Source organism: Paenibacillus sp. IHB B 3415 (assembly GCF_000802655.2).
Classification (GTDB): Bacteria; Bacillota; Bacilli; order Paenibacillales; family Paenibacillaceae; genus Paenibacillus_AQ; species Paenibacillus_AQ phytohabitans.
The window spans coordinates 173015-230685 of sequence record NZ_JUEI01000002.1 but is presented as its reverse complement, the minus strand read 5'-3'; the positions used below and the strand labels follow the sequence as shown (position 1 = coordinate 230685).

The following is a 57671-nucleotide window of genomic DNA, read 5'->3' as shown; positions in this document are numbered from 1 at the left end:
CATCAATACTGTCAAACATGCAAGCGGAGAGGTGAACATCTGCCTCCAAAAGAGGGACGGGTTTGCCGAGTTGAGGATCGTTAACGAGGCGAAGGCATTATCAAGTGACGAGGTAAGGTTGATATTCGACCGTTTCTACACCGTTGACCGTACACGGTCCGCCCAGGGATCCGGACTGGGTCTCTCAATTGCCAAAAGTCTTATGGACAAGATGAGCGGAACGCTGACAGCCGAGATGCACCAGGATCATTTGATGATGACTTGCCGATGGAAGATTAAATAGCTCTCATGCAGTGCTTGATATACGAAGCCCCGAACCCTGTCAGTTATCTGCGGCAATGGAATTCCTTGCCTGAATGTTAACTGTAACTTTTACAGCGCTCTGATATTAAGCGAATAAAAGCTCTGTAACATAGGGGGTAGGACCAGCAGGAAGACAAGCTGGCAGCTGCAAGCTATAAGTGAAGGGAGGATGCTTACTTGAAGCATAACCCCATTATTGCTTCGATCACCGAGGAGTCACAGATTGATCAGGCGGTTGCCTGCGGTGTGAAGCGTGTGAATCTGATGACCGGGAACATCAACAACCTGGGGCAGATTGTGAAGCCGCTGCAGCATGCAGGCAAGCAGGTATTCGTCCATGTAGAGATGGTCGGCGGGATTGGCAGAGATGCGGCGGCGATTCAGTATTTGGCCGAAGCCTTCCGGATCGACGGGATCATTACCACCAAGAGCAATGCCATCGCCACAGCCAGAGCCCACGGGCTCGCTAGTATCCAGCGGTTCTTCGCCATTGATACGGCAGCGATAGAAACCGCGCTTCGGATGATCAAGACCTGTAATCCTGATGAGGTCGAGCTCATGCCCGGACTGATGCCGAGAATCATCAAGGATATGAAGCAGCGCATTAAGCAGCCGCTGATCGTAGGCGGACTGATCCGGGAAAAGCAGGAAATCAGCAGTGCGCTGGACAGCGGCGCCGATTATGTCTCCATTGGGGACGCGGCCCTGTGGCAGTGGAAGCGTGAAATAAGTGAATAACGTACCCCGGGGTGGAGACGATGAGAAAACCCAGCGGTCAGTTATTAGCATTCGATGGAGCCCTACGAGGCTGAAATCGGAGGCTTAATTTCTGGAGCTGGTTTTTTTGTGCGGAAATTCCGGCGCGGAGAACCAGTGAACCTGAATGAAAAGGAGCAAGCGCTGATGGACATCGCTTCATATGAAGCCTACTGCTTTGATTTGGATGGGACCGTGCTGATTGGCGATCAGCTGCTTGCAGGTGTGGTGGACACGGTTGCGGAGCTGCGGCGAAGAGGCCGGAGAGTTCTTTTTCTGACCAACAGCTCGGTCCATACTCCCCGGGATTGCCAGCGCAGACTGGAGCACATGGGGCTGGCCTGCGGGGAAGAGGAAATCTTGACTGCACTCTATGTCAGCGGAAGTTATTTCGCCCGGGAGGAACCGGAGGCGAGGGTGTATCTGGTTGGAGAAGCGGTGATGCGAAGGCAAATGGAGGAGTTCGGAGTGGCCGTCACCGGGAACCCGGAGGCAGCGACCCATGTACTGGTAGGCATGGACCGCGATTTCAATTATGAGAAGCTGGTGCTCGGAATGAGAGCAGCAAGAGGGGGCGCCAGGCTGGTGGCGGTCAATCCCGATCCGGCCTGCCCGGTACCCGGAGGTTATATCCCGGATACCTGGGCGATTGTCAAAGCGCTGGAAACTGCGGCCGGGACAGAGGCTGAGCTGATTATTGGCAAACCTTCTCCCTATTATGCGCAGGAGGCGCTTCGCCTGCTGGCCTGTCCCCCTGAGCAATGCCTGATGGTAGGCGACCGGCTGGAGACAGACATTCTGATGGGGAACGGCAGCGGCATGCAGACGGCCCTAGTCCTTACCGGAGTTAGCACAAGAGCGGATATTGCGCGGCAGCAGATTCTTCCGGGTTATGTTCTGAACTCCCTGGCCGATCTGTTCAACAATCAAGCCGAACCCTAATAACAGGAGGATGAGAAACTATGCAGGATTGTAAAATACTGGCCCACCGCGGCGCAAGCGCCTATGCACCGGAGAATACACTGGAAGCCTTCAGGCTCGCGGTGCAGCAGCATGCCGACGGTCTGGAAATCGATATTCATCTGACCAAAGACGGAGAGATCGTGGTGATTCATGATGATACGATTGACCGCACCTCTAACGGCAAAGGAGATATTATGTCCTACACGCTGGCTGAGCTTAAGGCCTTCCGCTTCAATACAGGCTTCGAGGAGCAATACCCGGAAGCGCAGATTCCTACCCTCCGCGAAGTGCTGGAACTGGTGAAGGGACATGACTTATACCTGAATATCGAAGTGAAAGATATCCTCTCTAAGTCGGAGCTGTATAACGGACTCGGGAAAGAGGCTGCGAAGCTGGTGGAGGAGTATGGCCTCAGTGGACAAGTGATCTTTTCTTCCTTCAATCATACCTCTATGGTAAGGCTCAAGGAATCTTGCCCGGAGATGCGGACAGCGCTGCTCTACATTGCGGGATTGTACGAGGGCGGGAAATATGCGCAAATGACCGGAGCCGATGCTCTGCATCCGTTGTACATCGGGGTCAACCGCGAATTGGTCGAAGAAGCACACGCAGCGGGGGTTCAGGTCAATGCTTGGACAGTGAATGATCCGGAGCATATCCGCATGATGCTGGAGGCCGGTGTAGACGCGATCATCACTGACCGTCCGGATGTCTGCTATCAGCTTAGAGAGGTACGCGCATGAAGCAGACCCAGATACTGGCTCACCGGGGAGCAAGCGCCTATGCGCCGGAGAATACGATGGCCGCATTCGGGCTGGCCCTCGACATGGGGGCGCACGGCATTGAACTGGATGTGCAGCTGACCCGGGACGGGAAGCTGGTGGTGATCCATGATCTGTCCATGGACCGGACTTCGAACGGGACAGGTCTGGTCGGAGAGCTGACGCTGGAGGAGCTGCGGCAGTATGATTTCTCGTATGCTTTTGCCGGGAAATACGGAACGGACGGAAGCCGCCTGCCCGAGCTTGGCGAGGTGATGGAGTTCGCCATGAAGCACGGGCTGTACATCAACATCGAGACGAAGGATTATTCCCGGCCTTACGGTGAAGTGAATATGCGGACAGCGGAGCTGGTACGCCGTTATGGCTATACAGAGAATACCCTGATCTCTTCGATCAATCATAATGCCGTGGCCCGGCTGAAGCGCGATTACCCGGAGCTCAAGACTGCGATTGCGTTCATGGAGAGCTTCTACCGGCTGGAGGCATATGCGGCGAATTGCCGGGCGGATGTGCTGCATCCTTATTATCTGGGCGTAGATGAAGCCTTCATGGAGCTGGCGGACCGCAGCCGGTTCGAGGTCAATCCCTGGACGGTGGACGATGAGGCGGAGATGATCCGCTTGCGGAATCTGGGGGTTACGCGGATTATGACCAATAAACCGGACCTTGCGCGGGAGTGCCTGAAGAACTGAGAGACGAATGGAAGCAGGCGGAAGAATCCGGCTGGAGGAGGAGAATATGAGCGGCATCGTTCTGGAGAAGGTAACCAAGAAATACGGTGACAAGCTGATTATTGAGGATTTGAATCTGACGATTGAGAGCGGCAGCTTCACGGTGCTGGTCGGCCCTTCCGGGTGCGGCAAGTCTACGACGCTAAGGATGATTGCCGGACTGGAGCATTCCACGGAAGGCTCGATTCACATCGGCGGGGTAAGCATGAACCAGGTAGAGCCGGGCAGACGGAATCTGGCCATGGTATTTCAGAATTATGCCTTGTACCCGACCATGACGGTCGAGAAGAACATCGAATACGGGCTGAAGAATAACAAAGTGCCGAAGGAGGAACGCCAGCGGCTGATTACTGAAATTGCGGAGACCGTCGGACTGACCAGACATTTGCACAAAAAGCCGGAGTTTCTCTCCGGCGGTGAACGCCAGCGGGTCGCCTTGGCGCGGGCCATGGTGAAGAAGCCAGCCGTGTTCCTGATGGACGAGCCGCTGTCCAATCTGGATGCCAAGCTGAGGCAGCAGATGCGCGCGGAGCTGATCGAGCTGCATAAGAAGCTGGGCGCGACCTTTGTCTACGTAACCCATGATCAGGTGGAGGCGATGAGCATGGGCACCCGGATCGTGCTGATGGATGGCGGGAAGGTCATGCAGGAGGATAACCCGCACAACCTGTATTACGATCCGGCCAACCTGTTCTCCAGCCGTTTCATCGGCACCCCGCCGATGAATATTCTGGCACTCGACCGCTGCGGGGAAGAGATCCGCAAGCTGGCTCCGCAGCAGGCCCGGTATCTTGGCTTCCGTCCGGAGAAGGCGAAGTTTGCCCTGGAGCCGGGAATGGAACCGGACAATACCGTTAGCCTGACGGGTACGCTCAGCGGCCGCGAGCTGCTCGGGTCGGAGATTATCTACAAAGTGCAGCTGGAGAACGGGCTGATCATTTCGGTGAAATGCTTCGACCGTCCGGAACGCGAGCTGGAAGCCGTGAGACTCTATGTGAAGAAGGAGCATCTGGCATTCTTCGACGCGCAGGAGCAGCGGGTCCGGGAAGCTGCCCGTTCCATGGAAGTTACAGCCGGAAGCACCGGTGATTCGGCATGAAGCGGCTACGCCCTTCCGTGAAGGTGCTTCCCTATCTGCTGGTTGCTCCGGCAGTGATCATCCTGACGGTATTTTACCTCTATCCGATTCTGTACAACATCTATTTGAGCTTCTTCACCTGGAATATGCGCGGACCGATGAAGTTCGCCGGACTAAGCAACTATGCAGAGCTGTTCAGCGGCCGGGATTTCCTCCATACCCTGCTCAATACGCTGCTGTACATGGTGATGGACGTTGGGCTGGTGATGGTACTGGCGATGGGGCTGGCGCTCTTTTTACAGAAAAACACACCGCTGAACCGGTTCATCCAGACACTGAGCTTCACGCCCAATATCATCTCGCTGGTATCCGTATCGCTGATCTGGATGTGGCTGATGAACACGGATACGGGGCTGTTCAATTATCTGCTGTCTGTGCTGGGAGCAGCGCCGGTGGGCTGGCTGACCGATAAGGATGTGGCCCTGTTCTCGCTGGTGCTGGTCTCGGTCTGGAAATCCGTCGGATTCAATGCGCTGATCATTTGCTCCGCCTTGGGCTCTATTCCGGGTTATCTCTATGAGGCTGCGGCTCTGGACAATGCGTCCAAGCGTTCCGTTTTCTTTCAAATTACGCTGAAGATGATTTCACCGACCTTGTTCTTCCTGATTCTGATGAATATCATCGGTTCTTTCCAGGTGTTCGAGACGATCAATATTATGACGCAGGGCGGTCCGTCCAATGCCACGAACACGCTGATCTTCAGCATTTATAAACAGAGCTTCGAATATTACCGGGTCGGCTACGCGTCCGCGATGGCGGTGGTGCTGATGGGTATCGTGGGGCTGATTACGATTTTCTACTTCAAAGCACTGAATAATCGGGTTCATTACCGCTAAAGGGGTGAGACAATGAAGGTTTGGGTCCGGCTGCCGGGCGCAGGACTACGGATCATAATATCGGTGCTGCTGATCGTGATCTTCCTGATGCCGTTCTATTGGATGATCCTCACCGCGTTCAAGACGCTGGGCGAGGTGCTAAGGATGCCGCCGAAATTCTGGGTGGACTCGCTGCAGTGGCAGAACTTCCGGGATGCTTTTACGAGGATTAACTTTCTGCATTATACCCGCAATTCCCTGATCATTACACTCGGGACGATGCTCGGCCAGCTGGTCGTTGTTGTGCCGGCAGCCTATGCATTCGCAAGATATCAATTCAAGGGTAAAAACGCGCTGTTCGGCATCGTGCTCGCCACCATGATGATTCCGGGACAGCTGATCTTCCTGCCGATCTTCGTCATGTTTGCGAAGTCCGGACTGCTGAACACTTATGTATCACTCATCGTGCCCTTCATTGCCAGCGGCACGGCCATCTTCATGCTGCGGCAGACCTTCATGCAGGTGCCGGATTCCCAGCTGGAGGCTGCCCGTCTCGATAATGCCAGTGAATTCAGAATCATCTACACGATCATGATGCCTGCCGCTGTGCCCACCTTGTCCACACTCGCGCTGCTGACGTTCATCGGGACGTGGAACAGTTACTTTTTCCCGCTGGTATGGACCACAACGGATGCTGTCCGGACCTTGCCGCTCGGAATTCAGAAGCTTCAGGATGTGGAGGGGCTCAGCCCGCAGATCGTGATGGCCGGGAATATGATGCTGATCGTGCCGATTCTGCTGGTCTTCCTGATTGCACGCAAACAGATTATCAAAGCGTTCACCTACATGGGAGTGAAGTAGCGGGAATACCCTGCGGCCTTGCATGTTGAATACCAAATACAGCAGTTCATGGAGGAGAAACGAATAATGAAGGTATGGGGAAAAAGAGTAACTCCGCTGCTCGCCACTGTTGCACTGACCGCCGTTCTTGCAGGCTGTGCCACCACCGAAGCCGAATCCAGTGTAGCGGCCTATGAGAAAGGGGATTCCGTCCTCGAGCTGAATTTCTGGACTTCTGCCGTGGAGGATGTGAACCAGAATCTGGTGGACCAGTTCAACGAGACCAAGGGAGCCGAGCTGAATATCCATGTGAATGCTGAATATCAGGGGGATTACTGGGAAATGCAGCAGAAGATTAACGCTGCAGCCATAGCGGGTACGCTGCCGAATGTTTTTATTGATGAAGTGGCGATGACTAAGGGCTTTGCCGACAGTGACATTATTGCCAATCTCGAACCGTTCATGGAAACGGACAAGTTCGACACCTCGGATTTCAAAATCGGCGACCTCGGCAACCTGTATCTGGGCGAGGATCTGTATGCCTTTCCGCATATGCGGAGTGTTCCCGTGATGTATGTAAACAAGACGCTCGCCGCTAAAGAAGGGCTGGATACGAACGGACCGGCGACCTTTGCCGAACTGGAGGCCTATCTGCAGACCGCATATGATGCTACCGGCCAGCCGCCGATGTACCTGTTCAACTATGACTTCTGGGTGATGGAGGCGCTGCTGCATTCGTACTCGGATACCAATGTGGTCAATGAGGATGAGACGAAATCCAACATCAACAGCGAAGGCGCAGTGAAGCTGATCACCTTCATTGAAGATCTGGAATCCAAGGGTCTGATCAAAGTACTCGGGGTCACGGACAAGGATGCCTACTATGCCTCCATTGCCAATCCGGGCACAGCGCTGATTTTCTCCAGTGTCGGCGGCTACAAAACGTTCGCCGGCATGGCCGCAGAGAGTGGAATTGATCTTGGAGTATCTATGATTCCTGCCGGAGAAGACGGCAAACGGGGCGTTCCGGTCGGCGGATCGAATACTTATCTGGCGAATACGGGAACGGATAATGAGAAGGCGGCCGCTTTTGAATTCATGAAATGGCTATCGGATACCGAGCAGGCGGCGTATGCTTCTGCCAATACCGGATATCTTCCGACCCGTCTAACCTCCCTCGACACGGAGCTGATGAAAGAGACCATTGCCGCCTTCCCTGGCTACAAGGTCGCTTCCGATGAACTGGAATTCAGTAAAATGCGTCCGATGACCGGTACGTACCACGAAATTGAAGATCTGATGGGCACACGCATCAACGATATCTGGCTGGAGAACCTGCCAATTCAGGAAAGCCTGGACACCCTCGCCAAAGAGGTGGATGACATCCTGAACCGCTAAACCGAAGTAGGATAAGAGCGAAGCCTGAACCCGAATGCTAAGGCAAATAACCAAAAACACAGAGCAGCGAACCTCCAGTAAGAGGACAATCGCTGCTCTGTTGACATTTCCTAACGGCACCTGCAGAAAAGTTTTGACAAGTTCAACAGGTACCGTTATAATCATATTCAACAGGTACCGTCAAATTCATTAACAGGTACCGTATGAAAATTCGAAGGAGGATTCATAATGAATATGAATGCTGAATTGTACGACAAGCTTGCCAAGCTGCAATGGCTGTTGCAGAGACAACACCTGAAGAACCACGCCGCTGTGGGTCCCATGGCTGATACGTCACGCGGGCAAGGCCGGATCATGGCGTTTCTGCGGATGAAGGACGGAATCAGCACTAAAGATTTATCCTATATGCTGGACATCCGTGTATCCTCGCTCAATGAATTGCTTGCCAAACTGGAGAAGGCCGAGTATATTACCCGTCAGCCTTCCGAGACAGATAAACGCATCATGCTGATTTATCTGACGCCGAAAGGGCGGGAGGAAGAGGGGCAAGAGGTTGAGGGCGGCAGCATATTTTCAGTCCTGTCGCAAGAAGAACAGGCAGCCTTCGGTGAATACCTGGTCCGCGTCATTACAGCCTTAGAGGAAGAGCTTGGAACAGATGCAGACCGTGATGTAATGGCTATGTGGATGCAGGCCGCTAAGGAGCGCATAGGATCGGAGGAATTCGACAAGCTGATGGCCATGCGCGGTCAGATGAGCAGAATGTGGGGAAATATGGGGGATGAACGTTTTGGCGGCAGGTTCCCCGGATTTGGCGGCCGAGAAGGTCAAGGCGGCGGCATGAACGGGTTCGGCTGGCCTTCCAGAGATGGAAGAGATGGCTCGCCGGACAACTCCTCCAATGATTCGGATGACAAGTAAGTAGAGCATTTCCTATTAAGCAGCAGCGGCGCTGTCTTTCCCGAAGAGCTGAAGGCAAAGGCAGCGCAATAAAGATTTTACCAAATACAGTCTGAAACTGACGATTAGTCAACACCCGCTCACGAGACCCGCATTTTCATTTGGTACGGGTTTGTTTGCTGCGGCGTAAAGTTCGTAATCAATTTATAGTTAGAATTCTAACTAATGTACAAACCAACATAACTTAAGAAAGTGGTGACCCGTATGGATACAGAAAACCTCCATTACTTTGAAAAAGCACCGGTTGCAAAAGCCGTAGCGCACTTCGCAATACCCATGATGCTTGGAACGTCAATGAGTGTCATCTATTCCATTTTAAACGCCTTTTTCATAGGCACCCTTAATAACACGGCCATGTTAACCGCACTCGCCTTAACCTTGCCTTTATTCGCCGTCATTATGGCGCTGGGTAACCTGATTGGAGTCGGCAGCAGTGCCTTCATTTCCCGTCTGTTGGGAGAGAAAAATACGGCTGATGTTAAGCATGTGTCTGCATTCGCCTTTTACAGCAGTCTGGTTCTCGGTCTTATCGCGATGACCGTCGGCCTGCCGCTCATTAATTCTATCGTACATGGCCTGGGGGCAACGCCTGACTCCTTCGGATTTACCAAGGACTACGTTACCATTATGCTTATTGGCTCACCCTTCGTCGTATTGTTCTTCACGCTGGAGAGTATTGTGCGCTCGGAGGGAGCCGCGATTACATCTATGATTGGTATGCTGCTTAGTGTGGCCGTGAACATTATTCTCGATGCGCTGGTCATCTTCGTCTTCCACTGGGATGTAATCGGTGTTGCGTCTGCCACGGTCATTTCTAACATGGTTGCGAGTGCTTACTACGCCTATCATATAGGATTTAAGAGTCAATTCTTAACGGTCTCACTGAAACAATTCAAGGCTACCAAGGTCATTCTGGGCAATGTATTCAAAATCGGAGTTCCCGTCTTTGTGATGAGTCTCTTCATGGGTGTCATGTCGCTTATCTTTAACCGATTTCTGGTTGAGTATGGGGAGCAGGCTATAGCGGGCTTCGGGATATCCTCACGTTTGCTGCAATTCCCCGAATTAATCCTGATGGGCTTAAGTGAGGGAGTCGTGCCGCTTATTGCGTTCTCTTTTGCAGCGAACCGATTGCGCATGAAGCATACCATTCAATTCACAATTAAAACAATTCTGGCGTTAGCCATCTTGTTCGGCGTTATCGTCTACCTGATCTCTGACCACTTAATTGGTCTATTCACGAATGACCCGCAATTGATACAAATGGGCAGCTACATCCTGCATGTGACGTTCTTATCCTTGTTCATTACAGGAATGACGACGCTATTCACGGGGATCTTTCAAGCAACAGCACAAGGAACCGCCGCCTTCATTATGTCAGTTATTCAAGGAATCACTCTGATACCTGTGCTCTACATCGCCAACCGGATGAACGGCTTCCATGGGGTGGTCTGGTCGCTGGTCATTTCCGATGTCGTTGCGTTCCTGGTCGGGGCCATCATGCTGTATGTTCTGAGGAACAAATTGCAGCCGGACTTGGTGAGTTTAGCACAGTAGGATCTAGAATCAGCGCTTGATAAGACAGCCAAGGATAGATACTCTAGAGGGAGCCGCAATAATACCGAAGTCTTCAATGAAGGAGCGAGATTCATGAATGTGGTGGAACGTGTGCCTTCCATAGTAGCTGGTTACCGTCATACGGTCCTGCTTAGGCCGGATGGGGCGGTAACGGCAGTGGGCGACAATAAATATGGTCAATGTGACGTAACCGGCTGGCAGGATATGGTGGCAATTGCTGCAGCTAATGCCCATACAGGGAATTCACATACCCTCGGACTCAGATCGGACGGTACGGTGGCAGCTGTGGGATGGAATAAGCATGATCAATGCGAGGTAAACGGCTGGCAGGGTATCGTGGCGGTTGCTGCGGGTTGGCGCCGTTCGGTTGGCATTCAATCGGCTGGCAGGGTAGTGGCCGTTGGCCGGAATAATGAAGGTCAATGCGATGTACACAGCTGGCGTGATATTATAGCGGTTGCAGCTGGCGACTGGCATACCGCCGGACTGAAACGGGACGGCACGGTCACAATTACGGGGAATAACCGGTATGGCCAATCCAATGTTAGCAGCTGGTGCGATATCGTGGCGATAGGGGCAGGTTATCTTCATACCGCCGGTCTTAGAGCAGATGGCACGGTGGTGGCTGCAGGCCGTAATCATGAAGGTCAATGCGAGGTAAGCGGCTGGCACGATATCGTTGCGATAGCGGTTGGCAGTCATCACACCATCGGTCTTAAAGCAGACGGTACAGTGGAAGCTCAAGGGTGGAATAAACACGGCGAATGCAATATAAGTGACTGGCGCGATATCGTGGCGGTTGCGGCAGGCTGCGCTCATAGCGTTGGCCTTAAGTCAGATGGCACGGTGATAGCTGCGGGTGATGATACATATGGTCAATGCGAGGTGAGCAGCTGGCCTTTCGGACAGCTGGAGGGCTATTGAGAGCAGGATGAAATACGAATAAATCATACGAATAAGGGCATTGTAATCAATGGAAAAGTTGATAAAAGATGATCGTAAATCGCGGTATTTTGAATTCCCCAGGAGGTTAAAGACTATGACAAATCAGGATCCGCAGGAGCTTCTTCGTCTAAAACACGAGCAAGATGAGCACAAAAAGCAGTTCACCAATTTTGCCCGGAGTGTCAGCGCCCATGGCGAGGCAGAAGCCGGCCAGGAATTTAGTGTTGACCGTGTGCCTGACGATCAGAACCGTATGAAATCTGTGGAGAACAGACGCCAGTAATCTTAAAACAGCCAAAAAGAAGCCGGTCCCTTTCGGGACCAAAAAGAAGCCGGTCCCTTTCGGGACCGGCTTACTCATTATTTGCTTTGCAGATAATAATCAATGATCACCCTGGCGGTTTCCCGGGCATGCTCCGCAGGCTTGGGATCGGTCTGCAGCATGGCTGCAGTAATCGCGCCTTCCACTAACAGAGACAGACCGCTGGATAAAGCTTCGCGATTCACAGACGGACATTCACTAAGAACAGAATCAATGTATTTTTTCATAAAAGCTTTGTAATTACGGGCCGCTTCATAGTAAGGATGGGAGTGATCCATAAATTCCGCTGCCGTCTTAATGTACACGCAGCCATTAAATTCCGGCTCCCCGAACCATTCTCCGAGCATATCGAATACAGCTAATAATTTGTCTCTGGGCGTTTTTGCGCTCTTGTTGACTGATGAGGGTATAAAATGAGAATGAAAAAGATTTCTCTTGTATTAGCCATACTATTTCTTGTTTTCTAATCACAATTTCCGGCTCAGAATATGTTTATTTAACGTTTCAGGACTGGAAAGTGAGTACAATCAACGTGGTTTATGTGCAGAATGATAAGGAAACGGTCTACAGCGTGTTTACCAGCAAATAATAAGCACCATTCCTGACAAGCGAGTCCTCCGTGACTCGCTTTTTTGATGTGAAATAGATTCAGAAAAACGGTTGAATTCTTCTTAATTAGCAGGTGTGCATGAATTATCCAGCTTCGGCCAAAATAAGGGTTACGATCAGAGGGGGTGTTTGTGTTGTGGAAGAGCATAACGGGTTACATTCCCGGCTGGAGTGTGTGTATGCAGGCACTTATTATTTTTATTGTTCCTGTCATTTTGACAAGATTCATGCTGTGGCTTCGCGCTAAGGAAGGCAAGGCCAGTACCCGGGGAAGACGGGCTGAAGGGCAGAAGGGCGGAGGCGTGCCAAGCTCCGAGGATACCGGTGAAGCGGAGCAAACCAGTGAAGCTGTGAAAAATCACAAGATTGTTCCTTCAACAGTTTCGCAGAAAAATCAGCAGCCAACGTTAACTTATACCGGACAATTTCAGCAGGATTTGCAGACCTTTAGGGAAATCAGTGCGGATATGTCGGATGTAAATGTACGGGAGTTGCGTGTAGGCATCCTGCAGTTGAAGGCAGCGCTGTTCTTTCTGGACGGCCTCACCGACAAGGATGGGATGGACCGCAATATCCTAAGGCCGCTGATGAACGCAGCACGGCCATTTGAAGGGCTGGACACTCCGCCTGATCCGGCGAGCCTGAAAGAAATTATTGTCCATCAGGTGGTGCTGGTCTCGGAAATTGAATTCACCAATCAGCTGGACATGTCGCTCAAAAAAGTGTTGTTCGGCTCTGCGGTGCTGCTGATCGAAGGAATGAGCGAGGTCTTCATCCTGGGGACGTCTAAAGGGAATACAAGAAGTGTAGAGGAACCGATCTCGGAAGCGCTGCTGCGCGGCCCGCGGATTGGCTTCACGGAAGCGCTGAGCGACAATACGGCCATGCTTCGCAGGCACGGACAGAACACCGATCTTGCGATGATTTCTTTTACGGTCGGGGAAAGAGTCGAGAAAGAGCTGATATTAACCTACATTAAAGGGGTTGCTAATGATGAACTGATTACAGAAATCACCCGGAGAATTCATACGATTAACATCGATGATGTGCAGGAATCCGGTTATATCGAACAACTGGTAGAGGACAATTATCTCAGCCCCTTCCAGCAGGTTCAGAATACGGAACGGCCGGACCGGGTGATGGCTGCACTGCTGGAGGGAAGGGCTGCCATTTTGCTTGACGGCACGCCGTTTGCGTTGATCATGCCGGTGACGTTCGGGATGCTGCTGCAATCTCCGGAGGATTATTATGACCGCTGGTTCTCCGGCTCCTTGCTGCGGATGCTGCGCTTCTTCGCCGCCTCCGTATCTCTGTTTGCTCCGGCGCTCTATATTTCCTTCCTCTCCTTCCATCCCGGTCTGGTTCCGACCAAGCTGGCAATTTCGATCATGAGCTCACGCCAAGGGGTTCCGTTTCCGACCTTAATCGAAGCGCTCATTATGGAGATTTCGATCGAAATCCTGCGTGAGGCGGGCCTGCGTCTGCCTAAGCCGATTGGCCCGGCCATGGGTATCGTCGGCGGTCTGATTATCGGCCAAGCTGCGGTAGAAGCCGGAATAGTTAGTCCGATTCTGGTCATTGTCGTTGCTGTTACAGCGATTTCTTCCTTCTCGGTGCCGATGTACAGTGCGGGAATCACCCTGCGGTTTCTCCGTTTCTTCGCTATGTTCTTCGCCGCAACCTTCGGTCTGTATGGTGTAGTGATGTTCTTCCTCCTGCTGAGCGGTCATCTGATCAAGCTGAAGAGCTTCGGAGTACCTTACCTGAGCATGGTCACCCCTAACCGGACGAGTGATCTCCGCGACTTTATTGTCCGGGTTCCGCTGCAGTTGATGAAGCGCCGCCCGTCACTATTGGAGCCCAAGGATAAGCTGCGTAAAAGATAAGACACTTTGAAAGGGAGGTGAGCTTATGATCACTAAAACCCATGACAAAATTACAACGACTCAAGCGACCATTATTATGGTAAATTACATTCTCGTAGCCGGGATATTCAGCCTTCCCCGGACAACCGTACAGGCTTCAGGTACACCCGATGTGTGGATATCAGTTATTCTGGGGGCGCTCTGTTCGATGGTAACAGGTATTATTATTGCCAGACTCAGCCAGAGGTTTCCGGGCCAGACCTTTTTTCAATACAGCACCCAAATTACCGGTAAACCGGTCGCCGTATTGCTCGGGCTGGTGATCATCGGGTATTTCCTCGCAGTGTCCGGCTATGAGCTGCGTACCATGCAGGAGGTAACCATGTTCTTCCTCCTGGAAGGTACCCCTGCATGGGCAGTAGCGGGCCTGTTCCTGTGGGTCGCCCTTTATCTGTGCAGAGGGGGAATCAATGCCTTATCACGGCTAAGCAGACTGGTTGCTCCTTTGGCCGGTGCCGTATTCATCGGCGTCTGCCTGCTTAGCCTTAAGGTGTTCGATCTGGATAATCTGCGGCCTGTACTTGGAGAAGGCCTCGCTCCGGTCTGGAGAGGAGTTAAGCCAACGGCTCTAACCTATACAGCGGGCGAAGCTCTGCTGTTTATTGTTGCTTTTATGGACAAGCCCAAGCGGGCCGGCAGAGTTCTCGTGATCGGAACCCTGATCTCAATGATTTTTTATTTGCTGGCTGTTGTGCTGACGATCGGGGCGTTTTCTGTAGAAGGAGTGGTTACCCGGACCTGGCCATTCATTGATCTGATCCGCAGCTTTGAAGTGAATCTGCTGCTCGAACGGTTTGAGTCGCTGCTGCTGGTAATCTGGATTATGCAGATTTTCTGTACGTTCTGTATCTCTTTTTATGGGGCGGCGCTGGGGGTCTCGCAAATCTTCAACCTCAAGCTGGACCATTGCTTATTCCTGCTGCTGCCGGTTGCTTATCTCATCACGGAAGCTCCCAAGAATATTAACAATTTGTTTGCCTTTGACACTGGGCTTGGCAATTGGGCAATTGTGCTCTTCGGACTGTTCCCGCTGCCGCTACTGCTCATTGCATATTTCCGGAGAGCCGGCTCATGAAGCGCTGTGCTCTGCTGATTGTGTCGATCGCTCAAATTGTGCTGTTAACGGCCTGCTGGAGCAGTGCACCGATTGAGAATTTGAATATGGAAGTAGCGGTAGCGCTGGATGCGGCTGATGAGTCCGCCATTGAAAAGAAGTTCGAAGGTGAAGGTGGAGACTATCCTAAACGCGACCGGATATCGGCGACCTACCAATTTATTGTCCCGCAAGGTGCAGTAGGCTCCAAAAAAGAAGGGGCTGCTTCAAGAAATTTCTACAATATGACCGAGACCGGCGATTCTATCTTTGAGGCCATCCGTGAGCTCTCGCTGCGCACAAACCGCCAGCCGATCGGACACCACTTAAAGGTGATTGTTATTGGCGAGAAGCTGGCCCGTTCCACGAAGCTGTCGGAGCTGATTGATTTCTTCAGCCGGGATAATGATATCCGCCCGAGCGTGCTGGTCCTGGTCAGCAAAGGGAAAGCCAAGGATGTACTGAACAATGTGATGCCCGGCCAGACACCGGCCTTTGTGCTCGAAGGCATCTTCGGCAACCGTGACCGGAGCCTGCGCATCTGGGACCCGGTAACCATTACCAAGATTGTTGGCCCTTTGCGCAGCAAGAAGAGCTTTCTGCTACAGAATGTCATTGCTGCGGAGAATGAAATGAAGTTTGCCGGAGCCGGAATCATTGACGGTGAGTCAGGCAAGCTCAGCGGTTTTTTGAACGAGAAGGAGCTGGAGGGTGTAGTCTGGCTGACAGGCAAGGGTAAAGGCGGTGTGCTCAAAACCCACAAGGATGACACCGGCAGGCTGATTACCTATGAGGTGAAAGCGATGAGCAGCAAGATCAAGGCGGTTGTGGAAAAGGGGCAGATTTCGTTCCATGTAAAGATTGAATCGAAAGGCCGATACGCCGAAACCTTCTCAACAGACGGGGACCGATTGGATGCGGCTTTTATGAGACGGGATGCCATGGAGCTGGAGAAGGAGGTAAGGGAGCTGGTTGAGACGGTGATTGACAAAATGCAGCATGAGCTGCATGCCGACGTCGGCGGATTCGGTAAAACCCTGAGAATTCAGCATCCTGAGGCATGGCGGAAAGTGAAGGAGCATTGGGATCAGACGTTCACCGGGCTTCCGGTACACCTTGAGGTTAAGCTTCAAATCGAAGAGTATGGTGCTTCCGGTACAGCGACGGACTGACCTAAAATGCATTGGAGGGAAATTACTACTCAAGAAAAACTTTGATCCCTATAAAGCCTCGAAGAATTCGGAGGCCGGGAATCTCCCAAGTCCGGAACTCAGGCAAGCCATGACAAAGTACAATGAGGAATTAGTTAAGGCAGGCGTACGGATTGCAGCAAAAGGTCTTCATCCAAGTTCAAACGGGATTCGTCTTTCGTATCCGGTACCAGGGGGAGACCCGGTAATTACAGACGGCCCCTTCACGGAATCGGAAGACTTGATTGCCGGTTTCATTTTGATTGATGTGAATTCGAGGGAAGAAGCCATTTCGTGGGCTATGCGCATGCCGGACCCGCAAGGGCATGGTGAAGGTCAGGTTGAATTGCGTCAGGTATTTGAATAACAGGACAAAGACCAGCTAAATAGGCTGAACTTAAGATTTTAACATACAACTAATCCTTCAACCGTGAATATTTGGACCTCCGGGCTCCGGGCGGCTGCAGTTGCCGCAGGAATTTTCTATTCATCTGCTTTCTGGAACAGAGTTTTGTAACATTTCATAAAATCCTGCACATAATACAACATTCCCCTCTCCATATCGGCTCAAATCCAATATTGTTGTAAAAAATGCAGCATTTCATCTGTTTCAAGCGGCTTAGCCGGATTATTCTTGTATTTCATACAACAATCCTTCCGAATACCCTGCTGTTTATGAATCAAAGTTGCAAAACGTACAACATTTATGTCTACAGTGTTATCCAAAAAGTTTCCATTCGGCCGGCAACGAAACAAGTGTGAGAAATTGACGTATTCCGCCAGTTCTACAACGATCTATGCAGATGACAGATTCTATCCGGGTCTGTTTTTTTGCTATATAGCCCTTTTACATAGAATACGCTCCTCTTGGTTTGTCTTGATTAGGGTTATCATTTATGATAATCAATGGAATGTATTACCGCAATTATATAGAAGTGTAGTTGAGAGGACGGCGAATATGCTCAGAAACTTCATGCGATCCGCCATTTTGCTTTGTCTGCTTATGATATGGGGATGTTCCGGCAGCCAGAATCCACCGCTGCCGGATACAACCTCCCCAATCTCTTCCATTCCGCCAATCTCACCAGCTTCGCCAACTGTAAATACAGATCCGGAGGATGCCGCTAATATCTACTACGTATCTATAGCTGGAGATAACACTAACCCGGGGACGATAGATTCACCCTGGAAGACACTCCAGTATGCTGCCGATCATGCCGGTCCGGGTAGTTACGTCTATATTCGCGGAGGCGTGTATCATCAGAAGCTGCGCATCTCAAGAGGAGGCTCAGCGGCAGAGGGTCCTATCGTGTTCGCCGGATATCCTAATGAGACAGCAGTCCTTGACGGGGAAGGCATGCCGGTTAACGGGCTGGAAGGACTTATCGAGATCGGTCAGGCGGGCTATGTAACCATTAGGGAACTGGAAATTCGCAATTATAAGACATCAACCAGAGGTGAGGTGCCCGCTGGCATCTATATCCACGGCTCAGGGAAGTCCATTTCGTTATTGAATAACCGCATTCATTCCATCGCCAATACCGCCATACCTGAAGGGGACGAGCTTTCCGGCAGAGATGCCCACGGTATAGCGGTGTACGGTACTGAAGCAGACGCAGCCCTGGTTGGCCTGACCATTGACGGCAATGAAGTGTATGATTTGGTCCTCGGTTCCAGTGAAGCGCTGGCTGTGAATGGCAATGTGGATGCTTTTGCGATTACGAACAATATCATTCATGACAATGACAACATCGGGATTGACCTGATCGGCTATGAAGGTACGGCCGGAGACATGGCGGTAGACCAGGCAAGGAACGGAACGGTTCGGGGCAATGTAGTCTACGGGATTTCATCCAATACTAATCCGTCATACGGCGCTTCTGTGCCGAACGGCAGCAATGCAGCGGGCGGAATATACATCGACGGGGGCAGGTCAATTCTTGTCGCGGAGAATCGCGTTTACGACAATGACATTGGGATTGAGCTTGCTTCCGAGCATAAGGGACAGCTAACCAGCGGCATCACAGTACAAGACAACCTGATCTACCGCAATCGCCTGACCGGCATTGCAATGGGCGGTTATGACGGGGAGCGCGGCGGCACCAGCGATAGTACGGTTGTATCCAATACGCTGTACAAGAATGACCTCTTGGGCGACGGCAATGGACAATTATATCTGCAAGCGAACTTAAGCGGCAATACGATTAGTAAGAATATTATAGTAGCCGGGGATTCCAGCGTCTTCATCAGCAACGAATACACGAGCAACCGGAATAACACGGTGGATGGTAATCTTTATTACGCTGAGGCTGGAGCGGATGAGGCGTTCTGGGTCTGGAAAAAGAAACCTTACACCGGCTTCGCCGCTTACCAGCGCGGCTCAGGCAACGATTCCGGCTCACGATTTGCCGAGCCGCTGTTCAAAGATGCCTCCCGTGATGACTTCCGCCTGGAGCCGGGTTCACCGGTAGCCGATGGCGGAGCTACAGAGGAAGGAGCACAGCCATGATTTATTTGCGGAGCTTTAAGCTGTCTGATGAAATCGAGCGTAATCCCAACATCTACCCTGACCATGTATTTAAGCATATCGCCGGAGAGGTGCTGTTGTTTGACCGGATCACAGTGCTCTATGGCAATAACGGCAGCGGTAAATCCACGTTACTTAATGTAATTTCGGGCAAGCTGGGGATTCCGGGAGCCGAAAGAATGACCAGCTATGGGCATAGTATTTATGCTCAGCGGTTTGTGGAGAGGAGCAGCTATCAGCTCGGGCAGGATGAGCAAGAGCGTGCAATCAGGCGGCTCCCAGAAGGAAGCCGGTATCTGAAATCAGAGGATATTTTATATGAGGTCAAGAAGATCCAACAAGCCTCCGTCCTGCGTGAGGGACTGTTATATGAGCAGATGAATAAAGGAATGAGCAAAGAACAGGCAGCAGAATATGAAGCAACCTATGCGTTTAAGAAGAAGCTGGAGGACATTCAGTTCTCGCAAGAGAAATACTCGAATGGCGAAACATCCATGCAATTTTTCGGGGAACATCTGCTGCCCGGGCAATTGTACTTACTGGACGAGCCGGAAACATCACTGTCTCCAGCCAATCAGATAAAAATGGCCGAGCAAATCAATGAGCTGGCGCGTTATTTGGACAGCCAATTCATCATTGCTACTCATTCACCTTATGTTCTAGGCACACTACAGGCAAAAATATACAACCTCGATGCAAAACCTCTTCAGACAGCAGAATGGTTTGAGCTGGACAATGTCCAATTCTTTTATCAGTTTTTCAATAAGCATAAGCAGTTGTTTGAATGAGAGTGGAAGAGGTTCTTAGGGCGCCCGGCTTGGGCGTCTTTTATTTGCTCCGCAGGTATTCTCTGTCTGCTTCACCTGAACGGCTGCTCATGCGTCTTGCTTGTTCAGTCCGGCACCATGCGGCGAAACTATCGCTTTTGCGCAAAGAAGCTTGGCCCCGGGAAATGAAGATACGGCCGGGTGAATGGGGTGTTGTATCGCGTCCAGGCAGCATAAACCTCCGGAGGGTAGCAGGAGTCCAAGGCGGTAATGAAATGATCGGGGAATATTTGCGTAAACGTTTTTACAAATTCATGGTTCCGAATGTCATCCGCTTGAATTTTAAATTTCACAAAATCCGATCAAACCAATCCATTCAAATTCGAAAGCATTAAAATCCGCTTGTGTCACATTACTTGACGCTAAAATTAGATAATTTCCATTATAAAGAAAATATAAACCAGATACATAACGCAACGATGTCATAAATAATATTTGTAAGCGTTTTTATTTTAAAATTTTAAGTATTACCTATTGTAATTCGTGAATTCCTATACTAAAATAAACCTAGAAATTGCGAAAACGTTTTTGCAAATAAATCTAATCTCACTGATTATAACGTTGATATAGAAGTCTAATACTTGCGTAAACGTTATGACAGAAAGGAAAATTATGGCGGATAAAGAGCTTACCATCAAAGATGTGGCCAGACTTGCGGGCGTCTCGGTGGCAACTGTCTCAAGAGTAATGAATGGCCGGGATCGTGTAAGTGATGCAACCCGCAAAAAAATCCTGAAGATGATCGAGGAGCTTAATTTCGTTCCGAATACGATGGCTGCGTCCATGGTCAACAAAAAGACCCATATGATTGCAGTCGTTGTTCCGGAGATTCAGAATCCGTTCTATACGGCCGTTATTGGCGGCACCGTGGAAGCGGCCAAGAAAGAGGGATTCTCCACACTCGTTGTCTCTACATATAACGATGAGGCGGAGGAGGAAGAGTTTTTCGAAGGTTTTCTGGGACGCAATGTCGACGGCATTATCCTTATCGGAACACATAAAGAGGCGGGATTCTACCGGAATATCCGCAAGCCTACAATCCTCGTGGACCGGTTTATCAACGATTGCGGGCATGACGGTGTTCTGATTGATAACTTCCGGGGGGCCTACGATGCGGTTAGGCATTTTGTGGACTATGGCCATGAACGTATCGCAATTATCGACGGAGCGCATGACTTCAATGACGGCAAAGACAGATATTGGGGTTATCATCAGGCTCTGCATGAGAAAGGTATCACGCCGGATTCCAATTATCATAAGCAAGGCCGGTGGCTTGAGGAAGACGGATACAGGTTTACGATAGAGCTTATGCAGGCTGAACAGCCGCCGACAGCAATTTTTGCTACCAACAATGTGATCTGTACAGGGGCTATTAAAGCCATCCGGGATTTGAATCTGCGGATCGGTGAAGATATTTCTTTAATTGGTTTCGACGAGAACGAACTCGCCCAGTTTGTCCAGCCCCAAGTGACTGTTGTGGGCAGGCCGATGAGAGAGATGGGGCTGCACGCGACGGAAATGCTTATTCAGAAGATCAAGGTGCCGACAAACGGGGCGTCCAAACTAAAAAAAGTGATACTGGATGTGGAGCTGATCAAGCGGGGTTCCGTTAAAAAACTAAAGTAGAGTAGTACGGGAGGAAGAGGTATGGCCAACATTCTTGTCGTAGGCAGCATGAATATGGATATTGTGACCCGGGTAGACCGGCTTCCTGTTCCCGGTGAAACGTTACATGGTCTGGGGACTGGCTTTCATACTGGAGGGAAAGGAGGCAATCAGGCCTGTGCCGCAGCGCGATCCGGGGCCAAGGTAGCGATCGCGGGAGGAGTAGGCTCCGACGCTTTCGGCATAGAGATATGCCGGAAGCTTGAAGATGAGGGGATCGATATCACAGCCATTGCCCGCAAGCCGGAAACGACCGGGATCGCACTCATTACCACTGATTCCTCAGGGGAGAACAATATTATCCTGTCGCCGGGAGCTAACTATAGTTATGGCGGAGACGATCTGGAAGCTCTGGATCTGTCCCTATACGATGTCATCCTCCTGCAGAATGAAATTCCAGGCTCCGTGAATCGCAGGATAATCGATAGGGCTGAAGCTGCAGGCGTCCCCGTATGCATGAACCCGGCTCCGGTGACCGGAATTGACCGTGACCAGCTCAGAGGAATACGCTTACTGATTATGAACGAAACCGAAGCGGAGGCACTGAGCGGGATGCGGATTGTAAGCTTCAAGGAGGCGTGCAGCGCGGGCCGGTTGTTATTGGAGGATGGAATTCCGCAATTGATTATTACACTGGGCAGCCAAGGGGCTGTATACATGGATGGTGACGGGAAGATCATCGGGATTCCCGCCTATCCTGTGGAAGCCGTGGACACTACAGCTGCAGGGGATACATTCATCGGAGCCTTCGCTTCAGCCTATTATGCGGGCAAGGAGCTGATTGACAGTCTGCAATATGCTTCCGCTGCAGCCGCGATAACCGTCTCCGCTCCTGGAGCTCAAAGCTCTATACCCGTGAAAGAGCAGGTGTATACTTTTCTTGAACAGGCCGGTTCCTAGCCGTAGAAATTCATAACTTACCATAGAAATATTAGTTTCCTTCGTGAAAAAGAGGTTTCTTCACCCAAACACTTTCGCAAATTAACGCTTTTAATTATTAAAGTAACTATAAAACCATGTTTCAGTAGCGAATGAAAAAGGGGGTCACAGAATGACTCAACCAGTATTGACCATGGAGGGTATTCGCAAAGAATTCCCGGGTGTAAAAGCTTTGACCGATGTCGGTTTCGAGCTGTATCCGGGTGAGGTCCACGCACTAATGGGCGAGAACGGTGCCGGCAAATCAACGCTGATGAAGATTCTTTCCGGCGTGTATCCGCCGACAGGGGGGACCGTCAGGTTAAAAGGCAAGGAAGCGGTCTTCCGCAGTCCGCTGGATGCCCAGCGCCAAGGTGTGTCGATCATCCATCAGGAGTTCAACCTGTTTACGAATCTGTCCGCAGCGGAGAATATCTTCATCGACCGGCCGGAAATGGCGGGCCGGTTCGGCCGGATCAAGTGGTCCAGAATGGTTGAAGAGGCCCAAGCGCTGGTCGACTCCATCGGAGGGGGTGACATCGATGTCCGTGAAGAGGTGCGGCATCTCGGTGTGCATAGCCAGCAGGTGGTCGAGATTGCCAAGGCGCTGTCCTTCAAGGCAGATGTGCTGATTATGGACGAGCCGTCAGCGGCGCTGCCCGAGAATGAAGTCAAGAAGATGTTTGAAGTCATCCGCCGGCTGCGGTCACAGGGTGTAGCCATCGTGTATGTCTCTCACCGGATGAAGGAAATCTTCGAAATTGCAGACAAGGTCACGGTTCTAAGAGATGGCCACAAGGTTGCTACTCAGCCTATTGGCGAAGTCACGGAGCAGAGCCTAATTCAGATGATGGTAGGTAAAGAGGTTCAGCAGTTGTATCCTGTCCGCAAGCAGCCGCATGGGAAAGAGGTAGTGCTTAAGGTAAGGGACCTGTCACTGGATACCAGCCACAAGATCTCATTTGAGCTGAGAAAAGGAGAAATTGTCGGGCTGTTCGGTATTCCGGGTTCCGGATCGCACACGGTTGCCGAGCGTCTATTCGGCCTGAAGCGGGGAAGCGGAGAGATCGAGATTAATGGACAGCCCGTCAAGATTACAAATCCCAGTGAGGCCAAAGCTAAAAAGCTGGCCTATGTCCCCCCTGACCGGCACCGCCAGGGCATCATTAAGCCGATGTCCATCAGGCAAAATATATCCTTCGCCATGCTGCCAGAGCTGTCCAAAGGACTGGTGCTGGACCGGAATGCCATTCAGCATGTGAGCGCTGAATATATGAAGAAGCTGCGGATCAAGGCGCCGGATGATGGCCAGACCGTGGATTTCTTAAGCGGAGGCAATCAGCAGAAGGTTGTCATCGGCAAATGGCTTGCAGCCCATCCGGATATTCTCATTCTTGAAGAACCCACGCGTGGCGTGGATGTGGGTGCCAAAGCGGAAATTTACAGCATTATTCACGAGCTCGCCCGGGAGGGGTTAAGCATACTGCTTATTTCTTCGGAAATGCCGGAGGTTATAGGACTCAGTGACCGGGTGCTGGTGATGTTCCAGGGTGATATAGTACATGAATTTGCCCATGGCGAAGCTGATCAGGAGCAGCTGCTCCAGCGGGCATCACATCCGCGCGGGAAGGGAGGCACCTTATGAAACGCATATCAAATATACATGAAGCACCTATTATGATATTCACGATCCTAGTCATCGTACTTTTCTCCATCATCACACCGGACTTCTTCGCCCTTTCTAATTTCAAGCTTATTCTGGATCAGAATACGACCATGTTTATTGTGGCAATCGGGATGACGATGGTCATTCTGCTGGGCGGCATGGATTTATCCGTAGGCTCTGTCCTGGCAGTGACAGCAACTTCTGTGGGGCTGTTTCTAAGTAAAGGGGTTTCCCCCGTCATAGCCGCTTTGCTCGGAGTCGTTATCGGTGTCCTTTGCGGAGTGGTGAACGGATATTTTATCGCTGTAAGGAAAATCCCGGATATCATCGTCACTTTGGCTACCATGTATATCTTCCGTGGGGTTGCCGTCGGGATAAGCGGCGGAACATGGATGAACAATTTCCCGGACAGCTTCCGCTTTTTCGGTCAAGGGATGGTGCTGGGGATTTCATTTCCGCTGATCATAGCCCTGCTCCTAATCGCCGTCTTCATCTATTTGCTGAAATACACCCGGGGAGGCAGAAGAATATACTCCGTCGGAGGCAACAGCTCTGCAGCTAAGCTGGCGGGCATTAATGTGGCCAGAACCAAGTTCCTGGTATATGTGTTGACCGGAATGCTGGTGGGAATCGCCTCCGTTATCTTTGCAGCCAAGGTAGGCAGTGTTCAGGCCTCGACCGCAGGCAACAGCCTGTCCTTTGAAGTCATGGCTGCGGTTCTGATCGGTGGAGGCAGCATCTTTGGCGGTGTAGGCACCATCGGCGGAACAATGCTCGGCGTACTCTTTATGGGCATCGTCAAGAACGGCCTGATTATTGCGAAGGTATCTCCGTTCTGGGTGGATGCAACCACCGGGTTTCTGATTATCCTGGCTATCGTTATCAATACGCTCCAGCGGGCACGCCAAAATAAAGGGAAAGAAGGGGATCTGGTATGAAAGCCTGGACAAGCCGTTTGCCGCTCAAATCGAATACGCTGCTCGTTCAGCTGTCACTGCTGCTGTTCATCCTAATCCTGTTCAGCTTCCTCTCCCCCTATTTCTTATCCGTTACGAACTTTATGAATGTACTGAACCAGATGGTTGAAGTCGGGCTTATCGCTATACCCATGACGCTGATCATTATTTCCGGTGCGATGGACCTGTCAGTCGGATCAATACTAGCTTTCTCCGCTGTATCTATGGGGGTCGCCTTTGAACGGGGCTTCAACATCTGGATTTGCGTCATTTTCGGCCTTGTGGCGGGTCTGATGTGCGGGGCTGTTAACGGTTACCTTATTGCAAGGCATAGGATGCAGGCGATTGTCGTCACCATAGGAATGCTGGTTATGCTCCGGGGTCTGGTATATGTCATCAATGAAGGCAGACCGATCAGCGGCTACCCGGATTCCTTCTACTTCCTTGGACAGCATTACATTGCAGGCATTCCATTTAATGCAATCGTACTGGTCGTGTTGTTCCTGATTGCCAGCTTCGTCATGAAGAAAACGAAGTTCGGCACCTATATTTACGGGATCGGCAACAACGAAGAGGTCGTACGCTATTCCGGCATTTCGGTAGTCCGTATCCGTTTCGTACTCTTTATGCTCAGCGGTTTGTTCTCTGCACTGGCGGGTGTATTCCTGGTGTCACGGCTGGCAAGCGCCGAAGCGACATCAGGTACCAATATAGAGCTGGATGTCATCACAGCGACTCTGATAGGCGGCACTCATATTTTTGGAGGGAGGGGAAGTCTTACCGGCACCTTTGTCGGTCTGCTGATTATTGTGTTCTTGCGTAACGGTCTGAATTTGCTGGGCGTTTCGGTGCTGTATCAGGCAGTCATTTTAGGAGCCCTGCTGCTGCTTGCGGTAGGAAATAAAAAAATTAGTGGAGAGTGAACCCTATGAAAAAAATGACATTAGCGTTACTGACTGGCGTACTTGCTTTGAGCTTGACTGCTTGTGGAAATACGGGGAATTCTCAGGCGGATACCGGCTCCCAGAGTAATAACGGGGCTGCCGCTTCCGGCACTAGAACCTACTTCATCAACCCGAAATCGATCGGGCCTGCTTACTGGGCTGCTGCGGAGAAGGGAGCCAAGCAGGCGGCCGGGGATATGGGTGTTGAGGTTGTATTCAATGCACCAACCGAGGCGGATTCATCCAAACAGATCAACATGATTCAGGACATGCTGACCCGCAAGGTAAGCGGAATCGGTGTATCTCCGAACGATGCCAAGGCGGTAGGACCTGTCTTCAAAAAAGCTGCTGACCAGGATGTGAAGATCGTCACCTGGGACAGCGATGCACCGGATACCGACCGTCAATATTATGTAGCCCCGGCCACTGATGAAGAAGTCGGAGAATTGCTGGCTAAGACAATCGGTGAAGAGATGGGCGGCAAGGGGCAGGTTGCCTTCATGGTGGCAGGTCTCGGCTCCCAGAATCAAATTGCCAAATCGGATGCGGCCAAAGCCTATTTTGCAGCTAACTATCCTGACATCGAGCTGGTAACGACCGTATCGAGCGACGATGACCAGCAGAAGGCTTATGCCAATGCCCAGAACTTAATCCAGACTTATCCGGATCTCAAAGGGATTATCGGGTTTGCGGGCGGTGAACCGCCGGCAGCGGCTGAGGTCGTTGAACAGGCGGTGAAGGCGGGCACGATTGAGCAGGGGCAGATCGCCATTACAGGTATTGCTGTTCCAAGCGTTGTGAAGAACTATATCGCCAACGGCACGATCAAAACGGATATTATCTGGGACCCGGGCAAGCTTGCATATACTACAGTTTACATTCTAGACCAGCTGGCCCAGGGCAATGAAATTAAAGACGGGATGGAGATCCCAACCGTGGGCGCTGTCAAGGTGGACGGACAGAACGTATTCATCGGCACGCTTGAAGTCACCAGTGAAAATGTGGACAGCTTTGACTTCTAGTCAAAGCTGGAATGGAGGCAGCTTATATGGAACATAGAGTCATCATAGAAGAATTGACGGGAACCGCATTTGCCCCGTATGGCAAAGTCATTGATCTGCCGGCAGCTGAGCCGTCCAAGACAGGTGACGGCTGGAACTGCTGGAGTTATATTCAGATGCTGGATGTGTCGGAGCCCATCGGCTTCGGCTTGGTGGAAACACAGCAGCGCGCGTTCGTGGTTACTGCGATGGAACGGCATGTAAGCCGCGAGGAGCTGCTGCTCACCTTCGACCGGGAGATCATTCAGCCCGTTGCCTACTGCAACGACATCGACGACCCGGAGGAGCAGCCTGATCCCACGACTGTGAAATGCTTCCGCATCAAGCCGGGACAAGCCATTGTCATCGGCCGCGGAGTCTGGCACAGCCCGGCTTATCCGGCGTCCGAAGATGCCCGGTATCTCTTTGCCATCGAGAAGAAGAAGGACAAGTTCGGAGATGAGATGATTAACCCGTGGGTGGATTTCATTGGTGGAGACACCATCCGGTTTGATTAAAGGTTAGACTACAGCAGGCGCCGTTACACCGGGAAGCAAGCCCGGTGCAGACGGACGAGAAGGAGCAGAGATAATGAATCAGGAACAGCAAGTCATGGAATGGATTGAAGATCATCAGGAGGAAATCCTGGGATTTTTGCAGCAGCTGATCCAGATTCCCAGCGTCAACCCGTGGTTCTTCGATCAACCGGGTCCTTCCAAAGAGAAGGAGGTTCAGGAATTTATCTCCCGTAAGCTGGAGGGCCTCGGCGCTGAGATCGAGATGTGGGAGCCGAATGCGGATGAACTGAAGCCATATGAAGGAATGGCGGGTTATTACCCGGGACGCGATTTCACCGGCAGACCGAATCTGGCAGCAACCTTCGGAAAAGACGCTCCCGGTAAGTCCTTGTTATTGTTCGGTCATATCGACGTTGTCATGGCTGGCTCGAAATGGACGGTTGATCCGTTCGAAGGCACGATCATGGACGGCAAAATGTACGGCCGCGGCACTGTAGATATGAAGGGCGGCGTTGCCGCAATGATTATGGCAGTGGAGGCGGTTCTGGCCAGTGGCCTTAAGCTGAAGGGACCCGTTGTAGTTGGAACCGTGGTGGATGAGGAAGCCGGAGGCATGGGGGCACTCGATTTCATTCACCACGGATACCGGGCCGATGCCTGTATATTGACCGAACCGACCTCGCTGACGATTGCTCCGCTGTGCAGGGGGATTCTGTGGGGCAAAATCAAGATTCAGGGCCGGAGCGGCCATATCGAAATGCCGCAGGCGGACTGGAAAGACGGCGGCGCAGTGGACGCCATCAAGAAAGCACGCTATATCCTGGATGCGTTCGACCGGTTGAATGAAGAGTGGGCAGTAAGCAAGACTCATCCTTATTTATCGATTCCCTGCCAGGTGCATGTGGCCCAGCTTAACGCCGGTGAATACCCGACCTCATTTGCGAATGAGGCAGAGATTGTCTTTAATGCGCAGTACCTGCCGTCCGAGCGTGATGAGAAGCTGGTCGGAGGGAACGTGAAGAAGGAATTGACAGACTTCCTGCGCCAGGCTGCCCTGCAGGATCCATGGCTGAGTGAGCATCTGCCGGAAATCGAGTGGATGGTCGACGCGGATTGTGCAGAAACCGATGTGGCTCATCCGTTTGTGCAGACCTGTGTCCAGTCCCTGCAGGCGATTGGCGAGGCAGGCACCATCGAAGGGCTTGGCTTCCACACTGACATGGGCTGGCCGGTTAATGTAGGTATTCCGACGATTAACTTCGGTCCCGGTGACCCGAGCCTGGCTCATCACAGCGATGAATTCACACCCGTACATGAAGTGATCCAGGCTGTGAAAATGATGGCCAAGACGATTATCGACTGGTGCGGGACAGAGAAGGCTTAAGCTTGCGATCAACCGGCCGTGCAGGCCTTAATGACTATATACGGAATACGGAGGGGCTATGATAATATGAAAATTTTGTTTGTTGGAGAATCCTGGGTAGTGCATATGATTCATACCAAGGGCTATGACAGCTTTACATCCACGAAGTATGAAGAAGGGGCAACTTATCTGCTGTCCTGTCTGCGCAAAGAGGGGATTGAGGTAACCTATATGCCTGCCCATGAGGTCCAGGTCCGGTTTCCCCAGTCGCTTGAAGAGCTTAAAGCGTATGATGCCATAGTCATCAGTGATGTAGGAGCGAACACGTTCCTGCTGCAGAACCCGACTTTCTACCAGATGCAAATCATACCCAACGCTCTGGACAATATTAAGCAGTATGTAGAGGAAGGCGGCGGTTTGCTGATGGTCGGCGGCTACCTGACGTTTATGGGAATTGAGGGTAAGGCGAATTACACGAATACGGTACTGGCCGAGGTGCTGCCGGTTATTATGCAGAGCGGCGATGACCGGGTGGAGATGCCGTCCGGGTTCTCACCCGCCGTTGCCAAAGAACATCCGCTTGCAGGCTACGGCGAGTGGCCGAAGCTGCTGGGATACAACAAGCTGGCGGCCAAGACGGATGCCGAGGAGCTGCTGAGCCATAACGGTGATGCCATTCTTACCGTTGGCACTTACGGCAAAGGCAGAACCGCTGCCTTTGCCAGCGACTGCTCACCGCACTGGGGCTCCACGGAATTCATGGAATGGGAGCACTATTCAGCATTCTGGGCTAACCTCGTCAAGTCGTTGAAGCAGGGTTGACATCAGATTTTGACGAGAGAATTCAATGTACAGCAAGAACAGCGTCTTCCGTAGCCGGAGGATACTGTTCTTTTTTATATTACTTTTAGCCTTTTAAGTTATTACCAAATTCATTTAAGGGATTACATTTTCTTATTTGCCCTGGAAGCTATAATGAAGGACATGAGAGCTCCTTAATACAGCCGGAGGGATGAGAGAAATGAAAGCGGTTTTATACAATCAGCGAAATCGTGTCGGAATAAATAAGAGAAATACTTTTTGGTTCAGAATAAAAAGAGATGCCATCCTCTATGCCCTTTTGCTGGTGCCTCTGTCGTACATTGCCATTTTTAAATATGCTCCCATCTATGGCTTGATTATGGCATTCCAGGATTACAACATCTTCGCAGGAATAAGGGGGAGCGAGTGGGTTGGACTCGATGTGTTCCGGTTTATTTTCCAGCAGGACAGCTTCTATCGTGCACTGAAGAATACGCTGGTTCTGAATGTTCTGGATTTGATCGCGGGATTCCCGGCGCCCATATTGCTGGCCATTCTGCTCAATGAAGTAAGGCAGGCCAGATTCAAGAAGTTAACCCAGACGGTCCTGTATCTGCCGCACTTTATGTCCTGGGTGATCATTGGGGGGATTGTATACCTGATGTTCTCGAACAGCGGGATGGTCAATCATTTCATAGCTGCCCTCGGACTAGAGAAGATTGAGTTCCTGTCGCAGAAAATCCCCTGGCTGATCACCTACATCTTCGTGGGAGTCTGGCAGAATATCGGCTGGGGGACCATCATTTATCTGGCGGCGATCACCGGAATCAATAAGGAATTGTATGAGGCCTCCGATATGGACGGGTGCAGCAGGCTTCGCAAAATGTGGCATATTACCCTGCCCGGCATTAAGCCGACCATCAATATTTTGCTGATCCTTCAGATTGGCCGGATGGTGTCCATCGGGTTCGACCGCCCCTTCGTGATGGGGAATTCACTGGTCAGTGAATATTCCGATGTAATCAGTACCTTCGTGTATAGAGTGGGCATCAGCTCGGGAGACTTCTCCCAGGCTACAGCGGTAGGCTTGTTCCAATCCGTGGTCGGTCTGACCCTGCTTATAGGCGCCAACTATATCGCGAAGAAATTAGGTGAGGATGGAATATGGTGAAGATGATGAAGAACGTGCGTCCAGGGAAAAAAATGAGTGTAGCGGATATTGCGATTATTGTATTTATCGTGGCCTTATCCTTCACATGTATTGTTCCGTTCCTGTACATGATAGCGCTTTCCCTAAGCTCCAATGAAGCCATCGTTTCCCAAAAAGTAGGACTGTGGCCGGTAGGCTTCACAATAGAGACGTACAAAACGATCTTGAGCGATGTGGATATGCTGTATACACTTGGATACAGTATTGTGCTTACAATTTTCTACACTGTCGTGTGTATGTTCCTGACCATTTGCGCAGCGTATCCGTTAACGAAGAAACGCCTGTGGGGAAGAAACTTTATTTTGTCAGCCCTGGTCTTCACCATGTATTTCAGCGGCGGTCTGATTCCCTCCTACATTCTGGTTAAGAACCTTGGCATGATGAACACGGTATGGAGTCTGATTCTGCCGGGCGCCATGAGTGTCTTCAATCTGATCATACTGAAAACGTTCTTCACCTCGCTTCCTGAGAGTTTGGAGGAATCGGCTGCCATTGACGGGTGTACGGATTTGGGCATTCTCATCAAGATTGTGCTCCCCCTCTCGCTGCCTTCCATTGCCACATTAAGCCTCTTCTATTCGGTGGACAGATGGAATGGATTCCAGGATGCCTTGTTCTATATTACCAAAAAAGAGCTGTACCCTATGCAGTTGAAGCTGTATCAGATCATTTCGGCCAATCAGCAGCTGGATAGCCAACAGGGAGGAGAAGGAAGTATCGGCTCCTACATTGTGCCTGAGTCACTGAAAGCGGCCAGTGTCATGTTTACAACGATCCCAATTCTATTGATCTATCCCAAACTGCAGAAGTATTTCGTAGACGGTGTGATGACCGGGGCAATCAAGGGCTGATAGAACAACATATTAGATCAAAGGAGGGGATTCCAGGACAGTTGAATGGTAAATGTAAAGCTGCAAGGGTTTACAGCATGAACGATTTCAATAAATAGGGTCTTGAAAGGGTGGTTTATAGTGAAGACGGGCATGAAAAAATTAACAGCAGTTCTGTGTAGTACAGTGCTTTTGGCCGGTGTTGCGGCAGGCTGTGGAGGGAATGGCAACAAGAGCGGGGAGACATCGTCGTCAGAGGCCTCAACGACTGCATCTGGGGCCCCTTCCGGTGCTCCGGTAACCTTGACGGTAGAAGTGTTCGACCGCGGGGTTCAGGGACAGCCGGATTTGAACAACAACAAATGGACCCAATATGTCAATGAGAAATTCGGCAAGCCCAATAATGCCGTGGTAGAATTTGTTCCTGTCCCCCGCTCCCAGGAAGTCGACAAGCTGAATGTATTAATGGCTGCGAACCAGGCCCCTGATATTTCCTTCACCTACGACGGGACACTGGTCACCCGCTTCGCCAAAAGCAAGGGACTCTATACACTGGACGAATTGCTGGAGCAGCACGGGCAGCAATTGAAGGCTTACCTGGGCGAGAATGTGCTATCCTACGGCAAATATGACGGCAAACAGGTCTCCATCCCGGGCAAGCGGACCCTGCTGGCCTGGAACGGAATGTTCATCCGCAAGGATTGGCTGGATAAGCTGGGCCTGCCGCTTCCGACGAACCGGGATGAATTGTATGAGACGCTGGTGGCCTTCCGCGACAAGAACCCCGGTAATGTAGACGGCGTCATCCCTTGGGCTACAGCGGCTGCCGGTATGAACTACACCTTCGGCAATCTGGTGCAATCGTTCTGGAAGCCCATGTCCGAGGAGGAATTCGTCACTACGCCCAACTGGCTGAAGCCAGGCAACAAGGAGGCCTACCAATGGCTGAACAAGCTGTACAATGAGAAGCTGATCAGCCCAGATTTTGCCCTGGACAAAACAACCAAGCAGGCGGATGCCGATGTAACCAACGGCAAAGTAGGCTTCTATGCCGCCAACTGGGATTATCCGATGACACAAAAAATTCGTGTTCCGCTGAAGCAAAACGCGCCGGAGGCCAATTATGTTCCGATTGATACCTTCAAAAATGACGAAGGCAAATACCTCAAAGAGGTATATAATGAGAATGGAATATTCTCCTTTATTCCCAAGAGCAGCAAGAATGCGGAGCTGGCGATAAAATATCTGAACTGGATGGCTGACCCGGAAGTGATGTTCTTCCTGCAGTTCGGTGATGAAGGTGTTAACCACAAGCTGGTTGACGGCATTCCGCACGGGATTGAACAGAGCGGCGAAAAAATGCAAATGAGCAATTTGAATATGGATTATACGATGATTGTAAACGGCGCTGAGCTGGGTGATACCGAAAAGAATGTCAGAACATACGCGGCAGCGCTGGCAGCCGGGGAAAAGAGTTACGAGAAGCTGGCTACCGATTCCTATGCAATCAATACAACGGACGGCTATAGCAGCTTCAACTATGGCGTACCGAACGAAGCCAATATCAAGTACGGCAAAACCCTGGGCGACATGAACAAGCAAATGATTGACAGGCTGATCGTTGCCAAGCCGGCAGAGTTCGATGCTCTGTACGATAAGCTGGTTAAAGAATATATGGACGCCGGCGGCCAGGCCGTTCAAGAGGCGAATGTGAAGAATTACAGGGAAGTCACAGCCAAACAATAGTTCATCATGGAATCCGGATAAACCACTGATTGTTCTTCACCGTGGTTTATCCTAATTTCCTGTTCAGGAGGCTACCCATGTTCAAGGTCATGATTGTAGATGATGAGTCATGGGCGATAAGAGGAATTCAGAACGCCTTTGACTGGGAGAAATACGGTTTTGAAATCACAGGACAATTTACAAGCGCTTACAAAGCGTGGGAGGCCATGTGTACACAGCAGCCGGACTTGGTGTTTACGGATATCCGGATGCCGGATATCTCCGGGCTGGATCTGATGAAGCGGGCCAGAGCGCAAGGGCTGAACACCGAGTTTGTCATCGTAAGCGGATATGGAGAATTTGAATACGCCCAGGAAGCGATACGCTACGGGGCGCTCGATTATTTCCTGAAGCCTCTGGACGTGGATATGGCGGATACATTCATTGCGAAGCTGGCGAGTCACTTCACCCGGAGAAGTGCAGCACGCAATCACCTTCTTCTGGATGCGCTGACCTCGGGGGATGAGACCGAGATCAGGCGGTTCCTGCCGCTTCCGGCCAGCATGGCTGTATGCTATTACCAGGTGTTTGCGGTCTATTTGTTGAGTGACATTAAGGATATCAGGAAGCTGTTGTCTCCGGGGGGCAGAAATATAACTGCCGTGGAGGTTGAAGCCGGGTCCCGGAAGCTGCTGGTCGTGCGGATGGCAGAGCATTTGAGCGGCTTGGAGTGGACCCCGGATGAAGGGGTGCTGACAGAGACAGGAATCCAAAGTGTAGGCATCAGCAGCATCACCAGCCAGCTTCAGCAGGTGAGCAAGCTGATTAAAGAAGCTGACCTGTCCGCCTCGCATATTTTTCTGGAGCAGACGGCAGCAGCCGTTCACTATGAGCCGAAGCTTCATCTCGTGAAACCTTGCATTGATGGACTCTATACGATCATTCACGGGAATTCGCTTGACGAGATGGATGTGTACATTACAGGACTGCAGGAATACTTCAGGAACCATCATCTGGGCATGGGTGAGGTGGTCTACTTATGGAATCAGGCTGTCGGGATGCTTATCAACGCGTATGCTAAGGAACTGAGGGACATGGAGCTGGAATTCCTCAATTATTCCGAGATCAAGGAACGGTTCGAAGACTTTGCGTCTCTGTGCAGCTTCTTGCATGACGTCCTTACGGTCATCCGGCAAGGCAGCAGCCGTTCCTTGCAGGAAGGGGATATCCTATCCTGCTTCAACCGGATGGTCGCCTATATCGACCGGAACTTTGAGCAGAAGCTGTATCTGAAGGATTTGTCTGTCCAGTTCTTTATTAATCAGGTGTATTGCTGTCAGTTGTTCAAGAACAATCTGGGCAGAACCTTCTCCGAATATGTGGCAGAGCTGAGGATCAGGAAAGCCCGGGAGCTGCTGAAGCAGACGGACCTGTCCATTGAGCAAATTGCCGTTAAGTCCGGGTATGTGGATTATTATTATTTCAATAAAGTGTTCAAGAAGCATTGCGGGAAGACGCCCACCAAATTCAGAAAAAGCTAATCGGATCGGAGCGGTAAGCCATGAAGACCAGTAAAGTGAAATTAAAACATCAGATATGGCTTATCTTTTTTTTCTCGATCGTTATATTTACCGTCATGGAGATCTATTTCTTCCATAGCTTCTCTAATTTAACCCAGAAGCGGGCTGCCACTTACGGCAACCAGATGATTGAACAGACCCGCCGCAAGATTGATACTGTGTTCAATGATATCCGGGTCAGCACCGGCATTGCAGTCAACAGCAAGCTGATTCAGGAATTCTCCGTGGAGGTTGATGACTACAAAAGAGCGTTCGACAGCGGTCCGTATGCACTGGATCTTATGGAATATATGAGATCCTTCAATTCCTATGTGAACGGCATTGTCATTAACGACATCAAGGGAAGGCGGCTGCATAGTCTGGACTCGGCAAGCGGCGATATATTCTTCATCAACCCCTATGAAACTTTTATTCAGAAATATAAGGATGACCCCATGCTGCGGGAGCAGGGGATGTTCACCACGATTCTGAAGGACGACCGCACAGGTACGGAACAATTCTTCTATATCGCGCCGATTGTGGAGAATATAGGTGGAATCCATTTCTCTCAGATTACAGGTTACTGCACCGTGATGGTCAATATGGACAAGCTGCAGGGGCTGGTGGAAAATACAGAATTAACAGCCAATTCCACCTTGTACATACTGAATAACCGGGACGAAGTAATCGCCTCCACGAATTCCAGTGCACGAGGCACGTTGTTCCGGGAAGTTCTGTCTATGGACAAGGACAGTCTGCTTCACGGCGTAAAGACTACCATTGACGGAGAAGAGATTCTCGTTCAGGTCAAGGGTCTGGAGCAGGCAGACGGATGGCGGGTGGTCAGTATGATTCCGGTGCATGAACTGACTGCGGACATGGCCCCGATGCGGAAGGTCAGTATTATCGTCGGCATTGGCATTATTCTAACCATGCTCTTAACCGGCAGCTTCTTCCTGAACAATCTGATGCGTCCGTTAATGGGACTTGTTATGGATATGAAGAGGGTCGGGCGGCGGGACATGGGCTTCCGCATTAAAGTCCGGTTCACGAATGAAGTAGGCTTGCTGGCCCGCGACATTAACCGGATGATGGATGAAATGGAGGAGATGGCCCGGGATATGTTTGCTACCCAGGCCAGACTCTATGAATCCGAGCTGAGCCAGAAGCAGGCGGAGTTCTCTGCCCTGCAGAGCCAGATTAATCCCCATTTCCTCTATAATACACTGAACTGTATCAGCAGCATCGGATTGGAATACGGAAGCAGGGAGATTGCGCAAATTACATTCTGCATGTCTAAAATCTTCAGGTACAGCATCAAGAAGGATAATCTTGTACAGATTAGGGAAGAAGTGGACTGTATTCAGGCCTATATGAAGATTATCTTAATCCGCTACGAGAATAAATTCTCCATGGAGCTTGATGTGAAGGAGAGTCTGCTATCTATGAAGACGCCTAAGATGATCCTCCAGCCTATTGTGGAGAATTCTGTCTACCACGGGCTGGAGCGGATGGACGAAGGCGGCCGGCTCCTGGTTACCGGAAGGATGGATGCGCATGGAGATGTGTGCTTCTGTATTACAGATACAGGGAAAGGAATGGAACCGGAGGAGCTGGCCGCCCTCCAGGCCAAGCTGGGTATGGAGTACCCGGCGCGGGCATCAGACGGACCACCGGCACAAGGCATTGGGATCACCAATATCCATAACAGGCTCCGGCTGCTGTTCGGAGAAGGTTACGGGATCACCATAGAAAGCCGGTTCGGGCATGGAACGACAGTGACCGTGAAGATTCCGCAGCTGGTTAATGACCGCATATCTTTAGAAGAGTAGCCTTTGAAAGAGTAACAGCAACTCAGAAAATTATGAGATGAACGAAGGGGATATGAGCTATAACTACACCGATCCTGCGGACAGAATATCCCCTTCCGCAATTCGTAAGATCCGGCTGGATTCCCAAGGTTCCCCTGGAGCTCATCAGACAGATCGTTGCCGGGAAGGCCAGATAGGCTAATCGAATGTGCAACCAGGACACTTCCTTTAACCGGGAGGTGTCTTTTTGGATTGCATTTGATTGTAGCTTCATAAGCTGGCAACAGTATGGGCAAGGATGTGGCAGCGCCTGTCGCCGGAAATAGTTGGATTCTCAACACTTGCTCAGGAACAGAGGAGCCCTTGCCGGGTAACAGGTGGATAATCAGCACTTATTAGGCTGTAAATCGATCAGATTAAAGGAAAGGCCTGAAACTAAATGACGTTTATCCAACTAATCATTTATTCCATATAAGAGGCACTAAAGAAATAAACAAAAAGTCGAATTTCCACCGCGAAGAGCCGTATTAATCAAGAAATCTGGTGACAACAGCGGCCGGAAGTCCAAATGTTCACCGCAGTGACGACGAAGCTTCAAGTTCAATACTTAAGTGCCTAAAGTCGAATTTCCACCGCGAAGAGCCGTATTAATCAAGAAATCTGGTGACAACAGCGGCCGGAAGTCCAAATGTTCACCGCAGTGACGACGAAGCTTCAAGTTCAATACTTAAGTGCCTCTTATATAACCTCAGATTTGCCCTCCGGGTGATTTTATTCAAAGATAAGAAATTATGAGTTTCACACGATAACTTATCCTACTATTTCTCGCTGAAACAGAACCATTTAAAAGGACGGCGTTGCCGTTTCTGCTTGTTTCCTGCCACAGGTAAAGCACTTTTTCTAAAACGGTTACAAAAACCATTTAAGATAGTACATTTTTTTAATGTTCTCCAGAAGGTAGAATGAGGACGCTAACCCGAAAAATCTAAACAAGAGGGAGATGAAAAAATGAAAGCGTTTTTATCTATCGAAGGAGGGCTGCACATGCCTGGCAAAAAATCCAGAGTTCTGCTGCTGTGTCTCGCACTGCTGCTGATGCTGCCACAATGGGGCGGGGTGGCTGCTGCGGAAGAGTCGATGCCGGCTTCGCCGGAGCCGGCGGTTGTACAGGGAGGGAATAAAGTGTCCGATTTCTACAATGTTATTATGCAGACGGGAGCCGATCCTTGGGTATACCAGCATACGGACGGCTATTATTACAACGTATTCGTCAATGCCAGCGGGATCATGATTCGCAGGGCGAAGACCATCACCGGCATTGAAGCGGGCGAGCGGAGCCTGGCCTGGACACCGGTTAAAGGAACACAGTACAGCTCCAATGTGTGGGCGCCGGAAATGCACTATCTCAAAGATACGGACGGAGCGTACAAATGGTATATCTACTTCGCAGCCGACAACGGAACTAACGCCAACCACCGTATGTACGTGCTGGAGAACGCCAGTGCAGATCCGCTGAGCGGAACCTGGGAGTTCAAAGGGAAAATTACCGATCCCACCGACCGCTGGGCGATCGACGGCACAGTGCTGACGGTGGGTGAACAACACTATTTCATCTGGTCCGGCTGGGAAGATATGGACGGAAGCTTCCAGAATCTATACATCGCCCGGATGAGCGACCCGCGGACCATCAGCTCGCAGCGGGTACTGATATCTACGCCTGAGCATGATTGGGAGACGTCCCCGGGCAGAATCAATGAAGGCCCGCAGATCACTATAAAGGGCGACACCATTAACCTGATCTATTCTGCCAACGGAAGCTGGACGGACAGCTACTGTCTCGGGCTGATTACCGCCAAGCTCGGCGATGATCCGCTGAATCCGGGCTCCTGGATCAAGCGCGATCAGCCGGTCTTCTCCAGCGCGAATGGCGTCTACGGCCCGGGCCACCACAGTATCGTCACCTCTCCAGACGGTACAGAGGACTGGATTATCTACCATACCGCGCGCTGGCCGGGCTCAGGCTGGACCCGCAATGTCCGTGCGCAGAAGTTCACCTGGAATGCAGACCATACACCGAACCTGGGAGAACCCGCCGATCCGAACAGACCGCTTGCAGTGCCTTCGGGTGAGCCGGTGCGGACGCGTTATGAAGCGGAAGCAGCGATACTGGTGCAAGATCCGGCTGGTGAATCTTTCCCGGCTGTCCGGCGGGAAGCCTCCGCTTCCGGCGGGATGAAAGTCGCCAATATCAGGAACCCCAATGATTATGCCCGGTTTACAGTTAACGTGCCGGAGGCGGGATTTTATATGCTGTCTGTGCGTAATGCCAATGGCTCAACGGGGGCGGGAGATGCCTCCCATATCCTGTCGGTCAACGGCGGTTCCGGTGCCAATCTGAACATCGTCTATTCGGGCGATAACCGCTGGGGAGCTTCCACGGCGAAAGTCTATCTTCAGCAAGGCGATAACCTCCTCCGTTTCTCGAAGGGGAACAATCTGGCCGAGATCGACAGTATGGACGTATTCCGGCTTGATACGGCGGAGCTTCTATTCGGCTCTCCGGGGTATGCGCTGGGACTGGGGGAAATCCGCAGCTTGCCTCTGTATACGGTAACAGGTACTACCTATTCCGCTGTTAACACGGGAGTTGTCCTCAGCTCTTCCGATACGAAGGTGGCTGTTATTGAAGGCGGGAATCAGATTAAGGCTGCCGGTGCTGGAAGTGCCATCATTACCGCATCTTACAACGGGAAAATGGCCACAACCGCAGTTAATGTTGCTGCTGAACCTAAATCTGTGCAGTCCGTAGTCTTCAGCGGGTTGAAGCCCATTCTGATCAGCGGGCAGACCAGCTTACCACTTCAGCTAACAGCACATTACAATAACTATGAAGTACAAAATGTGACACAGAATGCCCAGTATACCAGCAGCGATCCCGGAGTGGCCCGGATAGATTCTGATCCAGTCACCCGTTCAGTATACGCGGTTAAACCGGGCACAGCCTTCATTACAGCCGCATATAGCGGCAAGCAGGTCACCTTCCGCTTGAAGGTAATTGCAGCATCGGATGCGATTCAAGTAGCTTCTGTAGTGAGGACTCCTTCTGGTGTAAGCCCCAAGCTGCCCGGCATTGTGGATGTCGTTTACAAAAATAAACCGAAGCAGGCCGCTGTCGTCAGCCGGGAGCTGACAGGACTTGATTTCAGTTCGATTGGCACAGTTCAGGTGCCTGTTACCCTGAAGCTGGCCGGACGTGAGTTCTTCTCCACCGTTTCCGTAGAAGTTGTTCCGGGTTATGGTCTGGATGAGATTGTGAACCAGCTCCGCGGCAAGCTGGTCAATTTCTCCTATCCTTTGGGCGACGGGCTAGGTAACTATAGTCAATCCAAGTATAACGCCTTCGTGGCCGAAGTGGATCACGCGGAGGAACTGGCCGGGAACGCGAATTTGACCAAAGAGCAGTTTGACGGGGAGCTTAATAAGCTTGCTGAAGCAGAAGCCGCCCTGTTAGCTTCGCTTAACACTACACAGGATGGTGTGTTCTATAACGCTTACCGGGATTTCTCCGGCGACACGGCGGGCAAATACCCATACGGCATTGTCAGCGAAGCTCTCACTGGTGGCGCTACCGCCACTGTGCAGGAGGAAGGCGGGAATAAATTCCTCCGGCTGACGACTACCGCTACAGCGGGCAAGGCCAATCTGTTCCTGCCATATACAGGTGAGGTCAAAGCTGAGGCGGATCAGCGCGTCGTCATCGAATACCGCGTCAGATTAAACAGCAGCTTCCAGTACGCTAATGGAGCCATGGTGAGAAACGACAGCGGTACCGGCAATTATTCCATGGTCACGGCGTTTGATACGGGTAAAATCATCGTGCAGAATGGAGCCTCCAATAAGGTTAAGGTTAAAGACTTCAGTCTGAGCACATGGTACAAAATCAAAATGGTCGCTAACTGGGACGCCAAGACTTATACCGTCTATATTAACGATGCTCCGGTTCCGGTGGCCACGGACTTCAGCTTCCGCCATACCGGCGGCAGCAAGCTGACCGGCCAGCTGTTCGGCATCGACGGCTACGCGAACGCCTCTATCGACTTCGACGATTTTAAAGTCAGGGTTACCGGAGATTAACCAATAATGGGGTGAGCTGAAGTGATCCGATATTCAAAACGTTTGTTTGCAATGATGATCACAATCGTACTTTTGGCCGGGGTGATGCCCGCCTATGCTGCCAATACTCCCCCTTTAGAGGATGGTGGAATAGTATCTGAAGCGGGGAACCCCGGTGATTTCCCTCTGGCGGCTAACGGAACGGCAGCGGCCCTCTGGGTTGACGCCGGGGAGAAAGCTCCAGTCAGACGCGTGGTGAATGACTTGAAGGAGGATATCAGGCGGGTCACCCGTCTGGACGCCTATGTGAATAGCGGGGCCGCCTTGCCCCATGGCCCCGTCGTGATCGTGGGTACACTGGCTGACAGCGCTCAGATCCAGGCGCTTATCACCGAAGGGAAGATCAGCGCAGCTGAAGTAAGCGCAATTGAAAACAAATGGGAAGCCTACCTTATCAAGGTGGTAGACGGCAATACGCTGGTCATCGCCGGATCGGATTCCCGTGGAGCCATCTTTGGCGTATACGAGCTCTCGGAACGGATGGGGGTAGACCCGTGGTATTTTTTCGCAGACACTGCAATCCAAACCAAGGATGAGGTATATATAGCGGCCAATACTTCGGTTACTGACATGCCCGATGTGCAGTACCGGGGCGTATTCCTCAATGATGAGGAGAAGCTCAGCCGCTGGGCCAAGGAGGTCTTCCAAGACCCGGACACGATGGGGCCGCACACTTATGCCAGAATTTTCGAGCTCATTTTGCGGCTGAAGGGCAATTACCTCTGGGCGGCCATGCATGTCAATTCAATCAACAATGTGCCGGGCAATATGGAGCTGGTACAGGAATACGGCATCGTGCTCGGCTCCAGTCATCCCGATATGCTGCTGCGTACGAACACCCACGAGTGGGATGAGTGGAAAAAGAGCTATGCTGCCCGGAAGGGGGTTAACCCCGACACGATCCAGTACGATTACACCGTAAGCAAGGAGGCCGTGCTTCAGTACTGGCGGGAAAATATTGAACGCCATCAGGATACTGATGCGCAGTGGACGCTAGGGATGAGGGGAATCCATGACGAGGCTTTCAATGTAAAGAATCTCATGGAACCTGCTTTTAATTACCTGGGCGGTGATCTGGAAGAGCGCAAAGCTGCCCTCATGAATGAGATCATCCGGGAACAGCAGAAGCTGCTTCGGGAGATACTAGGCCAGGATAAATACGAGAATGCCTTCCTGGCGTTCATCCCTTACAAGGAAGTTCTGCCTATCTATAATCATCCCGGATTTGATCTGCCGGAGAATGTGACCGTGATCTGGTGCGATGATAATCACGGAATCATGCGGAGTGTTCCGGATGCCGCAGAACGTGCGCGCGAAGGCGGTCACGGTCTATACTATCATGTTTCTTACTGGGCACCAGTTGACCAGAGCTATTTGTGGCTCAATTCGATCCCCCTGGCCCTGATCGGCGAAGAGCTAAGCAAGTCATGGGATCATCAGATCCGCAAGTCATGGATACTCAATGTGGGCGATATCAAGCCGCAGGAGGCCGAGATGACCTTCTTCATCCGTTACGGGTGGGACACAGAGAAGTACAAGAACCGCGCGGATCAATTTCTGAAGGACTGGGCTTCCGAACATTTTGGCAGTGCGTACAGTGATGAGACCGCTGACATTCTGGGCACCTTCTACCAGCACACTAATGTCCGCAAGCTTGAGCATATGAAGGCGGGCCTGTTCAACCAGACGGACTACGGGGATGAGAGCTCCAGGCGCATGGCGGTATACCAGGACTTGTTCAACCGTACCGCCGCTATCTACAATGCGTTGCCTGAGGCGCAGAAGCTGAGCTTCTATGAACTGGTGCAATCCAAAATAAACTGGGCCTATTACGTCAACAAAGCCTACTATTATGCGGATCGAAGCAATCTCGCTTCCGATCAGGGCAGGATGGCTTCCGCTGATACGTTCCTCAAGCTCTCTCAGGAGGCTGATCGGGCAAAAAAAGCGGAGATTGCGCGCTACAGCACGATAGCAGAGGGCAAATGGAAGGGATTCATCGATCCCGAGATTGCGCCACCTCCGGTCATTAATCAGCTTCCGCCCGGCACACCTGCTCTGGTGCTGGGCGACCCGTCCATGGGGGTGGTCGTGCAGGGTGAGGTAATGCCGCAGGAGAACTCCAGTCTGGTCTTCTCCCCATACAACCAGGATGGCAAGTTCGTTCTAGTCTTCAACAAAGGAGCCGGCAGCATCAGCTGGACGGCCGCCGCCGATCAGCCATGGATACAGCTATCCGCTGGGGCAGGAACCGTAAGCGACGAGACCCGGCTCTGGGTGACCGTGGATCAGATGGAAGCCCACCAGGGCGCAATCGCTGCAATTACGATTACCGACACTGCCGCAGGCACGAATAAGATCATTCAGGTGGTCATTGAGAATCCGGCAGTACCTCTGTCCGCCATTCAAGGCTACGCGGAGGCTGACGGCTATGTCTCGATCGAAGCCGAGCATTACAGCCGCTTGAACCCGAACGGCGCTAAGACCTGGCAGATCATCCCTGATCTGGGGCGTGCTTTTGGCGGAGATGTCGTGCGTGCCTATGCTCCAGACCTGAGTGCCGTGGAGGAGAGTGCGGTCACCTCATCTGCTCCAAGCCTGGAGTATGACATTAACCTGACCTCTGCCGGGGAGTTCCCGCTGGAGATCTACCGGATTCCCACGCTGAATTCCAAGGGGAAGGTACGCTTTGCAGTATCTGTAGATAACGAAGCCCCGATGGTTGTGGAATCGGCCGCCGCCGATGAGGGGCAGGGCACCATCTGGGTCAGCAACATCTTCCATATGATCGAGAAGCATGTGGTGAATCTTCCGGCTCTGTCAGCGGGACAACACTCGATCAAGCTGTGGATGGTAGATAACTTTATTATGGTTGACAAAATGGTGCTCTACACCGGTCTGGAGGGTATTATTCCAACCGAGCTGGGTCCTGACGAGAGTTACCACCACGAATACAACACATCCTTCAGCTCCGGCACTGATCTTCTGCCTTGGACCCTGGCGGCAGCGCAGCCGAAGAATATCCCGGCCGGCTGGGGCGGGGGAGCTTTTGTAGAAGCGGATGGAAAGGTGGGCATTGAAGCCGAATACGCCATGGAGCATGTGCTTGAATCCGAAGATCAGATTACCGCGGATATGAAGGCGTACACCGTCTCAAAGCGGGATAAGGCCCTGGCGGCAGGGAAGCTTCCCAATGCCTGGCGTCTGACTCAATCAGACACCGGCATGGCCATGCGCCTTCCCGATCTGGGCGGACAATGGTCAGAGAATGCAGAATTCCCTGTATATAGTCCGGAATTGACGTACACCATCCATTTCAGCAACACGGGTACGTACAATGTCTGGGTCCGCTGGCGGTATGTTGACAACGCTTCCGATTCCATTCGCGGCGGGCTGGACGGCACGCTTGGCAACTTCTCTGCAGATGTATTCTTCAGCAATAATCTGGATGAGAAGTGGCACTGGAAAAACGTAGGCAAGGTTACCGCCGCCACAGCAGCCGAACATGCCTTCAGCCTGTGGATGCGCGAGGACGGTCTGTATATCGACCGTATCTACCTGACGAAGAGCGGCGAGACGCCGACCGACGTCCTCTGGACGCCCTCTCTGCGCACAGAGAGTACTGTAGGGCAGAGGCTCCAGACCGCTGTGAACGCGAAGCGCGCCGCAATGTCCGGAATCTCTTATCCCTTAGGTGACGCTCCCGGTCAATACAGTCAGGCGGCATACGCCTCCTTAATGAGCGCCCTTGCTGCGGCGGATGCCTTGGCCATGAGCGGTACAGCTTCGCAGCAGCAAGCGGATGAAGCCCTGAATGCCATTACTGCCGCCGAGACAGCGCTGGATAACTCCCTCCTCCTTACAGGGGGTGGCGTGACCTATAATGTATACCGGGATTTCTCGGGTGATACGGCAGGCAAATATCCTTACGGCTTTAACGTTGAGGGGATGACTAATGGTGCTACGGCCACTGTGCAGGAGGAGGATGGGAATAAGTTCCTGCGGCTGACCACAGCTTCTGCTTCCGGCAAGGCTGACCTGTTCCTTCCATATGCAGGTGAGGTCAAGGCAGCTGCGAATCAGCGGATCGTTATCGAATACCGTGCCAGAGTCAACAGCAGCTTCCCGTACGCCAATGGCGCCATGGTGAGAAATGACAGCGGGAGCAGCAATTACTCCATGGTCACGGCGTTTGATACGGGTAAAATCGTTGTGCAGAATGGAGCCTCCAGCAAGGTTAAGGTTAAAGACTTCAATCTAAATACATGGTACACAATCAAAATGGCGGCTAACTGGGATGCCAAGACGTACAGCGTCTATATTAACGATGATCCGGTTCCGGTGGCTACTGACTTCGCCTTCCGCCATACCGGCGGCAGCAAGCTGACAGGCCAGCGGTTCGGTATCGACGGCTACGCCAACGCCTCCATCGACTACGACGACTTTAAGGTTAGCAAGATTAATATTAATACTGATGCCGATACTGCCCAGCCGGAAACATATGATACACCTGCTGAAGCAGCGGGAGCCCTGGAGGGATAGTTATGTCAACTCCGACGTATGAGAAATTTGAGCCTTTACGAAATGCGCAGCTTGTTCTGGGGTATCTGACATCCATGGTGGATGAGAAGGCGGATAACCTTCCGTATTGGCTTGTGCTCCCTCATAAGAAGCCTGCGGAAGCTGCTCATTGCCGGGTAGACGACGCGGAGCTGGTTGGCTCCTGGTACGAAGCCATTGACGCCGTCCGGAAAATGCTGAAGACCGAAGAGGGAGCTGAGGTTCAGTTGTCCTTTTACCGCCATCTTATGAAGTCTTGGGGAGAGCACGGGCTGCGCTTTCATGAGCCATACTCCTGGACGCATACGAATCACAGCTCCTTTCACGAAATGGGCTATATTCTTCCGGCACTGAACAGGATGGTGGAGAATAACCCTTTGGACCCGGAACCGGAAAAGAGGGCTTCCGAGCTAGTAAGAGGGCTACGCTCCCTTGTCATCGAAAGGAAGGTCAGAACCTTCTGGTCAGGTGATTATGAGGAAAAGGAGCCGGTGTATGAATTCCCCAATGACGTATATTTGAAAGACGGCGGATTCGATCTGTCCAGGCATACCGGACGGGGGGAGCAGGGAATTCGCAATGCGATTGTGCTTCACTCCCTGGTGCGCAGATATGAGATCACCGGAGACGGGGTGGCGCTTGATCTGGCTGTTGGCATTGCCAACCACCTCCTGGGACCCTCGCGTTATTTTAATTACAAAATGGAGTTTTTCGGCCATATCCATTCCGCAGGCTGGGTTGCCTCCGGACTCGTCCGTCTTGGACGCATCACAGGCGCCGGGCGGTATATTACCGCGGGTAAAGGGATCTATGATTATATCCGTTCCTTGTCCTCCTCCTTCGGCTGGGTACCGGAATATGCCCAGTGGCATCCGCAGCATGAGGAGCACTGTGAAACCTGCTGTATTAAGGATATGATCGAATGCGCGAATGAGTTAATTCTGGCCGGGTACGAGGAATATTGGAACGATATGACCCTGTTTGCACGGAACCAGCTGGTGGAGAATCAGCTCAAGGTGGCATCTTATGTAGTGACAGACAATACCTTACCTGATGGGCAGGGGGTCACCTACAGGGAGATTGACAAGAGAATGATTGGCGGCTTCACCGGCGGCTCCCTCGTCAACTCCATCTCATTGTCCAAGTTCCGCTCCATTGCGGGCTGCTGCGTCGGCATGGCTCCGGTGGCCCTGGAGATCATATGGAACCGGGCGGTGGAATACCGCGGTGGAATGGTTCTCGTTAATATCCCTGTCGATAAAGAAACAGAGGAAGCCACGGTGAGCATGAATTACCCCGATACAGGCTATATTTCCATCAAGCCCAAGCAGACATATGATGTTGCAGTACGGGTGTACGACTGGATGGGGCAGAACCTCGAAGGGAGGATTAATGGAATAGCCTGCGCACCCTCAAGAGAGGGCAATCTGGTGGTATTCCGCAATGTTAAGGCAGGGGATATAGTGGAGCTGGAGCATCCTGTGGAGACGGCGGTGGTGAAAGAAACGGTGCGCGGCGAACAATATTCGGTATCCTGGAGAGGCTGTGATGTCGTCGATATTGTTCCGCGCGGAGAGCACTTAAGACTGTACCAGCGGGATTTACAGGTCCCGAAATACTATCCGTCGGCGGATGATGTTCACTTCACCGGAGCCGCCAATTATGGTCCTACCCAGCAGGCACAGGGGAAAAAGTAACGGCAGATACGGATACAGACCCTTCAAATACAGACCCAAACAGAAACCACAACCCGCAAAAGTAACTTTGCGGGTTGTGGTTTTTCAGCTCCGGTACATTGTTATAATAGAAGACACAGGATTGAAGCGCTCTCAGTAGCAGGGTGGCTTTTTCTTTTATATAAGATGGTTAAGATTGAGGAATCTGAAGAGATGAGGAGCGATAGAGCTTGAACAGAACAGCCATACTGGAGCGCCTTCAATCACAACTGCATGAGGGTAATCATGTCATTGGTGTCTCGACAGGTACGGGGATTACAGCCAAGGTTGCCGCCCAGAGCGGAGCGGACTTTATATTAATGCTGAACTCCGGCAAGTTTCGCCAGATGGGGAGAAGCTCTCTGGCAGGCTTTTTACCGTTCTGCAACAGCAATGATATGGTGATGGACTTCGGGTCAAGGGAAATCGTGCCGCTGGTGAGGCATACTCCCGTGCTCTTCGGGCTGAATGCGAATGATCCCACCAGAGAAATAGCCGATTATATAATGGATATCAAGGACAGAGGTTTTGCGGGAGTCAATAATTATCCGACAGTCGGCCTGATAGACGGATTGTTCAGAGAGGCTCTGGAGGAAGACGGAATCAGCTATGACAAAGAGGTTGAGGCCATACGACTGGCCCACCGGCAGGAGCTGTTTACGGTGGCCTTCGTATTTGACGAGTCCCAAGCGGTCCAGATGCTCGAGGCGGGGGCAGATGTAATCTGTGCTCATCTCGGCCTGACCGAAGGCGGATTATTAGGGGCGCGGAAGGTTGTCTCCTTAGAGGCTGCCAAAGCAAGGGCACTGCGCATTTTTGCTGCCTGCGGGCAGCTTAAGCCGGGTGTAATCAAGATGATTTACGGCGGTCCGGTGAAGACACCCGTCGACGTCCAGTACATGTACAGTAATAACACAGATATTATGGGCTACATTGGCGGCTCTGCCTTCGAACGGATTCCATCCGAGCAGTCGATTACGGCAATTACCCGCGATTTCAAGCGCCTGGGCAAGCTGAATGAGGATGATTTCATGGTCAAAATGCTCAGCGGCATCACAAGGCATTATGATTACGTTGAGTTTGTTAAAGAGTATGTCGCACATAACTACAGCGATGAAGTTGTTTTTGCGGATCTGGCCAAGGTAGCTCATGTTTCGCGCAGTTATTTGAGCAGCTTGTTTAAAAAAGAGGTGGGCTGCAGCTTTCAGACCTATCTGGTGAGCTTCCGCATCAATAAAGCTGCGACGCTGCTCCAGGCACCGCAGCTTCAATTATCCGAGGTGGCCGCGATGGCAGGGTATCCGGATTATGCCCAATTCAGCAAAATGTTTAAAAAGCTGAAGGGCTGCTCTCCCAAGCAGTACAGATCTAACCTAAACACAAAAACATAGTACATAAAAGCGTTTTCACTCTTAAGTAAGCCCCGTATGATTAGTCTATAGCGCTCGGCTACCGGGATTGAGCACTGTTCCAGATGATCCATATGAGGAGGCAGCAGAATGAAGACCATCGCAATAGCTGGAACGTTTGATACGAAGGGTGAGGAGTACCTGTATATCAAGAGGATTGCAGAGGAGCTTGGGCTGGGGACCCTGATGATCCATACGGGGGTGTTCGAGCCGGCCTTTGTTCCGGATGTGTCGGGCCGGGAGGTCGCGTACGCCGCAGGCATGGACATAGAGGAGCTTGCAGCAAGGAAGGACCGGGCTTTAGCTACAGAGCTCTTATCCCAAGGATTGGAGAAGCTGGTCCCCCAGTTGTACAAGCAGGGGAAATTTGACGGTATCATATCTTTTGGGGGTACCGGCGGAACCTCACTGGTCGCGCCGGCTATGAGAGCCCTGCCAATTGGCGTTCCGAAGGTATTGGTATCAACCGTTGCATCCGGAAATACAGCTCCATACGTAGGCACAAGCGATATCATCATGATTCCCTCTGTGGTGGATGTCGCAGGCTTGAATTCGATTTCCACAGCAATATTTACAAACGCAATATTTGCGATGGCGGGAATGCTTAAATTTGAGCATACGCATACACCGGAGAAGAAGCCGCTAGTGGCAGCCACGATGTTCGGAGTAACAACGCCCTGTGTGACAGCGGCAAGAAAATACCTGGAGGAACGGGGCTACGAGGTGCTTGTGTTCCACGCCACAGGCATCGGGGGACAATCAATGGAGGCGCTGATCGAGGCAGGTTTCATTGAAGGGGTATTGGACTTGACGACGACCGAGTGGGCGGATGAGATCATCGGCGGAGTCTTGAATGCGGGGCCGCACCGGTTGGAGGCTGCAGGACGCAAGCGCATTCCGCAGGTAGTCTCGGTGGGCGCTTTGGATATGTGCAATTTTGGACCGGCAGATACCGTGCCGGAGAAATTCAAGGATCATACCTTTTATCAGCATAATCCGACCGTTACCCTGATGAGAACGACAGTGGCGGAGAATGAACAGATCGGAAGGAAGCTGGCAGAGAAGCTGAACATGGCCGAAGAGAGCACCGTGCTGATGCTGCCGCTTAGGGGCATTTCCGCGATTGATGTGGAGGGGCAGCCCTTCTACGGACCGGAGGAGGACCGGATGTTATTCGATACCCTGCGCCAGCATGTTGACCGCACAAGGGTTGAAGTCATTGAGATGGATTGCGCCATCAACGATCCGGCCTTTGCAGAGGCTGCAGCACTCAAGCTGATCGAACTCATGCATGCATCAATTTCCTGAATAACAATAAGGAGGATATACGAATGAACAAGCTAAGCAGAACAGAAATTATGGCCAAATTCAAGAATGAGGTGGAGCTGGGCAAGATTCTCCTCGGTGTCGGGGCCGGCACAGGGATTACGGCCAAGAGCAGTGAAGCAGGCGGAGCGGATATGCTGATTATATATAATTCCGGCCGTTACAGAATGGCAGGCCGCGGTTCACTGGCGGGCTTGCTGTCCTATGGGGATGCCAATCAGATCGTCGTTGAGATGGGCGCAGAGGTGCTGCCCGTTGTCAAGCATACTCCTGTTCTGGCAGGGGTATGCGGCACCGACCCGTTCCGGGTGATGGAGGTATATCTGAAGCAATTGAAGGAGCAGGGCTTCAGCGGTGTTCAGAACTTCCCTACAGTAGGCTTGATTGATGGGGTATTTAGACAAAATCTGGAGGAAACCGGTATGGGGTATGACCTGGAAGTTGAAATGATCCGTATCGCCCATGAGCTGGATTTACTGACCACCCCGTATGTCTTTGATCCTGAGCAGGCTAAAGCCATGGCGGAAGCGGGAGCTGACATTCTGGTTGCCCACATGGGCTTGACGACCAAAGGCACGATCGGCGCCAAAACAGCACTTACCCTGGACGACTGTGTAGAACGAATTGAAGCGATTATTGAAGCCGGGCGGGCTGTGAACCCGGACATCATGATTATTTGCCACGGCGGACCCATTGCAGAGCCGGAGGATGCGGCGTATGTCATTCAGAGAACGAAGGGCATCGATGGGTTCTTCGGCGCGTCGAGCATTGAGCGCTTTGCGGCAGAGAAGGGCATTACACAGCAGACCGAGTCTTTCAAATCGATTCAGAAATAACTACGGGATACAAGTCATTGCCTTAAAGCCCTTGGTATATCAAGGGCTTTTTTGAGGTGAGAAACTGCTCCTATTTATTTACTTAAGCCTTTATAGATCCGGGTCTGGTCCGTATAATAAGGAAGGGAAAGGAGACCCTTGCCTATTATTAAGGGAAATATATTTATGGATCAATAGGAGGTATAAAGATTGATGAGGCCTGAAACAAGCGCAAACCCACCGAGCCTGTTCCGTAATCGGTTCCTGCAGACGATTCTTTTATCAAGCGTGCTGCTGCAGATTGGCATTTGGGTGCGTAATTTTGCTATTCTCCTCTATGTTGCGGACAGGACCAACAACGATCCCTATGCTATTTCCCTGATCAGCGTAGCTGAATTCGCGCCTATTTTTGTGTTTTCATTCATCGGGGGTACGTTTGCTGACCGGTGGCGGCCGAAGCGGACGATGATCTGGTGCGATTCACTATCTGCAGTATCGGTGTTCGCTGTTCTGATGAGCATTCACTTCGGTTCTTGGGAATCCGTGTACCTGGTCGCCTTCATCTCGGCTATTCTTTCCCAGTTCTCACAGCCTTCCAGCATGCGGTTATTTAAATACCATGTACCTGAAGAACAGCTTCAGCAGGGCATGGCGCTCTTCCAATCGCTGATGGCCATCTTCATGGTGCTCGGGCCCATGCTGGGCACTTTCGTTTACAGCACCTTTGGCCTTGAAACTTCAATCGCTGTAATGGGTGTGGCTTTTCTGCTGTCTGCGCTCGTCCTAGTTCGTCTGCCCGAGGATCAGATGGAATCCCAAACGGTCAAGGTAAAAGGGCAATTCCGTAAAGATTTCATCGAAGGCTTTCGTTATGTCTGGCAGAGCCAGGTGCTGCGTATGCTCGGACTCGCGTTTATTCTGGCTGGACTTTCGGTTGGAGTAGCCCAAGCGCTCAATCTGTTTATCGTAACAGAGCGGCTGGGCCGAAGTGAGGAGTTCCTGCAATATATGCTTATGGTGAATGGAGCAGCCATGCTGATCGGGGGAGGGATTGTAGCCGTCTTTGCCAAAAGAGTACCGCCCCAGCTTCTCCTGGCAATAGGCATGCTGACAGGCGCCGTCTGTACCACGATTGTCGGGTTTTCGACAAGCATTCCGCTCACGCTGACCATCCAGTTTCTAAATGGGCTTGTTTTCCCTTGCATTCATATCGGGATCAGTACGATGATTCTGAAATGGTCACATACATCCATTGTCGGCCGGGTCAACGGAGTGCTGAATCCGATGTTTGTCGGAATGATGGTCGTTTCCATGTCCTTCGCCGGTGCGCTTAAGAATGCCTTTTCACTGAGTACGATCTTTAGCGGAGCAGGGGTATTATTTCTCCTCGGCGCAATGGTGATGTTGCCGATCATGAATCAAAAAGCGCCGGATCATACCCCTGCTGCACAAGAAGTATAATCTCACGGATAAAGATGGTGTACTTACTTTATTTCCTTCTGATATTGTGTGCAAGATGCGAAGCAGCATTCCCCGTTATCGGAGAATCGCTGCTTCATTGACGTTTTACGGGTGCTGCATAAACAGTTCTTAATGGGCTGTAATCCCTGTCAGGGTTCCTCCTACTCCTTAACCGCACCAAGCACGATGCCCTTGACGAAAAAGCGCTGGAGAAAAGGATAGACCAGCAGGATGGGCAGCATGGCGATGAAAATCTGCGCGGATTTGACGCTCCGGTTGGAGAGCGTTTGCAGATCCTCGAAGCGGATGCCTGTCTTGCTGAAGTCCTGCACAACGACGATGGTCTGCAGCAGTGTGGCGAGGGGCCAGCGGTCGGGCGAGGTCATATAGAGCATGCCGTCAAACCAGGCATTCCAATGGCCCACAAGGGTGAACAGGGACAGGGTGGCGATGGCCGGAAGCGACACGGGAAGATAAATTCTGGACATAATCTGGAAGGAGGTTGCGCCGTCCATAATAGCGGCTTCATCCAGGTCGCGCGGCAATGCCCGGAAGAAATTCATCATTAGGATAATATTCCAGACATTGACCAGGCCCGGGAGGATGAAGATCCAGAAGGAATTGATCAGGTTGATTTTCTCCATCAGGATATAATGCGGGACAAGACCCGCGTCGAAGATCATGATAATCAGAAAGAACCATACATAGAAGCTGCGGCCCCGGAATTCCCGGGAATTCCGCGAGAGGGGGAAGGCGGCCAGCACGGTTACGCACATAGCCATTATCGTGCCGACAGCGCTTCGCAGCACCGAGATTCGAAGGGCCGACAGGAAATTGTTGTTCTCGAAGGTACGCAGATATCCATCCAGCGAGAAATCCACGGGGATTAGTCCGACAAGATTGGAATCAGCCGCCGATTTCCCGCTCAGGGACACCGCAAAGATATGGATCAGCGGCAGCACGCAGACAACGGAAATCAGCACAAGGAAAGCGATATTGAACAGATAGAATATGCGGTAGGTCGGGTTCTTATGGTACATGAGGCCTTTCCTCCTTCAAATTGACAAGCATGTCAGAAAATCCGGTAATTTGCCCACTTGTAGGCTGAATAGTAGCCTCCCCCGATCATGATGAAGCCGATCACCGACTTGAACAGGCCGATGGCGGTGGACAGGCTGTATTGGCCTTCCTGAAAGGAACGGTAGACATACGTATCAATAATATCGCCCTTGTCCAGCACCAGCGAATTGATCAGATTATAGATCTGGTCGAAGTTGGCGTTCAGCATATTGCCAAGCGACAGTGTGAAGACCACGACGATGATCGGCAGCATCGAGGGGAGCGTGATGTAGAGGGTCTGCTTCATGCGGCCCGCCCCGTCAATCTCCGCCGCTTCGTAGAGCGCGGGATTGATGCCGGACAGCGAGGCCAGGAAGACGATGGCGCTGAAGCCAAATTCCTTCCATAGGTCGCTCAGAATAACGGTGAAGCGGAACCAGTTCCCTTCACTGAGGAACATCACGGGCTGCATGTGGAGGAAGCTGAGCAGCTGGTTCACAATCCCCTCCAGGGACAAGAGATCAAGCAGAATGCCGCCCAGGATCACCCATGACATGAAATGGGGCAGATAGACCAGGGTTTGAACCGAACGCTTAAGCCCCATCTGGCGGATTTCGTTGAGCATAAGGGCGAATAACACCGGAACTACGAGTCCGAAGGCGATTTTGAGACAGGAGATAATCAGTGTGTTGAGAATAACCTGCCGGGAATCATGCATGGAGAAAATCAGCTCAAAATTACTCCAGCCCACCCACGAAGAGCCAGAGATGCCCTGCCAGGGCTTGAAGTCCTGAAAAGCGATGATGATGCCCGGCATAGGGGCATATTTGAATATCAGCGCAACGAGCACGGCTGGCAGGAGCATAAAATGCAGCCTCCATGTTGCGGCAAATTGCCGGGCTGCCGTGCCGGTTCTCGGATTGGCCTTGGGAGCGGCATTGGCCGCCATATCTGTGCCTGGCTTCATACGGGTCTCCTCCTAAATGTCCGCCGCTCGCGGATTCTACAACCATATTAGGCTTGACAATCCTGAACTGTACAGATATAGATATTTAAGGTAACTGTCAATTTGTTAAGGGGGTGCTGCCATGCGGGGATACCGGCCGGTATTTGTCAAAATCACTGCAGTCATTTTTATGCTGATTCTGCCAATGGCTCTGCTCTATACGTATTTCAGTGAGAAGAGTCTTGAAGTTATCGATGGACAGATTACAGATAACAACGAAAGCCGCTTGTTTTTTCTGAAGAATCAGATTGAATCGAACATTGACCGCTTGTCCTTGTCCTCTAGTGTGCTGACGAGAGATTCCTCCATTACGGATTTGCAGCTCAATCTCCTTACCGAGGATTATTATCAGACGCTATACTACCAGACACAGGTCAAGGAAAAGCTGCAGCTTCAGAGTCTTTCCAGCAACTGGCGCAACGATCTGTCCGTCTATTTACCTGAAAGCAGGCGGCGTATTTCCACCAATCCGGGCGACACATTCGACATGAAGGAGATGAAGCTTGCTCCCGCAGGTGTATGGAGACTGCATCCGGGCAGCGGTGCAGTGAATCCGTATTATCAGATGTTCGTGTGGGACCCTTACCTTTCGCAGGAGCATAACCAGGAACCCGTCGCTGTATTCGAGGTACGGTTCACGATCGACAACATCCGGCGGATGCTGGGTGACTACAAGCAGGATAATCCCGGCAAAGCTTTTCTGCTCACGGCCTACGGTACGGCTTACGGTGCCGTATCGGCAGACGATGCGGCCGCAAGGGAAACCGGGCGCCGTCTGCTCAAAGTCCCACTGGAGGAATCCGGACACCGGAGCCTTGAAATCGGCGGAGAGGATACTTTTATCAGCTATGCGTATCTATCTTCCCTGGGTGCCTATCTGGTGGATTATGTCCCGCTTGATGTTATTCACGCACCGATTGTACAGAGCCGGGAAATGTTCTATCTCAGCTTTGTTGTACTGGCCCTGCTGGCGCTTATTGCCTCTTATCTGCTGTACCAGCATGTGCAGAAGCCGGTGTCAGAGGTGGTCAAAGGCTTACGGAGCTTTGAGAGAGGCAATTATTCCTTCCGCATTAGAGAGCGCTTTCATAACGAGTTTGATTATATGCGCCTGCGGTTCAATGAGATGGCCGAGCAGACCCAGCATTTGATCAATGACGTCTATGAGGAGCAGAACCGTTCAAGGCTCGCAACACTCAAGCAGCTGCAGTCGCAGATTCATCCCCACTTTCTGTACAATTGCTTGTCCTTCATCGCCGCCTGCGCCAAGGCAGGGGAGACGGAAACGATCCGGGAAATGGTCTATCATCTGGGTGATTATTACCGCTACACGACACGGGTGGAGAACCAGCGTCCGCTTCTGGAGGAAGAGGTGAACCAGGCCAGGAACTATCTGCATATCTACGCATTCAGACTGGAGCGTCTGGATTTCGGGCTGAATATTCCGCTGGAAATGCTGGCTGAACCTGTCCCCCGGCTGTTTCTGCAGCCTGTTGTGGAGAATGCCATTATCCATGGTGTGGAGCCGCAGCCGGGAGCGGGAACGATACAGGTCACAGGTGTACAAGAAGGGCCATATAATCTGCTGCAGGTCGAGGACAGCGGGGCGGGCATGACGGAGGAGCAGATCGCCGGGTATATGAAGGAGCTGAAGTTGCCTATGAATGAGCAGACAGGCTGCGGCCTGTGGAATGTCAATCAGCGTCTGAAGCAGCAGTACGGTCCGGGGTCAGGCATCAGGCTGGACGCCTCGCCGGGTCTCGGCGGTTTACGGGTCACCCTGCGCTGGAAAAGGGAACATGAAGGAGGACAGCCAAGTGAAAATGCAGCTGATGCTAGTCGATGACGAGCCGATGATTCTTAAGAGCATGGTCCAGAATGACTGGGCTTCCGCCGGTGTGGAGCATGTGTATCCGGCAGCATCCGGTCTGGAGGCGGCAGAGCTGCTGAAGCATCATCCGGTCGATATTGTGGTCACGGATATCCGCATGCCCGGGATGGATGGTTTGGCCTTATGCAAGCATGTGCAGGAGCATTATCCAAGAACCCGCTGCGTGCTGCTGTCAGGCTTCGGCGAATTTGAATACGCCCGGCAGGCGATTGAGCACCGGACGGTAGGCTATCTGCTGAAGCCGGTCAAGGATGAAGAGCTGCTTGCTGAGGTGAAGCGGGTTGCAGACGGAATCCGCGGGGAATGGGAGCAGATTGCTTCCCAGGAGCGGGCGAAGCGGACCTTGCACCTGCATATGCCGATGCTGCGGTCGGGATTCCTGAACGATCTGCTGTCAGGTCAGCTGCCGGAGACTAGAGCGCTGGCCGAGCGGTTGAAGGAGTACCAGCTTCCGTTCCAGCCAGGGGATTCGCTGCTGCTGGAGATGGTGCGGCCCGAGAAGGCATTCGGCAGCGGAGAAGAGCCGGATGCCCTGCTGTTTGAATATGCGGTGCGGAATATTGCTGCAGAGATTCTGGAGCCGGACTGTGACGTCTGGCACTGCCGCGATGCCTATGGCTATCTCGTCTTTGCGCTGCGCAGCCGGGAGCATCCGCAGGAGATGGGTGAAATGGATGTGAAAGCTCTGCATACACATGCGCATGAACTGCAGCTGAAGGTGTCCGGACTGCTCAAGGGACAGGTCTCACTCTTGCTCAGTGAGCCGCTGCAATTTCCCCGGGAGCTGGCGCAGGTCTACCGCAAATCACTGAACGAATTCCGGAAAATCCCGCGCAGTGAGCAGGAATTCCTGGCTCTTGCAGGCGGCAACCGGACGGTTGACCGCACCTTGACCTCACTCTATGCGCCGCCGGCATTCCTCCGGCTGATGGAGGGAGGCCGGTGGGAGGAGGTGCGCAGCAAGCTGGCCGCCATTGTCCGCGAAATGGAGGAGAAGCTGCTCGATTCCGAAGAGCATCTGGCCGAGCTGTATCATACGCTGGTAAGCGCATTTCTGGCCATTGCCCACCAGCAGGGAAAGACCCTGATGGAAGCAACGACCGGGAAGGGAGAGCTTGGCGAATCAGCCCGGATCATGCGCAGTGCCGGCACCATTGCGGACTGGGCGGAAGGGATATTGTCCTGTCTTGCGCAGTCGGAGAATGCGGAATACAACGATCACAAGCGCCAGCTGCTGGCGAGAATCCACCGCTTCATTGAGGAGAATCTTGCGCGGGATGTCTCCCTCCAGAGCATTGCCGACCACGTGAAGCTGCATGCGGTATATTTGTCTTCGATGTACAAGCAGGAGACGGGCGAGAATCTGAGCGATTACATCATGCGTTACCGGATGGAGCAGGCGGCAGTGCTGCTGCGCTCCACGGAGTTCCGGATTTATGAGCTGGCCGCCCGGCTGGGCTTCCAGAATCCTCCGTATTTCAGCAAGCTGTTCAAGAACTATTACGGGATCACGCCGCAGGAATACCGGGAACGCCTGCTGTAACAATG

At 51.8% G+C, this 57671-nt stretch carries 45 protein-coding genes (1 of these 45 cut by a window edge); 42 read left to right on the top strand and 3 right to left on the bottom strand.

The window, feature by feature from the left end; all coding sequences use genetic code 11:
* The 13 genes from QW71_RS01495 to QW71_RS36775 all read left to right on the top strand — a co-directional run.
* A protein-coding gene (locus QW71_RS01495) for a sensor histidine kinase KdpD (protein WP_039292159.1) crosses the window boundary here: on the top strand, positions 1-283 show its 3' portion. Its footprint begins 617 nt before the window's first position; the window shows 283 of its 900 coding nt (coding positions 618-900); the start codon falls outside the window, past its left edge; it ends in the stop codon at positions 281-283.
* A gap of 197 nt (positions 284-480) precedes the next feature.
* A complete protein-coding gene (locus QW71_RS01490) occupies positions 481-1041 on the top strand; it encodes a glycerol-3-phosphate responsive antiterminator (protein WP_039292156.1) in 561 nt (186 codons plus the stop codon).
* Positions 1042-1206: 165 nt separating this feature from the next.
* Entirely contained in the window at positions 1207-2001 is a 795-nt protein-coding gene (locus tag QW71_RS01485; protein ID WP_052769835.1) for an HAD-IIA family hydrolase, read from the top strand.
* 20 nt (positions 2002-2021) lie between these two features.
* A complete protein-coding gene (locus tag QW71_RS01480) occupies positions 2022-2765 on the top strand; it encodes a glycerophosphodiester phosphodiesterase (RefSeq protein WP_039292154.1) in 744 nt (247 codons plus the stop codon).
* Positions 2762-3496, top strand: coding sequence for a glycerophosphodiester phosphodiesterase family protein (locus QW71_RS01475; protein WP_039292151.1), 735 nt, complete (start codon positions 2762-2764; stop codon positions 3494-3496). The genes QW71_RS01480 and QW71_RS01475 overlap by 4 nt, the downstream gene beginning before the upstream one ends.
* 46 nt (positions 3497-3542) lie before the next feature.
* A complete protein-coding gene (locus QW71_RS01470; protein WP_039292372.1) occupies positions 3543-4634 on the top strand; it encodes an ABC transporter ATP-binding protein in 1092 nt (363 codons plus the stop codon).
* Entirely contained in the window at positions 4631-5509 is an 879-nt protein-coding gene (locus tag QW71_RS01465) for a carbohydrate ABC transporter permease (protein WP_039292148.1), read from the top strand. Before QW71_RS01470 ends, QW71_RS01465 begins: the two co-directional genes overlap by 4 nt.
* A gap of 12 nt (positions 5510-5521) precedes the next feature.
* Complete coding sequence (locus tag QW71_RS01460) at positions 5522-6349, top strand: carbohydrate ABC transporter permease (protein WP_039292146.1); 828 nt, start codon at positions 5522-5524, stop codon at positions 6347-6349.
* Positions 6350-6415: 66 nt separating this feature from the next.
* Positions 6416-7726: an extracellular solute-binding protein gene (locus QW71_RS01455; protein WP_039292143.1), complete on the top strand. Its 1311-nt coding sequence runs from the start codon at positions 6416-6418 to the stop codon at positions 7724-7726.
* 228 nt (positions 7727-7954) lie between these two features.
* On the top strand, positions 7955-8647 hold the full coding sequence (locus tag QW71_RS01450; RefSeq protein ID WP_039292142.1) for a MarR family winged helix-turn-helix transcriptional regulator: 693 nt from the start codon (positions 7955-7957) through the stop codon (positions 8645-8647).
* Positions 8648-8890: 243 nt separating this feature from the next.
* The gene (locus QW71_RS01445; protein ID WP_039292141.1) at positions 8891-10243 is read left to right on the top strand and encodes an MATE family efflux transporter; all 1353 of its coding nucleotides are present in this window, start codon (positions 8891-8893) and stop codon (positions 10241-10243) included.
* Between the two features lie 93 nt (positions 10244-10336).
* Positions 10337-11188 (top strand): chromosome condensation regulator, encoded by an 852-nt coding sequence (locus QW71_RS01440; RefSeq protein ID WP_039292139.1) that lies wholly within the window; start codon positions 10337-10339, stop codon positions 11186-11188.
* Between the two features lie 115 nt (positions 11189-11303).
* Positions 11304-11492 carry a hypothetical protein gene (locus tag QW71_RS36775; protein ID WP_039292137.1) on the top strand — a complete coding sequence of 63 codons (189 nt, stop codon included), beginning with the start codon at positions 11304-11306 and terminating at the stop codon, positions 11490-11492.
* Positions 11493-11569: 77 nt separating this feature from the next.
* Here QW71_RS36775 and QW71_RS01430 read toward each other — a convergent pair whose 3' ends face one another.
* A complete protein-coding gene (locus QW71_RS01430; RefSeq protein ID WP_373604755.1) occupies positions 11570-11941 on the bottom strand; it encodes a TetR family transcriptional regulator C-terminal domain-containing protein in 372 nt (123 codons plus the stop codon).
* 333 nt (positions 11942-12274) lie between these two features.
* Here QW71_RS01430 and QW71_RS01425 point away from each other — a divergent pair, with 333 nt between their 5' ends.
* The 27 genes from QW71_RS01425 to QW71_RS01290 all read left to right on the top strand — a co-directional run bounded on the left by QW71_RS01425 (position 12275) and on the right by QW71_RS01290 (position 52167).
* Positions 12275-14026: a spore germination protein gene (locus QW71_RS01425; RefSeq protein ID WP_039292134.1), complete on the top strand. Its 1752-nt coding sequence runs from the start codon at positions 12275-12277 to the stop codon at positions 14024-14026.
* Positions 14027-14051: 25 nt separating this feature from the next.
* The gene (locus QW71_RS01420) at positions 14052-15140 is read left to right on the top strand and encodes a GerAB/ArcD/ProY family transporter (RefSeq protein ID WP_039292131.1); all 1089 of its coding nucleotides are present in this window, start codon (positions 14052-14054) and stop codon (positions 15138-15140) included.
* Positions 15137-16330, top strand: a complete 1194-nt coding sequence (locus tag QW71_RS01415) for a Ger(x)C family spore germination protein (protein ID WP_039292128.1) — start codon at positions 15137-15139, stop codon at positions 16328-16330. The genes QW71_RS01420 and QW71_RS01415 overlap by 4 nt, the downstream gene beginning before the upstream one ends.
* A 10-nt stretch (positions 16331-16340) precedes the next feature.
* Positions 16341-16715, top strand: a complete 375-nt coding sequence (locus QW71_RS01410) for a YciI family protein (RefSeq protein ID WP_047013559.1) — start codon at positions 16341-16343, stop codon at positions 16713-16715.
* Between the two features lie 591 nt (positions 16716-17306).
* Positions 17307-18857, top strand: a complete 1551-nt coding sequence (locus tag QW71_RS01405; RefSeq protein WP_052769828.1) for a right-handed parallel beta-helix repeat-containing protein — start codon at positions 17307-17309, stop codon at positions 18855-18857.
* Entirely contained in the window at positions 18854-19663 is an 810-nt protein-coding gene (locus QW71_RS01400) for an AAA family ATPase (RefSeq protein WP_039292123.1), read from the top strand. Before QW71_RS01405 ends, QW71_RS01400 begins: the two co-directional genes overlap by 4 nt.
* A gap of 651 nt (positions 19664-20314) precedes the next feature.
* The gene (locus QW71_RS01390) at positions 20315-21328 is read left to right on the top strand and encodes a LacI family DNA-binding transcriptional regulator (protein ID WP_039292118.1); all 1014 of its coding nucleotides are present in this window, start codon (positions 20315-20317) and stop codon (positions 21326-21328) included.
* Between the two features lie 21 nt (positions 21329-21349).
* Positions 21350-22267 (top strand): ribokinase, encoded by a 918-nt coding sequence (locus QW71_RS01385; RefSeq protein WP_039292114.1) that lies wholly within the window; start codon positions 21350-21352, stop codon positions 22265-22267.
* 151 nt (positions 22268-22418) lie between these two features.
* Complete coding sequence (locus QW71_RS01380; RefSeq protein ID WP_039292112.1) at positions 22419-23930, top strand: sugar ABC transporter ATP-binding protein; 1512 nt, start codon at positions 22419-22421, stop codon at positions 23928-23930.
* Positions 23927-24889, top strand: a complete 963-nt coding sequence (locus QW71_RS01375) for an ABC transporter permease (RefSeq protein ID WP_039292109.1) — start codon at positions 23927-23929, stop codon at positions 24887-24889. The genes QW71_RS01380 and QW71_RS01375 overlap by 4 nt, the downstream gene beginning before the upstream one ends.
* Positions 24886-25830 carry an ABC transporter permease gene (locus tag QW71_RS01370; protein WP_039292108.1) on the top strand — a complete coding sequence of 315 codons (945 nt, stop codon included), beginning with the start codon at positions 24886-24888 and terminating at the stop codon, positions 25828-25830. The genes QW71_RS01375 and QW71_RS01370 overlap by 4 nt, the downstream gene beginning before the upstream one ends.
* A gap of 5 nt (positions 25831-25835) precedes the next feature.
* A complete protein-coding gene (locus tag QW71_RS01365; RefSeq protein ID WP_039292105.1) occupies positions 25836-26873 on the top strand; it encodes an autoinducer 2 ABC transporter substrate-binding protein in 1038 nt (345 codons plus the stop codon).
* 26 nt (positions 26874-26899) lie between these two features.
* Positions 26900-27409 carry an ureidoglycolate lyase gene (locus QW71_RS01360; RefSeq protein ID WP_039292103.1) on the top strand — a complete coding sequence of 170 codons (510 nt, stop codon included), beginning with the start codon at positions 26900-26902 and terminating at the stop codon, positions 27407-27409.
* A gap of 73 nt (positions 27410-27482) precedes the next feature.
* Entirely contained in the window at positions 27483-28793 is a 1311-nt protein-coding gene (locus QW71_RS01355) for a M20 family metallopeptidase (protein WP_039292100.1), read from the top strand.
* Between the two features lie 66 nt (positions 28794-28859).
* Complete coding sequence (locus QW71_RS01350) at positions 28860-29594, top strand: glutamine amidotransferase (protein ID WP_039292097.1); 735 nt, start codon at positions 28860-28862, stop codon at positions 29592-29594.
* A 199-nt stretch (positions 29595-29793) separates the two neighbouring features.
* Positions 29794-30744 (top strand): sugar ABC transporter permease, encoded by a 951-nt coding sequence (locus QW71_RS01345; protein ID WP_039292095.1) that lies wholly within the window; start codon positions 29794-29796, stop codon positions 30742-30744.
* Positions 30738-31634 carry a carbohydrate ABC transporter permease gene (locus QW71_RS01340; protein ID WP_039292092.1) on the top strand — a complete coding sequence of 299 codons (897 nt, stop codon included), beginning with the start codon at positions 30738-30740 and terminating at the stop codon, positions 31632-31634. The genes QW71_RS01345 and QW71_RS01340 overlap by 7 nt, the downstream gene beginning before the upstream one ends.
* 120 nt (positions 31635-31754) lie before the next feature.
* Positions 31755-33359 carry an extracellular solute-binding protein gene (locus QW71_RS01335; RefSeq protein WP_152679664.1) on the top strand — a complete coding sequence of 535 codons (1605 nt, stop codon included), beginning with the start codon at positions 31755-31757 and terminating at the stop codon, positions 33357-33359.
* 77 nt (positions 33360-33436) lie between these two features.
* Entirely contained in the window at positions 33437-34879 is a 1443-nt protein-coding gene (locus QW71_RS01330; RefSeq protein WP_039292090.1) for a response regulator, read from the top strand.
* A gap of 20 nt (positions 34880-34899) precedes the next feature.
* Complete coding sequence (locus tag QW71_RS01325) at positions 34900-36729, top strand: sensor histidine kinase (protein ID WP_039292087.1); 1830 nt, start codon at positions 34900-34902, stop codon at positions 36727-36729.
* A gap of 1023 nt (positions 36730-37752) precedes the next feature.
* Complete coding sequence (locus QW71_RS38455; RefSeq protein WP_083442359.1) at positions 37753-40842, top strand: family 43 glycosylhydrolase; 3090 nt, start codon at positions 37753-37755, stop codon at positions 40840-40842.
* A gap of 21 nt (positions 40843-40863) precedes the next feature.
* A complete protein-coding gene (locus QW71_RS01315; protein WP_039292364.1) occupies positions 40864-45423 on the top strand; it encodes a glycosyl hydrolase 115 family protein in 4560 nt (1519 codons plus the stop codon).
* A 2-nt stretch (positions 45424-45425) separates the two neighbouring features.
* Entirely contained in the window at positions 45426-47138 is a 1713-nt protein-coding gene (locus tag QW71_RS01310; protein WP_039292084.1) for a beta-L-arabinofuranosidase domain-containing protein, read from the top strand.
* 209 nt (positions 47139-47347) lie between these two features.
* Entirely contained in the window at positions 47348-48547 is a 1200-nt protein-coding gene (locus QW71_RS01305) for a phosphoenolpyruvate hydrolase family protein (protein WP_039292081.1), read from the top strand.
* 108 nt (positions 48548-48655) lie between these two features.
* A complete protein-coding gene (locus QW71_RS01300; RefSeq protein ID WP_039292079.1) occupies positions 48656-49873 on the top strand; it encodes a Tm-1-like ATP-binding domain-containing protein in 1218 nt (405 codons plus the stop codon).
* A gap of 50 nt (positions 49874-49923) precedes the next feature.
* Complete coding sequence (locus QW71_RS01295) at positions 49924-50727, top strand: phosphoenolpyruvate hydrolase family protein (protein ID WP_373604754.1); 804 nt, start codon at positions 49924-49926, stop codon at positions 50725-50727.
* Positions 50728-50919: 192 nt separating this feature from the next.
* The gene (locus QW71_RS01290; protein ID WP_039292074.1) at positions 50920-52167 is read left to right on the top strand and encodes an MFS transporter; all 1248 of its coding nucleotides are present in this window, start codon (positions 50920-50922) and stop codon (positions 52165-52167) included.
* 161 nt (positions 52168-52328) lie between these two features.
* Here QW71_RS01290 and QW71_RS01285 read toward each other — a convergent pair whose 3' ends face one another.
* Complete coding sequence (locus tag QW71_RS01285; RefSeq protein ID WP_039292071.1) at positions 52329-53207, bottom strand: carbohydrate ABC transporter permease; 879 nt, start codon at positions 53205-53207, stop codon at positions 52329-52331.
* 32 nt (positions 53208-53239) lie between these two features.
* The gene (locus QW71_RS01280; protein ID WP_373604753.1) at positions 53240-54175 is read right to left on the bottom strand and encodes an ABC transporter permease; all 936 of its coding nucleotides are present in this window, start codon (positions 54173-54175) and stop codon (positions 53240-53242) included.
* A 139-nt stretch (positions 54176-54314) separates the two neighbouring features.
* On the opposite strand from QW71_RS01280, the gene QW71_RS01275 reads away from it, so the two are divergent.
* Complete coding sequence (locus QW71_RS01275) at positions 54315-56078, top strand: sensor histidine kinase (protein ID WP_039292069.1); 1764 nt, start codon at positions 54315-54317, stop codon at positions 56076-56078.
* Entirely contained in the window at positions 56056-57666 is a 1611-nt protein-coding gene (locus QW71_RS01270) for a response regulator (protein ID WP_039292359.1), read from the top strand. The genes QW71_RS01275 and QW71_RS01270 overlap by 23 nt, the downstream gene beginning before the upstream one ends.
* The last annotated feature ends 5 nt before the right edge of the window (positions 57667-57671 follow it).

What these genes read in the sequence shown, in the direction of transcription:
- QW71_RS01485 (WP_052769835.1), top strand. Translation starts at nt 1,207, where the DNA reads ATGGACATCGCTTCATATGAAGCCTACTGCTTTGATTTGGATGGGACC.
- QW71_RS01480 (WP_039292154.1), top strand. Translation starts at nt 2,022, where the DNA reads ATGCAGGATTGTAAAATACTGGCCCACCGCGGCGCAAGCGCCTATGCA.
- QW71_RS01475 (WP_039292151.1), top strand. Translation starts at nt 2,762, where the DNA reads ATGAAGCAGACCCAGATACTGGCTCACCGGGGAGCAAGCGCCTATGCG.
- QW71_RS01470 (WP_039292372.1), top strand. Translation starts at nt 3,543, where the DNA reads ATGAGCGGCATCGTTCTGGAGAAGGTAACCAAGAAATACGGTGACAAG.
- QW71_RS01465 (WP_039292148.1), top strand. Translation starts at nt 4,631, where the DNA reads ATGAAGCGGCTACGCCCTTCCGTGAAGGTGCTTCCCTATCTGCTGGTT.
- QW71_RS01460 (WP_039292146.1), top strand. Translation starts at nt 5,522, where the DNA reads ATGAAGGTTTGGGTCCGGCTGCCGGGCGCAGGACTACGGATCATAATA.
- QW71_RS01455 (WP_039292143.1), top strand. Translation starts at nt 6,416, where the DNA reads ATGAAGGTATGGGGAAAAAGAGTAACTCCGCTGCTCGCCACTGTTGCA.
- QW71_RS01450 (WP_039292142.1), top strand. Translation starts at nt 7,955, where the DNA reads ATGAATATGAATGCTGAATTGTACGACAAGCTTGCCAAGCTGCAATGG.
- QW71_RS01445 (WP_039292141.1), top strand. Translation starts at nt 8,891, where the DNA reads ATGGATACAGAAAACCTCCATTACTTTGAAAAAGCACCGGTTGCAAAA.
- QW71_RS01440 (WP_039292139.1), top strand. Translation starts at nt 10,337, where the DNA reads ATGAATGTGGTGGAACGTGTGCCTTCCATAGTAGCTGGTTACCGTCAT.
- QW71_RS36775 (WP_039292137.1), top strand. Translation starts at nt 11,304, where the DNA reads ATGACAAATCAGGATCCGCAGGAGCTTCTTCGTCTAAAACACGAGCAA.
- QW71_RS01420 (WP_039292131.1), top strand. Translation starts at nt 14,052, where the DNA reads ATGATCACTAAAACCCATGACAAAATTACAACGACTCAAGCGACCATT.
- QW71_RS01415 (WP_039292128.1), top strand. Translation starts at nt 15,137, where the DNA reads ATGAAGCGCTGTGCTCTGCTGATTGTGTCGATCGCTCAAATTGTGCTG.
- QW71_RS01405 (WP_052769828.1), top strand. Translation starts at nt 17,307, where the DNA reads ATGCTCAGAAACTTCATGCGATCCGCCATTTTGCTTTGTCTGCTTATG.
- QW71_RS01400 (WP_039292123.1), top strand. Translation starts at nt 18,854, where the DNA reads ATGATTTATTTGCGGAGCTTTAAGCTGTCTGATGAAATCGAGCGTAAT.
- QW71_RS01390 (WP_039292118.1), top strand. Translation starts at nt 20,315, where the DNA reads ATGGCGGATAAAGAGCTTACCATCAAAGATGTGGCCAGACTTGCGGGC.
- QW71_RS01385 (WP_039292114.1), top strand. Translation starts at nt 21,350, where the DNA reads ATGGCCAACATTCTTGTCGTAGGCAGCATGAATATGGATATTGTGACC.
- QW71_RS01380 (WP_039292112.1), top strand. Translation starts at nt 22,419, where the DNA reads ATGACTCAACCAGTATTGACCATGGAGGGTATTCGCAAAGAATTCCCG.
- QW71_RS01375 (WP_039292109.1), top strand. Translation starts at nt 23,927, where the DNA reads ATGAAACGCATATCAAATATACATGAAGCACCTATTATGATATTCACG.
- QW71_RS01370 (WP_039292108.1), top strand. Translation starts at nt 24,886, where the DNA reads ATGAAAGCCTGGACAAGCCGTTTGCCGCTCAAATCGAATACGCTGCTC.
- QW71_RS01365 (WP_039292105.1), top strand. Translation starts at nt 25,836, where the DNA reads ATGAAAAAAATGACATTAGCGTTACTGACTGGCGTACTTGCTTTGAGC.
- QW71_RS01360 (WP_039292103.1), top strand. Translation starts at nt 26,900, where the DNA reads ATGGAACATAGAGTCATCATAGAAGAATTGACGGGAACCGCATTTGCC.
- QW71_RS01355 (WP_039292100.1), top strand. Translation starts at nt 27,483, where the DNA reads ATGAATCAGGAACAGCAAGTCATGGAATGGATTGAAGATCATCAGGAG.
- QW71_RS01350 (WP_039292097.1), top strand. Translation starts at nt 28,860, where the DNA reads ATGAAAATTTTGTTTGTTGGAGAATCCTGGGTAGTGCATATGATTCAT.
- QW71_RS01345 (WP_039292095.1), top strand. Translation starts at nt 29,794, where the DNA reads ATGAAAGCGGTTTTATACAATCAGCGAAATCGTGTCGGAATAAATAAG.
- QW71_RS01340 (WP_039292092.1), top strand. Translation starts at nt 30,738, where the DNA reads ATGGTGAAGATGATGAAGAACGTGCGTCCAGGGAAAAAAATGAGTGTA.
- QW71_RS01330 (WP_039292090.1), top strand. Translation starts at nt 33,437, where the DNA reads ATGTTCAAGGTCATGATTGTAGATGATGAGTCATGGGCGATAAGAGGA.
- QW71_RS01325 (WP_039292087.1), top strand. Translation starts at nt 34,900, where the DNA reads ATGAAGACCAGTAAAGTGAAATTAAAACATCAGATATGGCTTATCTTT.
- QW71_RS38455 (WP_083442359.1), top strand. Translation starts at nt 37,753, where the DNA reads ATGCCTGGCAAAAAATCCAGAGTTCTGCTGCTGTGTCTCGCACTGCTG.
- QW71_RS01310 (WP_039292084.1), top strand. Translation starts at nt 45,426, where the DNA reads ATGTCAACTCCGACGTATGAGAAATTTGAGCCTTTACGAAATGCGCAG.
- QW71_RS01300 (WP_039292079.1), top strand. Translation starts at nt 48,656, where the DNA reads ATGAAGACCATCGCAATAGCTGGAACGTTTGATACGAAGGGTGAGGAG.
- QW71_RS01295 (WP_373604754.1), top strand. Translation starts at nt 49,924, where the DNA reads ATGGCCAAATTCAAGAATGAGGTGGAGCTGGGCAAGATTCTCCTCGGT.
- QW71_RS01290 (WP_039292074.1), top strand. Translation starts at nt 50,920, where the DNA reads ATGAGGCCTGAAACAAGCGCAAACCCACCGAGCCTGTTCCGTAATCGG.
- QW71_RS01285 (WP_039292071.1), bottom strand. Translation starts at nt 53,207, where the DNA reads ATGTACCATAAGAACCCGACCTACCGCATATTCTATCTGTTCAATATC.
- QW71_RS01280 (WP_373604753.1), bottom strand. Translation starts at nt 54,175, where the DNA reads ATGGCGGCCAATGCCGCTCCCAAGGCCAATCCGAGAACCGGCACGGCA.
- QW71_RS01275 (WP_039292069.1), top strand. Translation starts at nt 54,315, where the DNA reads ATGCGGGGATACCGGCCGGTATTTGTCAAAATCACTGCAGTCATTTTT.
- QW71_RS01270 (WP_039292359.1), top strand. Translation starts at nt 56,056, where the DNA reads ATGCAGCTGATGCTAGTCGATGACGAGCCGATGATTCTTAAGAGCATG.